The sequence below is a fragment of the Flavobacterium ammonificans genome (genome assembly GCF_020885975.1).
Taxonomy (GTDB): domain Bacteria; phylum Bacteroidota; class Bacteroidia; order Flavobacteriales; family Flavobacteriaceae; genus Flavobacterium; species Flavobacterium ammonificans.
In genome coordinates this window covers 1,038,086-1,095,756 of the sequence record NZ_AP025183.1, presented here as the reverse complement: position 1 = coordinate 1,095,756, position 57,671 = coordinate 1,038,086, and the positions used below count along the sequence as shown (strand labels likewise).

The window sequence follows — 57,671 nt, the reverse complement described above, 5'->3', positions numbered from 1 at the left end:
TACACTGTTTTTACTGCGTTTGAAATTTTCGAACATTTATTAAATCCGTACACTATTTTACAAAATGTAAAATCAGATAAATTGTTGATTTCAATTCCGCTTCGATTGTGGTTTTCTCCCGCTTATCGTAGCAAAACAGATATGTGGGATAGGCATTATCACGAGTTTGAAGATTGGCAATTGGATTGGTTGTTAGAAAAAACGGGATGGAAAATCATCGCAAGGGAGAAATTTACTCATCCTGTGAAAAAGATTGGTTTTAGACCATTGTTGCGTTTCTTTACGCCAAGATATTACATCGTTTACGCCGAAAAAATTAAATAATGAAGTATTATATCGTTATTCCTACTTACAATGAAGAACAATTTATTGCTTTAACATTACAATCGTTGGCAGATCAAACCGTTCTTCCATCGAAAGTAATTGTAGTGAATGACAATTCAACAGATAGTACTCCAGAAATAGTTTTGGCTTTCGCCGAAAAATACCCCTGGATTTCATTGGTAACCAAAAACTCTAGTGCAGTTCATTTACCCGGAAGTAAAGTTATCCAAGCTTTTCAAAAAGGATTAGAATCTATTGACGAAGACTATGATTTAATTGTAAAAGTAGATTCCGATTTGATTTTTCCAACAAACTATTTCGAAACGATAATTCAGCATTTTAACTCTGATTCCTCTATTGGAATGGTAGGTGGTTTTTGTTACATCGAAAAAAATGGCGAATGGATTTTAGAAAATTTAACCGATAAAGATCATATTCGGGGTGCTTTAAAAGCCTATCGAAAAGCAACTTTTAAACAAATAGGTGGATTGAGAGCACAAATGGGTTGGGATACGGTAGATGAATTATTGTGTAAATTTTACAATTGGAAAGTAGTTACTAATGAAAGTTTACACGTAAAACACTTAAAACCAACGGGGGCTAATTACAATAAAACCGCACGATATAAACAAGGCGAGGCATTTTATACTTTGGGCTACGGCTTCATTATTACAGCAATTGCTTCACTAAAATTAGCCCTACGAAAGGGAAAACCGTTATTGTTTTTAGACTATTTACTTGGTTTTTGGAAAGCCAAATTAGCAAACAAACCTATGTTAGTTACTGATGAACAAGCGAAGTTCATTAGAAAATATCGACTTCAAAAAATGAAGAATAAACTTTTTCAATAATAGAAAGTTCAAACTCCTAAATCAATTAGACTAAAGCTATTTCATTTTTTGTAATTTAGCTTACAATTAAAAAAATATGATACTCATCAAATATTTAACCCAAATAGGAAGTTATTTTCTCATGTTGAAAGACATGTTCAACCGACCTGTAAAATGGAGCGTGATGAAACAGCTCATCCTAAAAGAAATTGACGACTTAATTATTGATTCATTGGGGATTGTATGTTTTATATCGTTTTTTGTGGGTGGAGTTGTAGCCATTCAAACGGCTTTAAACTTAACCAATCCGCTAATTCCAAGATATTTAATTGGATTTGCCACCAGACAATCCGTGATTTTAGAATTTGCTCCCACTTTTATTTCCATTATTATGGCAGGTAAAATGGGTTCATTTATTACATCCAGTATTGGAACGATGAGAGTTACAGAACAGATAGATGCTTTAGAAGTAATGGGGGTCAACTCATTAAATTATTTAGTATTCCCGAAAATTGTAGCTTTATTCCTGTATCCTTTTATTATTGGAATCGCCATGTTTTTAGGAATATTTGGAGGGTATTTAGCTGCCGTTTTTGGCGGATTTGCAACAGAAACGGAATTTATAAACGGACTCCAAGTAGAATTTATTCCTTTTCATATTACTTATGCGTTCATTAAGACATTGGCTTTTGCTTTTATATTAGCAACTATCCCTTCTTTTCATGGTTATTACATGAAGGGTGGCGCGTTAGAAGTTGGTAAGGCAAGTACAATTTCATTTGTTTGGACTTCTGTAGTCATCATTATTGTCAACTATTTACTCACTCAAATTTTATTAAGCTAATGATTGAAGTTACAAACGTTGAAAAGAAATTTGGTAGTCAAAAAGTACTTAAAGGAATTAGCACCAATTTTGAAGCTGGTCAGACAAGTTTAGTTATTGGACAAAGTGGATCAGGAAAAACTGTTTTTTTAAAATCGTTATTGGGTATTCATGAAATAGACAAAGGCACTATTGCTTTTAATGGAAGAGTTTATGGCGAAATGAATAAAGATGAAAAACGGGAACTGCGCAGTGAAATAGGAATGGTATTTCAAGGGAGTGCACTTTTTGATAGTATGACCGTTGAGGAAAATATTGGATTTCCATTAAAAATGTTTACCAATAAATCGCCAAAAGAAATTAAAGACCGTGTTGATTTTGTAATTGATCGTGTTAATCTTGTTGAGGCACATCACAAAAAGCCATCTGAAATTTCTGGTGGTATGCAAAAACGTGTTGCTATTGCGCGTGCCATTGTAAACAATCCAAAATACTTATTTTGTGACGAACCCAATTCTGGATTAGATCCAAAAACAGCTACGGTAATTGATAATTTAATCCAAGAAATCACAAAAGAATACAACATTACAACTGTAATCAACACCCACGATATGAACTCCGTTATGGAAATTGGAGAAAAAATTGTATTCTTAAAAAATGGATTAAAAGCTTGGGAAGGAACAAAAGAAGAAATTTTCAAAACCGATAATAAAGCAGTGGTTGATTTTGTGTATTCTTCTAATTTATTTAAAAAAGTTAGAGAAGCTGTTTTAAACGGGCATTAATTAATTTTCAATAACTCTACCTCTGCATTTGGATTAAACAAATAGGTTTTACCAGTACTAATTTCCAAACATTCGAATCGTTTGGTTCTCACCGATATTTTTTTGAAAATTTTGCCGTTTGAAATTCGAAATATACTTCCATATGGAATTTCAAAAACATAATTTTTATCATTTTGTTGGTCAAATTGTTTGAGTGCCAATGATAAAGTGGTGTCCGTATCACTACTTGCAGATGGGTTTCTGAAGTGTCTTGCTAATAAAGGTAATAAATGCTGAGGGAAAATTTCTGGACGAATGAAAGGAACCATCAAACGTTGAAAAGTAATTTTCCATTCATTGCCATGTGGTTTGATGTGTCTTCCAAATTTTTCAAAAGCTGCAAGATGAGCAATTTCATGAATTAACGTAATCAAAAACTTGTACTGATTCAAACTAGCATTGACCGTAATTTCGTGCTTACCATTTAATGATCTTCTATAATCGCCATGACGGGTTTGTCTTTCGTTAACAATTTTAAGATGCACTTGATTCGATACAATTAATTCAAAAACAGGTCGTACTGCATGCTCCGGAATATATCTTGCTAAAGTATCATTCAAAGTTAGACTAATTAAGGATTTGTAGATGAAACTTCCAACACTTTTCCATTGTAATATTGATTTCCATTAATTGTAAAATCCACAATGTATTGAGCCATATTAGCTGCAGAAATTGGAGCCGGATAGCCTGGAAACGCTTCTTCTAACATTTCGGTTTGAACTGCTCCAAGTGCCAAAACGTTAAATGCAATTCCTTGTTCTTTGTATTCTTCGGCTAACAATTCAGAAAGTGTGATGACAGCACCTTTACTCGAACTGTAAGCAGCTAAACCAGGGAATTTTAAACTTCCTTGTATTCCACCCATCGAACTAATCGTAACGACATGACTTCCTTTTTGTAAATAAGGCAATGCTACACGAGTCAAATTGGCTACGCCAAAAACATTTACTTTGTAAATACTTTCAAAATCAGCCTGTGAAGTTTCTGAAAAAGGTTTTAATAACAAACTCCCTGCGTTGTGTACAATAGCGTCTACCTGTTTCCATGTTGAGGAAATATAATCGGATACTTTTTGTAAGTCTGATTCAATGGCTAAATCAACTGATAAGCAACTGATGTTTTTATTACCTAAAAGAGTTTGAGGAATTGTTCTAGAAAGTGCTAAAACATGATGCCCTTTTGAAGCAAATTGTAATGCTAATTCTAAACCTATACCCCTACTCGTTCCGGTTACAATAATATTTTTCATAAAGCGAAAATAAACAAAATCAAACTCAAATAAATCTCTTTATTTAATAAAAATAAAAAAAGGTTTTTATTCTTTAAAAACAAGAATAAGAACCTTAGTAAATTTTGAATAAAAATTAATCTGCCAAAACGGCTCTTGAAATTACAATTTTCTGAATTTCAGAAGTCCCTTCATAAATTTGCGTAATTTTTGCATCACGCATCATTCGTTCTACGTGGTATTCTTTTACATATCCATTTCCGCCATGAATTTGAACCGCTTCTATTGCGGTATCCATAGCAACTTGTGAAGCATATAATTTAGCCATAGCACCACTTACATCGTAATTATGATGGTTATCTTTATCCCAAGCGGCTTTGATGCATAAGTGTCGAGCGGCTTCGATAGCAACTGCCATATCAGCAAGTTTAAATGCTATCGCTTGGTGATTGCAAATTTCAGTTCCGAAAGCCTTACGTTCTTTCGAATATTTTAAAGCTAATTCATAGGCACCTGAAGCAATTCCTAAAGCTTGTGCAGCAATTCCAATACGACCACCAGCCAATGTTTTCATAGCAAACTTAAATCCAAAACCATCTTCACCAATACGATTCGCTTTGGGTACTTTAACATCTGAGAACATCAATGAATGTGTATCTGATCCTCTGATTCCCATTTTTTGCTCTTTCGGCCCAATAGAAAACCCTGGCATATCTTTGGTCATAATTAAGGCATTGATTCCTCTACTCTTTTTGTCAATATCTGTTTGTGCAATTACGATATAAAATGAAGCGGAATTTCCATTAGTGATCCAATTTTTTGTACCGTTAACCAAATAATGATCTCCCATATCTATAGCAGTAGTTTTTTGCGAGGTTGCATCACTTCCTGCTTCTGGTTCACTCAAACAAAAAGCACCATGAATTTCTCCTGAAGCTAGTTTAGGTAACCATTCTCGTTTTTGTTCTTCAGTTCCATAAGTTTGCAAGCCCCAACAAACCAAAGAATTGTTGACAGACATCACCACTGAAGCTGAAGCATCAACTTTGGAAATTTCTTCCATAGCTAATACATAAGAAATAGTATCTAATCCGCTTCCACCGTATTCAGGATCTACCATCATTCCCATAAATCCCAACTCACCCATCTTCTTTATTTGATCCGCAGGGAAAATTTGATTTTCGTCACGCTCAATTACGCCAGCTAATAATTCATTTTGAGCAAAATCTCTTGCTGCTTGCTGAATCATTTTATGCTCTTCTGTTAAATTAAAATCCATATAAGGTTAAAATTAATAGTTTAAATTATTAAATAATCAGTCAAAGATACTTTTTAATACGTAATTATCATATTTTAGTTTAAAAAAATAGCAGTCAAAAGTGCAACTTTTCCTTTTCACTCTTGACAATTTTTAGTACATTTCGACGTTATTTGAATACCGTATTAAAAATAAGCAAAATACATGGGTTTTACTCCTTCGACAGATCAAAAAAAGTCATTAGCATTTTCGTTGCTAATTTATGCAGCCATGTTGTTGATTTTATTTTTTATCCGATTTTGGCCACCTTCTAATTTGGCAGAGCTTACTGGTGGTGGAGGCGGTGGTGTTTCTGTTAATTTTGGAGACAGTGATTTGGGTTCGGGTAGTAATTTTGAAAGTGAAGTACTAGAAGTTCAGAATCGAACAAAAGAAACTCCAACAACTACTAGTTCAGAGGAAGCAATTATTTCCCAAGAAAATAGTACTGAAGAAAGCGTTGTGATTCCGAAAAAAGAAAAAACGGAGAAAAAACCAACTGTCGTTAAAGACGAAGCAAAACCTGAAGTAGTAAAACCCAAAATCGCTAACACTACTAATGATGCCTTATCAAGTCTATTAAAAGGATCAAACAAGGGAGGTGACGGAGACGACAAAACTGCTGGTAATAAAGGAAAGTCTAATGGTAGTTTAACGGCCACTAGTTATTATGGCAATGGTGGTTCCGGTGGCGGAACTGGTGGTGGTAATGGAACTGGAAACGGAATAGGCAATGGAAGCGGATACGGAGCAGGTTCGGGCGGTGGTTCAGGCAATGGAATTGGCGGAGGTTATTCTTTAGGTAACCGAAAAGCAATATCAAAACCGGCACCTAAATACACCTGTAATGAGGAGGGGAAAGTAGTTGTAGAAGTTTCAGTTGATAGAACCGGAAGAACCATCAGCGCAATAGCAGGAATTAAGGGGACAACAAATACTGCCAAATGTTTGCTAGATCAAGCCAAATTGGCCGCAATGAATACCAAATGGGATGCTAGTAGTGATGCGCCTGAAAAACAAGTCGGAAAAATTGTTTACAATTTCAATTTGAATTGACGCTTTTAAAACCCTACTCTGTCAAACTGAACTTGATTCAGTTTCTTAAAATAATTGATTTATATTTTATTTTAGATTCCGAAATAAATTCGGAATGACAAAACTTCTACTTAGGACTCGTAGCAATTACAAATTTTAAATTGTTTCTAACTCCAATTTGTAATACATCCACTAAATCTTGTACTTGTAAATTAAATGGGATTCGCACCACAACCGTTTGGTCTTTTTGAGCATTCATCTTATACATAAGTGTACTCTCTAATGCCTCAAAAGTAACCAGCTCTTTATCGATGTAAAACTGCTTATCTTCTGTAACAGATAAACTAATGAATTGTTTGTTCGTCTTTTCGTTCGCTTGTGCTTTCGGCAACGTCATTTTAATTACATTAGGATTGGCTAGTGTAGAAATGATTAGAAAAAACAACAATAAAAAAAACATAATATCACTCAGTGACGAGGTCGCCACTTCAGCATGAAATCTTCTTTTGCGTTTAATAGACATACTTATGCTTTTTGAATAATATTGACAAATTCTAAAATTTGTTTCTGAATTTTCAAGGCAAAATTATCAATTTTACCATTCAATAAGTGATAGGCACTATAAGCAATGATACCAACAACTAATCCAGAACCACTACTAATCATTTTCTCATACAAACCTCCTGAAATATTTCCGATACTAATATTCTCAGTTACCGAAATACTATAAAAAATCTTAATTACACCCGAAATAGTTCCAATAAATCCCAATGTTGGGGCAATCCCAGCAATTAAACCTAAATGTCCTAATTTACTTTCCATTTGTGCAATTTCGATATCAGCAGCACGATCCATATTCGATTCAATTTCTGCAATAGGTCTTCCTATTACCAAAATTCCTTCTTTCAATATATTGCCAGATGCCGAATTACTTCTTTCGACAATGCTTCTCGCTAAATCTAAATTTCCTAAATGCAATTGATCACGAACATCAGCCATCAAACGACTATCAATAACAGATGCTCTACTAATATATAAGTAACGTTCAATTATTACATAAATAGTGTAAAACAATAAAATAGCGATTGGAATCAAAAAGAAACCTCCTTTAAATATAAACTCCAATACAGAGATTTCAGTATTGGTAGCGATTTTTTCAACCACCACATTAGTGGCAGTATTAGCGAGGGTGTCCGATTGTAATTGTAGTAAACTAAACATATATTATTCTTGTTTTTTGAGCTTTAATTCTAAAATTTGTTTGAAATTTGCAATAAAGATACTTTTCGATGCAATAGTAAACTAAAAAAATCGAAAAATATTTTTAACAAAGATAATTTTCTCAACAAATGACCTATCAAGAAACTTTAGATTGGCTCTTTAATCAACTCCCGATGTACCAATTGCAAGGAGCTTCTGCCTATAAAAAAGATCTAACCAACGTTCATATACTAATGGATTACTTGGGGCATCCTGAGAAAAAGTTACAATGCATTCACGTAGCCGGCACAAACGGCAAAGGCTCTTGTTCACATATGTTGGCTTCTGCTCTTCAAGAAGCAGGATACAAAGTAGGTTTGTACACCTCACCCCATTTAAAAGACTTTAGGGAACGCATCAAGATTAATGGTGTAATGATTCCTGAAGACTTTGTTTGTGATTTTGTGAACCAACATCAATCGTTTTTTGAAGCCAACGATATGAGTTTCTTTGAAATGAGCGTTGGATTGGCTTTCGATTATTTTGCCAAAGAAAAAATAGACATTGCTGTCATTGAAGTAGGTATGGGTGGGCGATTGGATGCTACTAATATTATAACGCCTCTCGTTTCAGTGATTACCAATATTGGTTTAGACCACACCCAATTCTTGGGAAACACTTTAGCAGCAATTGCATCTGAAAAAGCCGGAATTATTAAATCAAATATTCCTGTTGTTATTGGAGAATTTACAACTGAAACCCAGCCTGTTTTTTTGGCTAAAGCCAAAGAAAATAAAAGCAACCTTTACTTTGCATCCGATTTGATTACAACAGAGTACTTATCCGACTTGATTGGCGATTACCAAGTTCATAATAAAAAAACAGTAATTCAAACCCTTACCGTTTTAAATCAACACACAGCTTTCCAAACAAATGAAGCGCATTGGAAAACAGGATTATCTCAAGTAGTTAAAAACACTGGCCTACAAGGGAGATGGCAACAATTGAACGAATTGCCAAAAACAATTTGCGATACAGCACACAATACACAAGGGCTTACTATTGTTTTAAACCAAATTAAAAAGGAATCTTTTGATCAACTTCATTTTGTTTTAGGAGTAGTTAATGACAAAGATTTGGACGAAGTATTGCCTTTATTTCCAAAAAAAGCAGAATATTATTTTTGCAAGCCCAATATTCCACGCGGACTTGAAGCTACTATTTTAGCACAAAAAGCAGCTCAATTTGGACTCAACGGAAAAATATACAATTCTGTTTCAGCGGCTTACGCCAAAGCCAAGCAAAATGCACAACCTACCGATTTTATTTATGTGGGCGGAAGCACTTTTGTAGTTGCAGAAATTTTATAATTTTTTTACTTTTTTTCTTGCAAATACAAAAAACAGCTGTATATTTGCACTCGCAATAAGGGAATGAAAATTTACGAATTGCAATCGGGCGATTAGCTCAGCTGGTTCAGAGCACCTCGTTTACACCGAGGGGGTCGGGGGTTCGAACCCCTCATCGCCCACGACATTAAAACTCCTTAAGAAATTAAGGAGTTTTTTTATGAACTCTAATTACTCATTTTACAGTAAATCAAATTCACGACTTTAAGTTCGCACTTTTTATTATTAACTTTGACGTCGAACAGAGCAAATCATCAAAATTCTTAATGCTAAACAACACACAACTAATTTCACTAGACAATGTCATCAAACGCAACTCCTAAAAGCATCGCTAACGGCGTAATGTTAAATGCTTATCCTGATAGTATTGGAAAAAATCTAAAGGATATTGTCAGCATGCTGCAACTACCCGAATTCAAGGATACTTTTTCTCTTTTTTATGTGCTGCCCACTTTTTTTAATAGTGACTTAGATCGAGGGTTTTCTATTGTTAATTATAATATCAATGAAGAATTAGTTTCAAAACAAGATATTGAAGCTTTGAAAGCATTAAATATTCAACTGAAATTTGACATTGTTTTAAATCACTTATCAGTAGCCTCTCCCCAATTTAAAGATTTAATTGCCAAAGGAGATCAATCCAAATTCAAAGACTTCTTCATTGACTGGAATGAATTTTGGAAAGGCAACGGAACACTTGGAGAAGATGGCGTCATTATTCCAAACAAAGAGTATTTGGACAAATTGTTCATGCGAAAATCAGGATTGCCCATTTTAAATATTGTTTTCCCTGACGGCCAAGAACGCCCGTATTGGAACACTTTTTATCAAAAAGTAACCCTTCAAAAAATAACGGTATCCGATCTACAATCGCTAACTGAAATTACAACTGATCAAGCTAGTGTGATTAGTGAAACAATAAACCGTGCTATTGAGGAGAACCAGGATATTCAAACTATTGATTTAGGTTTAAATGTTCAACTAAATTCGGAAGTACTAAAAATTGTAAACAACAAAAGAGAATACTTAGGCCAGATGGACGTAAACGCTAATTCGCCTTTGGTTTGGGAGTTTTATGAAGATGTTTTGGCAAAAGTAGCGAGTTACGGCGGACAGATTTTGCGTTTGGATGCTTTTGCGTATTTGCACAAAGCTATTGGGGAAAGCAATTTCTTCAACAAGCCTGGAACTTGGGATTATCTGGCACGAATCAATGAAATTGCCAAAAGAAATAATTTAGAGTTATTACCGGAAATCCATGCTGAATACGGTTTGCATTTACACGAAGAAGTAGCCAAGGAAGGTTATGCTATTTATGATTTCTTCTTACCCGGTTTGTGTATTCATGCCATTGAAAAAGGATCAAACAAAGCAATTGTGACTTGGGCAAAGGATATAATTACCAAAGGTTTAAAAACAGTAAACATGTTGGGTTGCCACGATGGAATTCCTGTTCTAGATTTGAAAGGAAAAGAAGTGGATGGCGTGTACCAGAAAGGATTGTTGGAAGACGACGAAATCGAAGACTTGATGAACCTCATTATCGAACGCGGCGGATTGGTAAAAAACTTATATGGTGCGGATGGTAAAAAAATCTCATACTACCAAGTTAACGCGACTTACTTTAGTGCTTTGGGTGAAAGCGAACAAAAATTAGCCTTAGCTAGAGCAATCCAACTTTTTATGCCTGGAATTCCTCAAATCTGGTATTTGGATATTTTTGCGGGGAAGAATGATTATGATGGAGTTGAAAAAGCAGGAAAAGACGGTCATAAGGAAATCAACCGAACCACCTTAAGTATAGAAGCTATTCAAGAAGGATTAAAAAAAGAAGTAGTCCTAAAACAATTGGATATGTTGCGTTTGCGTAACACATGTAAAGCCTTCTCAGGAACTTTAGAATTTGGTCAAGCTGCTGAAAACGAATTGAACTTAATTTGGAGAAACGGAGACGAATTGGCACAATTGAAAGCAAATCTAACCACACACGAATTTTCGATTCAATATACAGAATCGGGTGAAGTGAAAACATTATAAATAAAAAAGGCTTGTCTTATTAGACAAGCCTTTTTTATTAAAAGATTTATTTTACCAACCTTGGTGCAAACCATTATTTAAAACCGTTTCGTATCGTTCTTTGTCAAAAGAATATAAGTTAGGTGCTTTGTGTGCAACATTACTTTTCTTTTCGTCTAACTTGTTTAAAATACCTATCGAAGTTATTTTCCTTAGAAAATTACGACGGTCTAGTTTTCTACCTAAAATAGTTTCGTATAATTTTTGTAATTGAGGAATCGTAAATTTTTCAGGTAATAAATTATAGCCCACAGGAACTAGATTCAATTCCATTCGAAGAGTTTCGAGCGCTTTGTCAAAAATTTCTTTGTGATCTAAAATCAAAGAAGGAATGGAATTAATATCAATCCATTCCACTACTTCACTATTTCCTTCCGGTTGCGGAACGGCTTGTAAAAAATCGACTAACGCATAATACCCTATAGTTACAAAACGTCTTTGATACCATAGCGCTTCTTCTTTGGGAATACCAAAAAAATTGACTACTTTTTGACTAAACGCTATCGGATTTCGATTCACTTTACCAAAAGTCGCAAACTGGCGTAGAAAAATTCCTTTTAAACCAGTTCTTCTTTGCAAGACATTTACCGCTCCTTCGTCAATACTTTCATCGACGCGAACAAACCCTCCAGGTAAAGCCCAATCCTCGGAGTATTTTGTTTTGATTAACAAGACTTTCAATTGGTTATCATGAAAACCAAAAATAACACAATCCGTAGATAAACCAGGTTGGTAATTTTCTTTGTTAGCTATAACCTCTTTTAACATGGAATTAATTTTAGTTTTGTTGTCTGTTTTTGGGTGCAACGAATATACTATATAAACCCAAACGGACAAAATTTATAAATAATCATAAAACACAAAGGGATGTTTAAAAATTAACATCCCTTTGTACACTATACAATAGTACTCTCTTTAAAAGTAGACTATTAAAATCATTTTACTAATTCAAAACCCGCTTTTAAACGAATATCGGATGATGAGGTTCCGATCATCAAATCAAAATCACCAGCTTCTGTATTCCACTCTAATTTTTCATTGTAGAATGCTAATTTTTCTTTGTCAATTGTAAACTGAATGGTTTTGGTTTCCCCTGTATTCAAATAAACTTTTTGAAAATCTTTCAACTCAATAATTGGTCTAACTACCGACCCTACTTTGTCTCTTAAATACAATTGTACCACCTCATTCCCTGCAAATTTCCCTCCATTGGTTAACTGAAAACTAACTTCTATAGTTTCCGTATCCTTAATTTTATTTTTTGACAATTTCAAATCAGAGTAATTAAAAGTAGTATAACTTAAACCGTGTCCAAAAGCAAACTTTGGACTATTCTTCAGGTCGGTATAAGCTGAAACATAATTGAAAGCTGTCTCATTTGGAGCAGGTCTTCCAGTGTTGAAGTGATTGTAATAAATTGGTAACTGTCCTTCCTCTCTTGGAAAAGTCATTGGCAATTTACCCGACGGATTATAATCTCCGAAAAGCACATCCGCTATAGCATTACCTGCCTCAGTTCCTAACCACCATGTGTACAAGATAGTTTGAGCAGTATCTGCAGTTTGATTAAATACAAGTGGGCGCCCAGCGTTAATTAAAACTACTACTGGTTTCCCAGTTGCTTGAAGCGCTTGCACCAATTCTTCCTGAACTCCAGGAATATGAATATTGCTTCGGCTTTTGGCTTCACCACTCATATTGCCTCTTTCTCCAATACTTACAATCACCACATCTGCTTGATTGGCAACAGCAACAGCTTCTGCAAAACCGTCTCTATTATTTCCTTCAATTTCACATCCTTTAGCATACAATAGCTGTGTGTTCTTCCCAACTTTATTTTGTAAACCTTGCCATTGCGAAACCACTTCTTTAGTATAATCTAATTCAGGTAATTCCACTGCCCAAAATCCCATATTTTCTTTATGCTCCTTTACTAATGGCCCAATAAAAGCAATCTTTTTTACGTCTTTAGACAAAGGCAAAAGCTGTTTTTCATTTTTCAACAAAACAATACTTTTTGCTGCCATATCACGTGCGATTTTTCGGTGCAACGGATTATTTAATTCTTTAGCCTCACGCTTTGGATTGGAATATTTATAAGGATCTTCAAATAACCCCAACTCAAATTTTTTACGAAGAATACGCTTTACTGCATCATCAATCAAAGCTACATCAACTTTACCTTCTTGAACTAATTGCGCCAAATTATAACGATACGCATTACTTTCCATATCCATATCGCTTCCAGCTGTAATAGCTAACTGTGCGGCTTCTTTATTGTCTTTTACATTCCCGTGATTGACCATTTCGCCAATTGAACCCCAGTCGGAAACCACAAATCCTTGAAAATTCCATTTGCCTTTTAAGATGTCGCGTTGCAAAAATTTATTCCCCGTAGCTGGCACACCATTCAAATCGTTAAATGAATTCATAAACGTTGCAGCACCCGCATCCAAAGCGGCTTTGAATGGAGGCAAATAAGTTTCCCACAACATTCTATCACTCATATCTACTGAATTATAATCTCTTCCTCCAACAGCAGCACCATAACCAACAAAATGTTTCACACAAGCCATCACCGAATTCACATCGCCTAAGTTTCCTTGAAATCCTTTCACTCTAGCAAAAGCAATTTTAGATCCTAAATAGGTATCCTCACCAGCACCTTCCATTACACGTCCCCATCTTGGATCACGAGAAATATCAACCATAGGTGCAAAAGTCCAGTGAATTCCACTAGCCGATGCTTCAACAGCTGCAATTCGCGCACCCAACTCAATAGCTTCTATATCCCAACTTGCCGCTTCGGCTAAAGGAATTGGAAACGTAGTTTTGTATCCATGTATTACGTCTTGACCAAACAACAATGGAATTTTCAATCGCGATTGCATGGCTAATTCTTGATATTGACGGGTATATTTTGTTCCAATCACATTTAGCATCGATCCAATCAAACCACCTTTGATTTCAGCTTCTTTATTAGGATTAATCGTAATTGGACCTGTAGCCTGATTGTTGCCTGTATATTGATTCAGCTGACCTATTTTTTCTTCCAAAGTCATTTGCTTAAGCAAAGCCTCTACTCTTTGGTCAATTGTTTTCTGTTGTGAAAAGCCTAGAAAGGATACTAATAATAATCCAAGAATAGTCGTTTTTTTCATTTGTGTTGAATTATATTTATGTTTTTGTTAGTGTATATTGCGTTAAGATTGTTTGGTATTTGATTTAGACGATAGCATAATTAATTCCAAATAAAAGTAGCTACAGACCCTCCATCAAGGGAAGTTGAAAATAATTTTTGATTGAATTCAATTGTGCATTTTTCATTGGCATCTCCATCATTTTCCAAAATTAGCACTTTTTTTCCTGCTGGTGTTTTAAATGCAATCGAATTTATATTGCCTTTTTGAGTAGATGCAATACGAACGGAACCCGGAGGAACAAATTTTGAAACATGTGCTATAATATAATAACTCACATTACGCTCATAACTATCTGAACTATTAATTGTAATTGCTCCTTTACAGGTTGTACATCCTCCAAGCGTATGTGGACCAAAATTAGCATCATTAGCTAAATTCCATTCCAAAGCCACTTTACTCCAATTGCGCATCGAGCCAATAATTACATTTTTCATATGCCATTTTAAATCACCTACAAAAGTTCCTGAAGTTCCTGTGTATTGCTCAGTGAAATATAAATTTTTATTAGGATAAGCATCATGAACAGTCGTTAAAGCACTTATATCACCAGCATATAAATGAAAAGCTGAACCGTCAATAAAAGCATTGGCAATAGGATCCTTTAAAATTGACATAGGATAATCAGGTCTATCACAATTGTGATCGTAAATAATTATTTTGGTAGATAGATTAGCGGTAACAAAAGCCGGACCTAGATATTCTTTAATAAAACTAGCTTGTTGTTCTGCTGACATAAACATACTTGGATTGTTTCCGGGATGTAAAGGTTCATTTTGTGGAGTAATTGCCGAAATAGAAATACCCTCATCTTTCATTTTTTGAATATACTTGACAAAATAAGCTGCATATACCCCGTAATACTCAGGCTTTAGACTTCCGCCAATGAAACTATTATTATTTTTCATCCAAGTTGGTGGGGACCATGGGGTGGCTAAAATCTTAATATGAGGATTAATTGCTATAATTTCTTTTAGCATTGGAATTAGATCATCCTTATCGGGCAATAAACTAAATTGACATAAACTAACGTCCGTTTGTCCAGCAGGTAAGTCATTATAAGTAAAAGGCGTAGCATTCAAATCAGATGCACCAATACTAATTCGCAAATAACTTATCTTGATGGAATTCTCATTATTACCGAATAATTCTTGAAGTAATTCTTTTCGCTTTTGAGAATTTAATTTGTTGATACTTTGTGCACTCCCTCCTGTTAATGTGTAACCAAATCCGTCTATAGTCTGGTAAGTATGAGAATCGTCAACTTGTATATTAGCGCTTTCTGATTTTCCACTTTGAAAGGTCAAAATACCATTTTGCTTTTGTAAATAAATACTTCTATTTCCATTTGTAACCCAAAAATCAACTTTATTTTCAATCACAGGATATTGAAATGAGCTATTCGAAAACGAAAAAGCATCAGTATATAGTGACCCATTAAAGAACATTACAATCCAACTGAATATTGAAAATAGAAACATATTTATTATTTTAATCAATGAATTAATTTACGCAATCCTATAAAGTTATTATACAGCAAAAAAACCTAATGACAACTCTAACCTGTTTAATTACCTAATCGCAAGTAGTTTTGCACTACGAAAAATAAATAAATTAGTTGTAAACTCTTATATAATCAATCTCAAAAGTAGACGATACAAAATTAGGGTCGATTGTTCCCCCAAAATTTCCTCCCATTGCACTATTAACAATCAAGAAAAAATTCTGATTAAATGGTAAAGAAGCACTATTATTAAATGTATGAAATAAAGTACCATCTACGTAGAATTTGATAGTATCCGCTCTCCAATCTAAAGTGTAAATATGAAATTCAGAGGAAGCGTTAGTAATATCAATAGTTCTAGAAACAGCGTTACCACAAGAAAAATTTGGATAATGAAAGGTTCCATGAATTTTATTAGGCACATTCCCTACATGTTCCATTATATCAATTTCTCCACAAGCTGGCCATCCCGCTGTAGTGATGTTATTACCTAACAACCATAAAGCTGGCCAAGTTCCAGCTCCTGATGGAAGTTTTGCTTTAATTTCGACTCTTCCGTATTTGAACGAAAATTTGCCTTGAGTTTTAATTCTTGCTGAAGTATAATTACTTCCGTTGAAAGTATCCTTTCTTGAGGTGATTTTTAAAACTCCGCCTTCAACTTTTACATTTTCGGCTCTATTGGTATAAAACTGTGATTCATTATTACCCCAACCCCAATCACCTGTTCCAATGTCATACGCCCATTTTGTTGCATCTGGAGCTCCATTCACATTAAACTCATCAGCCCAAATCAAATCCTTCAACTGATTAGTCTGTGCAAATAAACTTAATGAAACTAAACAAGCAAGAGTGACTAAAATGCTAAATTTCATAAATGAATTGTTGATTTGAAAAGTAAAAAATATTATAAATAATCTAAAGTACGTTCTAATGCCATGCCTCGTGACCCTTTAATTAAAATTGTGGATTTGTCTATTGGATGAATTTGCATGTAAGACACTAAATCTGTAAAATCTTTATGAAAAAATAAATTTTCTCCAGTTATAGAATTAGCAAAAAAATCAGGTCCAACAAAATGACAAATAATATCTTTTTGATTTGATAAAGAATTTACAAGTTGTTTGTGTTCCTGAAGGCTTTCGACACCTAATTCAAACATATCTCCTAAAATTGCGATTTTGTTTGACTTATCCAATTGTTTAAAATTATCTATTGCGACTGCCATACTACTTGGATTGGCATTGTAAGCATCTAATATGATTTGATTCGTCTCTTTAGTAACTAATTGTGATCGATTATTTTCAGGAATATATCCTTCTAATGCTATTTTAATTGCTTCTTTATCGATTTTAAAATAACTTCCAATAGCTATCGCTGCATTAATATTATTTGCATTATACAATCCAATTAAATGCGATACGATTTTTAAATTTTCAAATCCAACAGTTACAAATGGATTCGCAGTAACTTCTGAAATAGAAACATTAGCTTCCGATTTATTGATTCCAAAACTATAATGCTGTAAAGAATTTGTTTTCTCAACTTGAATCGGATCTTCTAAATTCACAAACGCTAACTTATTTTTATCTGATAAAAAGTGATACATTTCACTTTTACCTTCAATAACACCTTCAACACCGCCAAAACCTTCTAGATGAGCTTTGCCAAAATTAGTGACATAGCCATAATCAGGCTGAGCCAATTCACAAAGAAATTCAATTTCTTTCTTATGATTAGCCCCCATTTCTACAATTCCAATTTCAGTGTCTGTACTGAATGAGAGTAAAGTTAGCGGAACCCCAATGTGATTATTTAAATTACCAACAGTTGCTTTGGTCCTATATTTTGAAGAAAGAACGACGTGAATTAACTCTTTTGTAGTTGTTTTACCATTACTACCTGTCAAAGCAATTATTGGAAGTTTTAAAAAATTCCTATGATACTGTGCTAATTCCTGAAGTGTTTTTAGACTGTCGTTAACCAAAATAGTTCTTTGATCAATACAATAATCGGGGTTATCAATTACGACATAAGACGCTCCTTTTTCTAGCGCTTCTTTGGCAAAAGTATTTGCGTCAAAATTATCTCCTTTAATTGCCACAAAGAAAGAATTCTGCTGAATTTTTCGAGTATCAATTGAAACTGATGTACATTTTAAAAATAATTCATGAATTTTTGCAATATCCATAATGCTGAAAATTTTATAAACAAAAAGCCCTAAAAAGGGCTTTTTGTTAGAATGAAATAAAAACTAATTTCTAGGTCTTTTTTTATTTTGTGATTTTGAACCAACTCTTGACATAGCACATCTAAATCCAATATAATCTGTAGCCATATCCTGAGGAAAATAACGCCTTTGTGCTGGGTCTAACCAATAGGCTCTGTCTTTCCAAGACCCTCCCTTATAAACTCTAACATTGTCATTTACTAATGTGGTTCTTTTATTTGACTTGTCAAATTTTCTAACCATTTTGCCTAAACTATCAATGGTAACATTGTGTTTAGGAGAATTGTACATGTTTTTAATATCTTTATTTGATTCCGATGATCCAAATTTAAAATCTTTAGAAGACTGTTGATCACCATCTCTGTAGTTTAAATTATTACTTCTATCAAAATTTTGTCTAAGATAAGTTTCATTTTCGTCTACAGGAACTTGAACTAGTTGACCAGGAAAAGATCTTGCAATTAATTTACCATTACTTAAAGTATCATATTTCATTGTTGATTTAGTAACAATTTCAGCCTTCCCATCTTTACCTATTTTGTTTTTGGTATATTGATTTCCTCTAAAGTAATTAAAATCATTAAATTCATTATCAACTATCGGTCTGTATACATCAGCAACCCATTCTGCTACATTTCCAGCCATATCATACAATCCAAAATCATTTGCAGGGTATTTTTTAACTTCATTAGTAATATCCGCACCGTCGTCAGACCAACCTGCTAAACCTCCGTAATCACCATTACCTTGTTTAAAGTTGGCTAATTGATCTCCTCTAGTTGTACGTTTATTTGAACGCGTGTACTGTCCCGACCATGGGTATTTTTTTTGTCCTTTATAAATATTGTATTCTCTTTGACCAACATCAGCGGCAGCGGCATACTCCCACTCCGATTCAGTTGGTAGTCTATATTCTGGCAAAAGCAAGCCTGATGAACGTTGAACATAAATGTTTTTTGGCTCAATTACTTTTCCATCTTTTGTAGTTTTAGAACCTTTCGCTGCTGAACCTTTTCTACCTTTAAGAACGATTTTATCATCTCCTCCATAAGTTGCAGTTGGGGCATTAAGATAGGTTTCTGTGTTAAATGAGTTTTCAGCTGTAACATCTAAGGTCTTAGCATCTTTTTTTAAATATCCATTTCGCTCTAATAATGCCTCATTAACTCGATCAGTTCTCCATTTACTAAATTCGTTCGCTTGAATCCAATTAACTCCAACTACAGGGTAATTTGAATAGGCAGGATGTCTCAAATAATTATTAGACATGTTTTCACTATAGCCTAATCTATTTCTCCAAACCAAAGTATCTGGTAAAGCGCCCTCATATATTGCTCTATAATTTTCTTCTGTTGGAGGAAAAACATTTTTTAACCATTGTAAATACTCTAGATACATGAAGTTAGTAACCTCTGTTTCATCCATATAAAAAGATTGGACGTGTTGTTGATTAGGAGAATTATTCCAATCATGCATGACGTCATCTTGAACTTTTCCCATGGTAAAGGTACCTCCCTCAACAAAAACTAAGCCTGGCCCAGCTTCTTGTTCGCCAGCCTGCTTAAAACCACCTTTCTTATTATTTACATTCCAACCCGTGGCCTGTGAAGAACCTTTTCTTGAGCTTGAAGATTTTTTACTACAACTAGAAACACTAATGATAATCATCAAAGAAAGTACTAGTTGTAAAAAATTGCTTTTGTTCACTTTCATATTTATTTTATAAAATAACTTTGTCTTTGATCTCTCAAAACAAATAATTGCAACGTTTTTAATGTTGATTAAAGTTCAAAAATAGGTTTTAAGTACTTACTGACAAAAATAAAACGCAAATTTATAATTTTTATTATTAATATTTAACTTTCAATTGCATTTTTGCCCATAAATCCAACTAAATAAGATAAACTAAGACTAAAAAATATTTTAGCACAATAAAGTCAAAAAAAGATTGTTTTAACTATTTATCTCAAATAGTAAGTAGTAATTTTGATTTCAAATTGAAAAACTAACTTTTTGATGTTATTTAAGTTGAATAAATTAATACCTTGTATAAGAAACAATCGATTAATCTTTACTTTTGCATAACAAACAATGATAAAAATGCATAAAAATATTCTTTACACTATTTTATTTCTTTCAAGCATTCTGCTTCAAGGCCAGCAAAGAGTCATTACAACTGCCGTGCCTTTTTTAATGGTTGCAGCCGACGCAAGAGCCGCTGGAATGGCAGACATTGGTGTTGCAACTTCTCCAGATGCATTTTCCCAACAATGGAATCCCGCAAAATTTGCTTTTGCTAACGAACAAAAAGGATTCTCAGTTAGCTATACGCCTTATTTAACAGATTTGGTTAATGATATTTCATTAGGACAAATAACATATTACAATAAAATAACCGAACGAAGTGCTTGGGCTGGAAGTTTACGTTTCTTCGGTTTGGGTAATATTGAACTTCGAAACGATGCGAATGATCAACCAAGGATTGTAACACCAAATGAACTTGCTCTTGATGGTTCTTATTCATTACAACTCAGCAAAACTTTTTCTATGGCTGTAGCTGGAAGATACATTCGATCAAATCTTAGAATTCCAAATGAGAATACTGATGCCTCTGCAGCGAACTCATTTGCTGTTGATATCTCAGGATATTATCAGTCAGAAGAAAAAGCATATACCAATTTTAATGGAATATGGAGAGCAGGTTTTAATATTCAAAATTTAGGCCCTAAAATCAGCTATGATAATGATGAGTTTAATACTAATTTTTTACCTGCTAATTTAAAAATAGGTTCTGGTTTTGACTTTATTTTGGATGAAGACAATAAAATTGCGATAAATCTTGAACTTAATAAATTGTTGGTACCAACCCCTCAAAATGCAGACTTAAATAATGACGGCATTATAACGGGGCAAGAAAACAATCAAAATTTTAATAATTATAGAACCATAGGTTGGGTGTCCGGCTTATTTCAATCTTTTGGAGATGCACCAGATGGATTTAGCGAAGAAATTAAAGAAATCACATACGCTTTAGGTACTGAATATGTTTACAAAGATGCTTTCGCTATGCGTTTAGGCTATTTTAACGAAAGTCCGACCAAAGGAGCTCGTCGCTATTTTTCATTGGGTGCAGGATTCAAATATACTTCTGCTAAAATTGATGTTTCCTATTTGTTTTCGGCATCTAAAGTCAGAAACCCTTTAGAAAATACGCTGCGTTTTTCATTAACGTTTAATTTTGGTGATAATTACGGTTCCAATTAATTCGCTACATTTACTAAATGAATTATTATATTAGTTTGAATTTTTTCAACAAACAAAAATGAAAAAAATATCAATTACCACTGATTTCGATGTTTTTGAATCCATTCAAGAATTACCTGAAATTATTCAAAATTTGATGCAAGAAGCTATAGCTATTCGAAAAAAAGCATACGCACCCTACTCAAATTTCAAAGTTGGAACCGCATTGTTATTGGACAACGGTAAAATTATTTTAGGTTCAAATCAAGAAAATGCGGCTTATCCTTCAGGACTTTGCGCAGAAAGAGTAGCAATATACCAAGCAGGAACTCTTTATCCTGAAGCTAAAATTATAAAAATTGCCATTTCTGCAGCATCAGGAAATTCAACTACAAGCGCACCTATACCACCATGTGGATCATGTCGCCAATCAATTGCTGAATATGAAATAAAACAAAACACACCTATTGAAATATATTTTATGGGAGAAATTGGTTCTATTTATAAATCAGATTCATTAAAAAATTTACTTCCCCTGCTTTTTGACAAAAACTTCTTGTAAATTATTTAAAAAGTAGCCTATTAATTTTAGTGCTAAGTTGGAATGTCTTATTTTTGCATTTCGCAAATTTGTGTGAGGAAACTATTTTGCGTTAATAGATAGAATTGTTAACACAACATTATTAAAATGAAAGAAGTTACAAAAGAAGTTTATTTAAAGTGGTACGAAGACATGCTGCTTTGGAGAAAGTTTGAGGACAAACTTGCAGCACTTTACATTCAACAAAAAGTTAGAGGTTTTCTTCACTTGTACAATGGACAAGAAGCTGTTTTAGCCGGAGCACTTCATGCAATGGATTTATCCAAAGACAAGATGATTACAGCCTATCGAAACCACGTACAACCTATTGGAATGGGGGTTGATCCTAAAGCCGTTATGGCTGAACTTTTAGGGAAAGTAACAGGAACATCCAAAGGTATGGGCGGTTCGATGCACATTTTCTCAAAAGAGCATCGATTTTATGGTGGTCACGGAATTGTTGGTGGTCAAATCCCTGTAGGAGCAGGATTAGCTTTTGCAGATAAATATTTTGAAACAGGAGGAGTAACATTAACTTACTTCGGAGATGGAGCGGCTCGTCAAGGATCTCTTCATGAAGCTTTCAACATGGCTATGTTATGGAAATTGCCTGTAGTGTTCATCGTTGAAAATAACGGTTATGCTATGGGAACATCTGTTGAAAGAACAGCTAATCATACCGATATTTGGAAACTAGGTTTAGGATATGAAATGCCTTGCGGACCTGTTGACGGAATGAATCCAGTAAAAGTAGCCGAAGCAATGACTGAAGCTATTGAAAGAGCGCGTCGTGGAGATGGTCCAACGTTCTTAGAAATGAAAACGTACCGCTATAGAGGTCATTCAATGTCTGATGCACAATTATATCGTTCTAAAGATGAAGTAGAAGAATATAAAAAAATAGACCCTATTACTCAAATTCTTGACGTTATTAAAGCTGAAAAATATGCTTCTGACAAAGAAATTGAAACTATAGATCAGAGAGTGAAAGATTTAGTAGAAGAATGCGCAAAATTTGCAGAAGAATCTCCTTATCCGGAAATTCAACAACTGTACGATGTTGTGTACGAACAAGAAAATTATCCATTTTTACCTCACAAATTATAATCAATTATGGCTACATTAGTAACAATGCCGCGTTTGAGCGATACTATGACAGAAGGAACTGTGGCTACTTGGCTTAAAAAAGTAGGCGACAAAATTAATGAAGGGGATATTTTAGCCGAAATCGAAACTGATAAAGCTACAATGGAATTTGAATCATTTAATTCCGGAACGCTTTTACATATTGGTATTCAAGCAGGAGAAACTGCACCAGTAGATTCTTTATTAGCAATCATTGGTAATGAAGGAGAAGATATTACTGCTTTATTAGCTAGCGGCGCTACGCCGACAACTCCAGTAGTGGAAACAAAAGCAGAAGCTACAACAGCAAAACTACCTGAAGGGGTAATTGTAGTAACGATGCCGCGTTTAAGCGATACGATGACGGAAGGAACAGTTGCTACTTGGTTGAAGAAAGTGGGTGATAAAGTAAGTGAAGGAGATATTCTTGCCGAAATTGAAACAGACAAGGCTACTATGGAATTCGAGTCATTTAATGCTGGAACTCTATTATATATTGGAATACAAGAAGGAAATACTGCAGCTGTAGATAGTCTTTTAGCTATCATCGGCCCAGCTGGGACAGATATTAGCGGAGTGGCTGATAATTTTAAAGTTGGAGGAGCTACAACTCCTGCCGCGGTAGAGACTACTGTTGTACCAGCTGAAAAAGCAGCGCCAATTACGCAAGATGCAGTAACAGACGGACACCGTATTTTGGCTTCACCATTAGCAAAGAAAATTGCAAATGAGAAAGGAATACAACTATCACAAGTGAAAGGCTCAGGTGAAAACGGACGTATTGTAAAAAGTGATGTTGAAAACTTCACACCTTCTGCAAATAATTCAACAGTTAACAACGCTCATCCGCAAGAAACTGCTAAAACAGAAGCACCAAAAGTATACGTTCCTGCCGGAGAAGTTTTCACAGAAGAAATTAAAAATTCGCAAATGCGTAAAATCATTGCGAAACGTTTGGCTGAATCCTTATTTACAGCACCACACTACAATTTATCTATTGAAGTATCAATGGATGAAGCTATGAAATCAAGAGCTGCTATTAATAGTGTTCCTGATACCAAAGTTTCATTTAATGATATGGTTATTAAAGCGTGTGCAACTGCATTGAAAAAACACCCAATTATTAATTCGCAATGGAGAGAAGACGCTATTGTCATCAATCATCACGTAAATATTGGTGTAGCAGTAGCTGTTGAAGACGGATTAGTAGTTCCTGTATTGCGATTTACAGATGCTATGAGTTTATCTCAAATTGGAACAAGTGTAAGAGATTTAGCTGGAAGAGCTAAAAACAAAAAATTACTTCCTAACGAAATGGAAGGAAGTACATTTACAGTATCTAACCTAGGTATGTTTGGTATTACCGAATTTAATTCAATTATCAACCAACCTAACTCGGCTATTCTTTCTGTAGGAGCTATTGTAGAAAAACCAGTAGTTAAAAACGGACAGATTGTTGTAGGGAATACAATGATGTTATCGTTAGCTTGCGACCACCGTACTATTGACGGAGCTACAGGCGCTCAGTTTTTACAAACATTAAAACAATTCATTGAAAATCCAGTTACTATGCTGGCATAATTATGAGTTAAAATACTTTATCCCGTTTTGATTTCTCAAAACGGGATTTTTTTTGTTTTTAAAACAATAGATTTAGTAATTTTAAAGTCAAATTTAAAAAAATGAAACCAACTATTACGATTATTGGCGGGGGGATTTCAGGCTTAACAGCAGCCGTTTATTTACATCAAAAAAATTATAAAGTTCAAATTCTAGAAGCAACAGACCGTGTGGGCGGAAGAATTAAAACGGATTGTATTGAGGGTTTTAAACTCGATAGAGGGTTTCAAGTTTTATTAACCGATTATCCTGAAACAAAAGCACTTTTAGATTATAACAAATTGAATTTGAAGCGGTTTTTACCAGGAGCAACGATACTTTATGACGGAGGTCAATTCGATATTGCCGACCCATTTAGAAGACCAAGTGCATTATTCTCAACTTTATTTGCGCCAGTTGGATCGCTAAAAGATAAATTCAATACATTTCTACTAAAGAATAAATTAATACGAATTTCCAATTCGGATATATTTAAGCAAGCTGAAACAGATACTAATTCCCAGCTAAAAAAATATGGCTTCAGTCAAAAAATGATTGATCGTTTTTACAAACCCTTCTTCTCTGGAATTTTTTTAGAAAATGAGTTAAAGACATCTAGTAATATGTATGACTTTGTTATGAAATTATTTTCTACTGGCGATGCAGCGATTCCTGAACTTGGTATGGAAGAAATACCAAAACAACTTGCAGCAATGTTACCCGAAAACTCGATATATTGCCATCACAAAGTGACGTCAATTGTGGACAACACGATACACTGTGAAAATGGTGCTGTTTTCCAAACAGATAAAATTATAATTGCTACTGAGGCAATTAGTATAGCCGCAAACTATATCAAAAAACAAAAACAACAATTCCATCAAGTTACTAATGTGTATTTTGAAGCTAAAATTGCACCCAATTCAAAAGCAATTGTAGTCTTAAATGCTGCTTCAAATAAAAAATGGGCAAACAACCTAACAGTGATGTCTAATGTTTCAAATGAATACGCGCCTAAAGGCAAAGTACTTCTGTCTGTTTCTTACAATGGAATTCCTGAAATTGACGATGCAAGTTTAGCAGAAAATATGAAAGCTGAACTGAAGCAATGGTATGAAAAACAAGTGGATGATTGGAAGCTTTTAAAAACCTACCGAATTAATTACGCCTTGCCCAACCAAGATACAGTTAGCAATGAAATTTCTAATTCTGAACTACAAATCAATGAAAATTTATTTATTTGTGGTGATCACTTAATGAATGGTTCAATTAATGCAGCAATGAAATCTGGACGATTGGTAGCCGAATTAATTGCTAGCCAAACTAACATAAAAAATTAGACTACTTTTTTATTTTTTTCTTCAATCCAACGTGACATGTATTTTGTACTCTGCATGCTGTGATGATACAACATTTGACCTAAGAAATTATTTTTCCTGTGCTTATCCAAATTCGATTTCAAAAAAGACAATTTATCGGCAAACTCATCTTCAAACAACTCTCTCAAATACCTTTTCTTAAGTATTTCAAAACCATTTTGCTGACTTTGTTTCCAACTAATTTCATCTTGATACAATTGTACTGTTGCATTAGCAAATTGTTGCGGATCATCTTCAATACTTCCATTCCAATCTAAATCAGCACGCATCGATTCCGCACCAATAGAAGTTGTAACCGAAGGCGTTCCATATTCCATTGCATCCAATAATTTACCTTTAATTCCAGCTCCAAAGCGAAGTGGTGCCAATACTACTCGGGCATTTGAAATAACTTCTTTAGCACTTTCTGCTCTCCCTTTAATTAGAAAACCTTGCTTATCATTATGCAATTGGAAAACCTTCTGAGTAGGATACGCACCATAAATATCCAACACTGCAGTGGGAAGCTGTTTTCTAATTAGTGGCCAAATCGTTTCATTCAAATATTGAACGGAATTCCAGTTCGGTTCATGAAGAAAATTTCCAATAAATACAAAGTGTTGTCTTTCGCCAAAGGGTAAAGGATTCAAATCAACCGATTCAACCAATAAAGGTAAATAATACAAAAGCGATGGGTTAATTTTAAAAACGGTTTGCAAAACTTCCATTTCATATTCAGATACCATCAAAGATACATCCGAACGCAAAATGCTGGCAATTTCTCTTTTGGAAACTTCTTCCATTACTATATCTGACACTTCAAAAGTTCGTTTAGCTTTAAAAGCATTCTGGCGAGCCAAACGCAAACAATGTAAATCTTCGGTATCCAAAACCCGAATAGCATCAGGACAAATCTCGGCAACGCGCCAACCAAATTGTTCTTCAATCATAAAACGATCAAACAAAACTATATCAGGCTGCAACTCTTTCAAAAACAAATCAAAACTTGAATCATTCAATGCAATCGCCACCTTATCAACGTTAAAATCAGCAAGTGAAACCATAAAATCACTATACTTAGCTGGACTCACAAAAGTAATGGAAAAGCCCTGTTTCTTGAATAAGGAAATCAACTGCATCATTCTTCCACCCGCAGCAGAAGAATTAGGCTCAGGCCAAACAAAACCAATAATTAAGAGTCGTTTATTTGTAATCATGTTAATTTAAAAGTGAAATACAAAATAATACTAATTAAACGGGAAATCCATCCATATTTAATAAAAATTGAACATAAAAAGAGTAATTTTACATATCTAAATCAATAATTCATGTTAGGCCTAAAATTAGCTACCGATCCAAGATGGGTCAATATAGTAGAATCAAATATTGAAGAAATCTTAACCGACCATGCTTGGTGTGAACAAAAAGCGGCTTCTAATGCCATCTATATAATCGTAAATAATTCAGAAAAAGAAGAATTAGTTACCGAAATGACCCGAATTGCCTTAGAAGAAATGGAACATTTTCAAATGGTACATAATATCATTAAAGAAAAAGGATTAGTATTGGGTAGAGAAAGAAAAGACAATTACGTCAACGATCTAGTCAAATTTGCTAAAAAAGACGGAAGTAGAAACGATGCTTTGGTAGAAAGATTGCTATTTGCTGCCATGATTGAAGCTCGAAGTTGCGAACGTTTCAAAGTCCTTTCCGAAAATATTCAAGACCCTGAATTAGCAAAATTCTATAGAGACCTCATGATTTCTGAAGCAGGACATTATACCACCTTCTTAGGTTTTGCAAAACAATACCAAGAAAATATCAACGTCGATATACGTTGGAAAGAATGGATCGAATTTGAATCCTCTATCATAGCTAATTACGGCAAACAAGAAACCGTTCACGGTTAAAAAATTAGGTGGTTTCTTAATTTGTCATTCCGAACTCGTTTCGGAATCTCTTTTACTTACGACTTTTCACTTCATCAATTTGATATTCTATTTTTGCTGTTTTTTAGTAGCACCTATTTTTACTTCCTGAACACCACTTGTCCCGCTATCCGCGCTACAAGGTAGCTAGCTCCTATCGGGGCTACTAAAAAAGTTTGTACTCCTTTACAAAACACAATCATTATAAAACAAAAAACCCCGTTTCCAACGAAACAGGGTTTTTAAAAGACCCGAGGCTTTAGCCGAATTGGCGAAGTAAACCTGTCTGCCGACAGGCAGAGGCGACGACTCCCGATAACTATCGGGACTCCCTCATAACTGCTTCCGAAGTTTCGGAACCCGAAGCGTCGGGACGCAGGCGGGCTTAACTACTCTGTACGGGCTAAATTTTATCTTATTTTTTCTAAAAATATATAAAACAAAAAACCCCGTTTCGTTAGAAACAGGGTTTTTAAAAGATTTAAGGGCTATGCCCGACTGAGCGAAGCTAAAGGCGACATTTGAGATTAAGAGGAGGAAGCCCGGTGGGCTTCAGGTATAAAACAAAAAACCCCGTTTCGTTAGAAACAGGGTTTTCAAAAGAAAGGCGACGACATACTCTCCCACATAACTGCAGTACCATCTGCGCAGGCGGGCTTAACTACTCTGTTCGGGATGGGAAGAGGTGAGCCCCGCCGCAATAACCACCTTAAGATTATTGTTGGCGGTTGTTGGTTTTTGGTTGTTGGTGTTTCCATCAACTACCAACCATCAACTATCAACTGCAGCTTCGCTGCAAATATCTTAACATACTGAGATAAAGAAAAGTAATTAGAAAATTTCTCCCCTCCTTCCCCTGAGGTGACTCGAAGGGAGGAGGGAAAACGTACATAAGCTTACGGGTTATTAGTACTACTCGACTATGACATTACTGCCTTTACATCTATAGCCTATCAACGTGGTCATCTCCCACGACCCTTAAAAGAAATCTCATCTTGTGGTGGGTTTCGCGCTTATATGCTTTCAGCGCTTATCCCTTCCAAACGTAGCTACTCTGCGGTGCCCCTGGCGGGACAACAGATACACTAGAGGTTTGTCCAATTCGGTCCTCTCGTACTAGAATCAGATCCACTCAAATTTCTTGCGCCCACAGTAGATAGAGACCGAACTGTCTCACGACGTTCTGAACCCAGCTCGCGTGCCACTTTAATGGGCGAACAGCCCAACCCTTGGGACCTTCTCCAGCCCCAGGATGTGACGAGCCGACATCGAGGTGCCAAACCCCCCCGTCGATATGAGCTCTTGGGGGAGATCAGCCTGTTATCCCCGGCGTACCTTTTATCCTTTGAGCGATGGCCCTTCCATGCGGAACCACCGGATCACTATGCTCTACTTTCGTACCTGATCGACCTGTATGTCTCTCAGTCAAGCTCCCTTATGCCATTGCACTCTACGCACGGTTACCAAGCGTACTGAGGGAACCTTTAGAAGCCTCCGTTACTCTTTTGGAGGCGACCACCCCAGTCAAACTACCCACCAAGCAATGTCCCCCGCTTAAGCGGGGTTAGGCCTCAGATAAACAAAGGGTTGTATTTCAACAATGACTCCACAACGCCTGGCGACGCCACTTCATAGTCTCCAACCTATCCTACACATCATTTATCCAAGGTCAATACTAAGCTATAGTAAAGGTGCACAGGGTCTTTTCGTCCCACTGCGGGTAAACGGCATCTTCACCGTTACTACAATTTCACCGAGCTCATGGCTGAGACAGTGTCCAGATCGTTACACCATTCGTGCAGGTCGGAACTTACCCGACAAGGAATTTCGCTACCTTAGGACCGTTATAGTTACGGCCGCCGTTTACTGGGGCTTCAATTCAATGCTTCTCCGAAGATAACATCTCCTCTTAACCTTCCAGCACCGGGCAGGTGTCAGGCCCTATACTTCATCTTACGATTTTGCAGAGCCCTGTGTTTTTGATAAACAGTCGCCTGGACCTCTTCACTGCGGCCAGCTTGCGCTGGCGACCTTTCTCCCGAAGTTACAGGTCTATTTTGCCTAATTCCTTAGCCATGAATCTCTCGAGCACCTTAGGATTCTCTCCTCGACTACCTGTGTCGGTTTGCGGTACGGGTACTTATTACCTGAAGTTTAGAGGTTTTTCTTGGAAGCCCTTAGGCGCACTATCTCTTTGACCGAAGTCTCCGAGTACTATCGTATTTCCCCAAGATCTGTGGATTTGCCTGCAGATCTTATAGGTAGGTACTTCAACGAACTATTCCGTCAGTTCGCGGCGCTTTCATCACTCCGTCACCCCATCACAGTAATAAGTAGTACGGGAATATTAACCCGTTGTCCATCGACTGTCCCTTTCGGGTTCGCCTTAGGTCCCGACTAACCCACAGCTGATTAGCATAGCTGTGGAAACCTTAGTCTTTCGGTGTGCGGGTTTCTCGCCCGCATTATCGTTACTTATGCCTACATTTTCTTTTCTAACCAGTCCAGCATACCTTACGATACACCTTCAACCCTGTTAGAATGCTCCCCTACCACTTGTATATAATACAAATCCATAGCTTCGGTACTATACTTATGCCCGATTATTATCCATGCTCGTCCGCTCGACTAGTGAGCTGTTACGCACTCTTTAAATGAATGGCTGCTTCCAAGCCAACATCCTAGCTGTCTGGGCAGACAAACCTCGTTCTTTCAACTTAGTATAGATTTGGGGACCTTAGCTGATGGTCTGGGTTCTTTCCCTCTCGGACTTGGACCTTAGCACCCAAGCCCTCACTGCTGGTAAACATTATATAGCATTCGGAGTTTGTCAGGAATTGGTAGGCGGTGAAGCCCCCGCATCCAATCAGTAGCTCTACCTCTATATAACTTAAATCCAGCGCTGCACCTAAATGCATTTCGGGGAGTACGAGCTATTTCCGAGTTTGATTGGCCTTTCACCCCTACCCACAGGTCATCCGAAGACTTTTCAACGTCAACCGGTTCGGACCTCCACTATGTGTTACCACAGCTTCATCCTGCCCATGGGTAGATCACACGGTTTCGCGTCTAACACTACTGACTAAAGCGCCCTATTCAGACTCGCTTTCGCTACGGATCCGTGACTTAACCACTTATCCTTGCCAGCAACGTTAACTCGTAGGCTCATTATGCAAAAGGCACGCCGTCACCCCACTAAAGGGCTCCGACCGCTTGTAAGCGTATGGTTTCAGGATCTATTTCACTCCGTTATTCACGGTTCTTTTCACCTTTCCCTCACGGTACTGGTTCACTATCGGTCTCTCAGGAGTATTTAGCCTTAGCGGATGGTCCCGCCAAATTCAGACAGGGTTTCACGTGCCCCGCCCTACTCAGGATACCACTATCCTTTACACTCATTACCTATACGGGACTATCACCCTCTTTGGTCCTACTTTCCAGTAGATTCTAGTTCTTTGTGCAAGAAATCTCGTGGTCCTACAACCCCAACATTGCCGTAACAACATTGGTTTGGGCTAATCCGCGTTCGCTCGCCACTACTTACGGAATCACTTTTGTTTTCTTCTCCTCCGCCTACTTAGATGTTTCAGTTCAGCGGGTTTGCCCACCTATCGGTGTACTATGTCTTCAACATAGTGGGTTGCCCCATTCAGGTATTTACGGATCGTATCGTGTGTGCCAATCCCCGTAACTTTTCGCAGCTTATCACGCCTTTCATCGCCTCTGAGAGCCTAGGCATCCCCCATACGCCCTTATTTTGCTTATTGTACCAACTTATTACTTAAAATAAGCCGTTTCTTTTACTTGTCTAATGATAAACAAGTAAAAATGTTTTCTACTTTATTATTTTCTTATCTCAATATGTCAATGAACGTTAAACTAGTGTGCAGTATTCAGATTTTAGTATTCAGTTACTACTGATCACTAAGTCCTGTGGACTGTCCACTGTTTTTGTGGAGAATAACGGAGTCGAACCGTTGACCTCCTGCGTGCAAGGCAGGCGCTCTAGCCAGCTGAGCTAATCCCCCGTGTTTTAGTTGTCAGTTATCAGTCGTCTGTTGACAGTATAATGATAAAGACAACATCCATCGGATGACTCAACTTCTAAAATTTCCATAAGTTAAAAAATAGTAGTCCCGCCCAGACTCGAACTGGGGACCCCTACATTATCAGTGTAGTACTCTAACCAGCTGAGCTACGAGACTCTGTTTTTTACTTATTTGTATTATTTGAACTAACAGCAAGAGTAATATTATCATGAAATTCAATCCCATGTCGATCTATCGTCTTCTTTCTTGAAAGTGTTACCAAAGTAACTAACATTCAAGCTCTAGAAAGGAGGTGTTCCAGCCGCACCTTCCGGTACGGCTACCTTGTTACGACTTAGCCCTAGTTACCAGTTTTACCCTAGGCAGCTCCTTGCGGTCACCGACTTCAGGCACCCCCAGCTTCCATGGCTTGACGGGCGGTGTGTACAAGGCCCGGGAACGTATTCACCGGATCATGGCTGATATCCGATTACTAGCGATTCCAGCTTCACGGAGTCGAGTTGCAGACTCCGATCCGAACTGTGACCGGTTTTGTAGATTCGCTCCTGGTCGCCCAGTGGCTGCTCTCTGTACCGGCCATTGTAGCACGTGTGTAGCCCAAGGCGTAAGGGCCGTGATGATTTGACGTCATCCCCACCTTCCTCACAGTTTACACTGGCAGTCTTGTTAGAGTTCCCGACATGACTCGCTGGCAACTAACAACAGGGGTTGCGCTCGTTATAGGACTTAACCTGACACCTCACGGCACGAGCTGACGACAACCATGCAGCACCTTGTAATTTGTCTTGCGAAAGTTCTGTTTCCAAAACGGTCAAACTACATTTAAGCCTTGGTAAGGTTCCTCGCGTATCATCGAATTAAACCACATGCTCCACCGCTTGTGCGGGCCCCCGTCAATTCCTTTGAGTTTCATTCTTGCGAACGTACTCCCCAGGTGGGATACTTATCACTTTCGCTTAGCCACTGAGATTGCTCCCAACAGCTAGTATCCATCGTTTACGGCGTGGACTACCAGGGTATCTAATCCTGTTCGCTACCCACGCTTTCGTCCATCAGCGTCAATCCATTAGTAGTAACCTGCCTTCGCAATTGGTATTCCATGTAATCTCTAAGCATTTCACCGCTACACTACATATTCTAGTTACTTCCTAATAATTCAAGTTTAACAGTATCAATGGCCGTTCCACCGTTGAGCGATGGGCTTTCACCACTGACTTATTAAACCGCCTACGGACCCTTTAAACCCAATGATTCCGGATAACGCTTGGATCCTCCGTATTACCGCGGCTGCTGGCACGGAGTTAGCCGATCCTTATTCTTACAGTACCGTCAAGCTCCCTCACGAGGGAGTGTTTCTTCCTGTACAAAAGCAGTTTACAATCCATAGGACCGTCATCCTGCACGCGGCATGGCTGGATCAGGCTTGCGCCCATTGTCCAATATTCCTCACTGCTGCCTCCCGTAGGAGTCTGGTCCGTGTCTCAGTACCAGTGTGGGGGATCTCCCTCTCAGGACCCCTACCCATCGTCGCCATGGTAAGCCGTTACCTTACCATCTAGCTAATGGGACGCATGCTCATCTTTTACCGTTGGAACTTTAATGTGAAAACCATGCGATTCTCACATACTATGAGGTATTAATCCAAATTTCTCTGGGCTATCCCTCTGTAAAAGGTAGATTGCATACGCGTTACGCACCCGTGCGCCGGTCTCAAAGCAGCAAGCTGCTTCTACCCCTCGACTTGCATGTGTTAAGCCTGCCGCTAGCGTTCATCCTGAGCCAGGATCAAACTCTTCATCGTATATTATGCGAAGCAAATAAATTTACTTCTATGTATTATGACAATGATCTAATGGTCTTTTTCGAATCTTACGATTCTATTACTCTTTAATTTGTTTTGAGATCTCTCTCAAAACGGCTGTCAATTCAATATGTCTAGGAACGTGTCTTTTTTATTTGTCGCTTATCTCTCAAAGCGGGTGCAAAAGTACAACTTCTTTTTTATCTCGCAAGTATTATTAAAAGTTTTTTTAAGAAAAATTACTTTGGTTTTACTCACTCAATATATTCAAGAACTTGTCCCCTTTTCGGCCCCGAATTAATCGGGGGGCAAAGATAATTACTTTTTTATCTCTAGCAAATTTTTTAAAGTAAAATTTCTTTTATCTTATTTGGTTTGCTTTTCAATACTTAAGTAAGAACGTCTGCTTTATTGCGGGTGCAAAAGTACAACCTAAATCCGCTCTCACAAGCTTTTCTACACTTTATTTTTGTTCTTTTTCTTAACTCGCTGATAACCCGTTTTCTATAAGTGAAAGTTTTTTTGAATTCAATAGTTGTAAAGAGTATTTATTGAAATTTACCGCAGATTCGCAGATTTTTTAACCCTATAAGTCATTGAAGTTTTGTTGTAATTGAAATTGCATTTAACCGTATAAGAAATATAAGGGAATATAAGGAAATATAAGTTTTTGAACCATTAAGCAATAAAGAAACATGAAGGAGAATGAATGTTGAATAACGAATTTTCAATTTTGAACTTTGAAATTATTATTGAAGTTCAACCCGCGTTAGGGATAGCAGCGGCATCCTTTTTAAAAAGAGGCTGAGGAACTCGAAGTCAACTTTTAAAAAGATAGAGCGAATAGCCCGACCTTTTTGAGAGGCCACGAAGCAAAAAGGGAACGCCCGACATCGACAAGCTCAGTGTTTGCAATTATTTATTCGTAGCGAATGGCTTTGATAGGAGAAATTTTAGTGATAATATAGGACGGAATCAGCAAAACCAAGAAACAAACTCCCACTGTCAGCAGGTTTAATGCAGCTATATATCCTAAATTAAAATAAACTGGAGCTTGGTTGACATAGTAATTTTCGGGATTGAGTTGAATAATTCCAAAGTATTTTTGGATAAGCAGTACTCCTATTCCAATACAATTACCCCACAAGAGTCCTCGAACAATTAGATAAAAGGCATTGTACAAAAATATTTTTCGCACGGACCAATTGTTTGCACCAAGTGCTTTTAAAATTCCTATCATCTGGGTGCGTTCTAAAATAAGCACTAATAAAGCCACCACCATATTAATTGTCGCAACTAAAATCATAACTCCCGAAATAATAATAATATTGAAATCAAATAAAAGCAACCAGTCAAAGATGTAACTGTATTTTTCGATTATAGTCTTAGCATCCAAATTGGAAGGTGTTTGCTGATACACTTCCTCTCCTACAGATTGAATCTGATTGAAATCTTGTACGAAAATCTCAAACGCACCGATTTGATTTGTAGTCCATTTATTCATTCGTTGCACGTGCCGAATGTCTCCTATTATATAAGTAGCATCAAATTCTTGAAATCCCGAATTGAAGATTCCTGTGATTTTAAGTCGTCGAATGTTGGGAAGTTGATTTTGATTTTCTTTGATAAAAAAAGTATTGAAAGCGTCTCCAACTTTTAATTCTAATCTATCAGCTAAGAATTGAGAAATCACAACTTCTGAGTTAAGTTGGCTTGACAAATTAGGCAAATGTCCTGCTATCAAATATTCCTGAATATTATCCCATTTGTAATCTGTTCCTACTCCTTTGAAAATAATTCCTTCAAACGCTTTTTCTGTTCTAATAATTCCAGCTTTAGTAGCCACAGCTTGAATATGGCTAATACCAGCTACAGAATTGAACTTGGGATAAAATTTTTGATTTTTGGAAATAGGAGTTAGTGTTGCTTCCGATTGGTTATTATCATAATTTGAAATGATAATATGTCCATTAAAAGCTGATACTTTTTCGCGGATTTTTTGCTGCAAACCCATTCCGGTGGCTAACGAAATAATCATCATTACCATTCCAATAGCAATAGCAGCGATAGCAATTTTTATTATTGGAGCAGAAATACTACTTTTATATTCTTTAGCAGTAACTAGTCTTTTGGCTATGAAATATTCTAAATTCAAATGATTGGGTATTTACTTGAGCCAAAAATACAGCTAAAACACGAATTACACTAATTGACCATCTATTTATTCGATGCATTATGATTACAAAATTTAAAAAACATATTTTATTTTTCTGTTTCGTTCTTTTAGTCGCTTCTTGTTCAGTAAATAAGAATTTTACAGTTTCAAAAATCAATTCAGAATCAAGTAGTAAAGAAAATGGGATAATGTTCAACCGATCTCAGCCTTCAGGTTTTAAAACAGGGGCAGACAATTTTGAAAACTACCTACCTTTATTAAAGGACAAAAAAGTGGGAGTCGTTAGTAATCAAACTGGGGTTTTAACTAATAAAACACATCTGGTAGATTTTTTGGTAGCTAACACCATTACTATTCAAAAAATATTTGCACCAGAACACGGATTTCGAGGTACTGCTGATGCTGGCGAATTAATCGTAGATGGTAAAGATACCAAGACAGGATTGCCAATTATTTCTCTTTATGGCGCGAATAAAAAACCGAAACACGAACAATTAGAAGGGATTGATATTTTAGTTTTTGACATTCAAGATGTAGGTGCCCGATTTTACACCTATTTATCGAGTCTTCATTATGTTATGGAAGCTTGTGCCGAAAATAACATTCCGCTACTGGTTTTGGACCGTCCAAATCCTAATGGATTCATTATTGATGGTCCAATTTTAGAAAAAGAATTCACAAGCTTTGTTGGGATGCATCCTGTTCCGGTTTTGTATGGAATGACAATTGGGGAATATGCTCAAATGATCAATGGCGAAAACTGGTTGCATTCTTCTAAAGATTCAGGACAAGCGCTGCAATGCAATTTAATAGTGATTCCCTGTGTTCAATATGACCGCAATGCTTCGTATACTATTCTTGAAAAACCTTCGCCAAATCTTCCTAATGATCAATCGATAAATTTGTATGCAAGTTTGTGCTTTTTTGAAGGAACCAATGTCAGTAGTGGCCGCGGCACGGATAAACAATTTCAAATTTATGGTTCACCATTTTTACCCAATACTGGATTTAGTTTTACTCCTGAACCTAATATTGGTGCCAAAGAACCTATGCATAAAGGCATTTTGTGTTATGGAGAGGATTTGTCAACAGTTGAACCTGTCCACCAAATTGAATTGAAATGGCTAATTAAAGCCTACAAAACAACACAAGACACAAGTCAATTTTTCATTCCATTTTTTAGCAAGTTAGCCGGAACAAAAACCTTGCAACTTCAAATTGAAGCAGGACTATCTGAACGAAAAATCAAAAAAAGTTGGAAACCAGGTCTGGAGCAATTCAAAGAAATTAGAAAAAAATATTTACTTTACTAAAGCGGTATTTTCTTTTTCATTTCTTCTACAATATTGTAGACTGCAGGACAAATCGGAATGTTCTTTAAAGTCAAATCAGAAATTTGCTGAAACTTCTTTCGGTCAGTATGCGGAAATTCACGACATGCTTTGGGACGAACATCATATATAAAACAAGTGTTGTCATTATCCAAAAATGAACAAGGTACTGATTGCAATACATAATCATTGTCCTCGTCAATGCGAAGATACTGTTCAATGAATTGTTGTGGTTTTTGCCTGAGATGTTTAGCGATACGTTCAATATCTGCCGAAGTAAATAAAGGCCCAGTAGTTTTACAGCAATTCGCACAAGTCAAACAATCTGATTTTTTAAATTCGGCATCATGTAATTCTTGCATCACATAATCTAAATTCTTAGGTGATTTCTTTTTCAGCTTATCAAAATACTTTTTGTTTTCAATATGCTTATCTTTGGCAAGTTTCCCGAGTTCATTTAAATTTGGCTTTAACATCATATTGTATTTCTAACGCAAAGTTAAACAACTTGAAACTATAAACTATAAAAAGAGGAATGATTGTTTCGTTCCTCGCAATGACATTATGAAAGACCTTTTCGGAAAAGCCATACTCGATTATCAAACCAATTCTTTACCTGAAAATATCATTACCTCGACTTCTATTTCGGAAGAAGATGAGATGGAAGTGGCGTATTTATTCCGAAGCTTTGACGAAATGCCAACAATTGAACAAAAAGCTTTACAGTTAGCCAATGGAAAAACTTTAGATATAGGTTGTGGCGCAGGTAGTCATAGTTTGTATTTGCAAAACGAACGGAATATTAATGTTCATTCTATTGATATTTCAAAAAATGCTATTCAAGCATGCTCACTTCGTGGATTGAAAAATATACGAGCTATAGATGTGTTAGATTTAGAAAACGAAAAATACGACACGATTCTCTTATTAATGAACGGTACAGGTATTTTTGAAACTTTGGAAAAATCAACAATTTATCTGCAAAAGCTAAAAAGCTTACTGAATCAAAACGGACAAATTTTAATTGATTCCTCAGACATTATCTATATGTTTGATGAAGACGAAGATGGCGGAAAATGGATTCCGAGTGACAATTACTATGGAGAATTGACTTTTAGCCTTCAATATAAAAAAGAAAAAGAAGTTGATTTCCCTTGGCTATATTTAGATTACAATACGCTTCAAAATGCAGCTTTAGCTAATGGGCTACAATGCCAACTCCTTATGGAAGGTGATCATTTTGACTATTTAGCGCAACTTACTATTTTATAAATCAAAAAAAATGGAAGATAAATTACGTTATCCAATTGGAAAATTTACAGCTCCTGAAGTTTATACAAAAGAATATTTATCTAAGCGAATTCAGGAAATAGCCGAATTTCCCATATTACTAAAAAAAGAAGTTTCACAATTGAGTGATGAACAATTAGACACCCCTTATAGAGACGGCGGATGGACTATTCGACAAGTAGTACACCATTGTGCCGATAGTCATATGAATTGTTTCATCCGAATCAAATGGGCCTTAACAGAAGACAGTCCTACTATTAAGTTCTACTATGAAGACCGTTGGGGCGAAATGGCTGACAATACAAAAATGCCTATTGAATCTAGTCTAACTTTATTAGGAGGATTGCATTTCCGTTTGTCTTATTTAATGAATAGTCTATCAGTATCGGATTTAAACAAATCATTTATTCATCCTGAACATAATGCGTCGTTTCAAATCAAAGAAGTTATTGGAACTTATGCTTGGCATGGATTGCATCATTTGGCGCATATAACCGAATTGAAAAAAAGAAAAGGTTGGCAATAAAAAAACTCCAAACAGTTGTTTGGAGTTTTTTGTTTACGGAATATTCAAATATTTGTGCGTTTGTAAAGATACTCTCCATTTAGGATTGTTCATCACATAATCAACAATCAAAGGAGTCATTTCTTCTCTTTTACTCCATTCTGGCTGCAGAAACAAAATGGCATTATTATTTACTTTTTCAGCTTGCTCTTCTGCAAAAATAAAATCGTGTTTGTTGTAAATAATCACCTTCAACTCATCGGCATTGTCATATACCGTTTGTGTAGGTAATTTGTATTTTTTTGGCGAAAGACAAATCCAATCCCAAGTTCCTGAAAGCGGGTAAGCGCCGGAAGTTTCAATATGTACTTTTACCTTGTTATCTTTTAATTTTTGAGTTAGCAAGGTCATGTCCCATGTAAGCGGTTCTCCACCTGTTACTACAACAGTATCAGCATACTTAATGGCATTAGCCACAATTAAGTCCACATTAGTTGGTGGGTGCAATTCAGCATTCCAACTTTCTTTCACATCGCACCAGTGACAACCTACATCGCAACCTCCTATTCTTATAAAATAAGCTGCTGTTCCTGTATGTGACCCTTCGCCTTGAATGGTGTAGAATTCTTCCATCAACGGCAACATGGCTCCTTTATTAACTTCTAATTGTATTTCTTTTGATAACATCTAGTTCTTTTGAAGGGGCAAAGATAGTCATTTACAAAATTCATTTCCTATCTTCATTTGCCTAAAATTGAGCATAAAAAAACCGACAATTAATTGTCGGTTTTATATAATCTGAATAGCTAACTTATTTCAATTGTTTGATTGAACTTAATGCGTATGCATTTGTTGGATCAATTACTAATGTTTTATTGAAATATTCTACAGCTTTGACTTTATCCGTGTTTGCATAAGTTGCTCCAATCGTATTGTAACTTTCTGCAATTTTTTTAATTACAGCTGGCTTAGCAACTTCTTCAGCGCCTTTAGCAGTTACAGCAGCTACATAAGCCTCATAAAATTTAATGGTATTCTCATCGTTTTCCATTAAACTATTTGTTCTAGCTTTAAAAATATAAGCCTCGTAATAACTTGGCGAAGCAACTAAAACTTTATCAAAGGCAGCATCTGCTTTTTGAAGATCTGCAATCTCAGGCTTAACATCTTTTTTATTATTAGCATAATACAATGATAAACCTAAATATAAGTTGTCATCAAGATAACTTTTAGACTCTACATTAGCTGCACCTAATTCAAAAATTGCAGCAGCTTCTTTGTACAATTTTTGACTAAACATTTTCTTACCTACCTCATTTAAATCCTCAACCGCTAAAGGTTCCATTTCTATAGATTTGTTTATAGAGGCTAAACCCATTTCAAAAGCAGCTGGATCAATTGAAAGTCCATCAGCACTAGTTCCTTTTTTTATCTTAGCCAATCCTAAAACTTGATAATCTCTAGCAATAATTTTATTAGATGGATTAGAAGTAAATGTTTCCAACGATTGAATTGCTTTATCCGCATTTCCATTCTCAAAAGCAGCATAGCCTAAATAACGGAAAATTCTTGGATTTACTTTGTCCAATTCAATCATCTTATTAGCTTCTTCTTCTAAGGCTTTGTATTCTTTAGCTAAAATTAAAAAGTCAGCACGACGCATTCTTGAATGGATAGAATAATCAGTCAAGTCCATATACTTTTGGTAATAATCAATTGCGATTTTGAAATTCTCAGCCGCTTTAGACGGTTTGTTTCTTGCAATTTTATAATAAGTCTCCGCCAATTCTCTGTAAACTGGACCGTAATTTGGATTAATTGCAATTACTTCATTGTACGCTTTTGAGGCTTCATCGTATGACTTTGCACCTTTTAATAAAACTCCCAGTTGCATTTTTGCTCTTAATAAAGTATTGTCAGCAGTAAATGCATCTCTATACGATTTGTAAGCATCATTTTGATTACTTAAACCATAGTAAGCATCACCTAAAGCCAATTGAACTTGTGCATCCATAGGATTATTAACTAAGGCTCTTTTTAAAACAGCAAGAGCTGATTTGTAATTAGGCTTTTCAGCATTCATGTATGCTCTTGCAACATATATGTATTCTTCAAAATCTTTTTTACGCATGTCTTTTGTAGCTAAAATAAATTTAGCATTTGCAGCAATTGTATCATTTCGATCTAAATCCATTTGACCTAAACCAATGTTGTTAAAACGAGCAAACTCAGAAGCAGTTAAACCTTTTTCAAAAGATAATTTAGCTGAATCCTTAACACTTTGAGTTAAATATACATTGCCCAAAATAAAAGAGGCCATACCGTTAGACGGTTTTACCTGTAAAATTGATTTTAAAATAGTTTTGGCTTCCTCGTACTTTTCGGCATCTATAGCCTTTTTTGCTTGATTAATATCTTGAGCATTTGCTGTTGAAACAGTAGCTAAAAGAATTAGTCCGAAAATTTTAAATGTATTCATCTTTAGTTATATAATTAATTTATTTTTTATCATTCGTAATTTGATTTCTAATACTCAGTTTTCTTGGCGGTACTTTATAAGGCAATAATCCTGATTTCAAAATGATACGCTGTCCAATGTCTCCCGCTACAAATGAAGCAAAACCCATGCCTAAACCCGAAAATCCTTGACAATTCACAATATAAATCTCACGAGCTAATGCATATTTCCCTTCGGCAATATTATTTTGGTCTGGAGCAAAAAAATCAGATTGATTTTTACCCTTCACACTCATTATGATGATACCGTCAACAAACTTTTGCATTTCAGGTCTTGGCTGTGTTAACCAATTGAGACCAACCACTCCAATCATTCCATCATTATCATTTACAAATTTAATAACTTCATTGTTAGTTCCAAAAGAAAAGACTCCTTTTTGAGGAATTGATGAAATTCCAGCTAAATTGTTCATATATCGCACTGTACTAGAGTTAGGATTATCAAAAACCAACCCTTTAATGCCAGGTGTGTTTTTTCCATTCATAAAACTAATTACATCTTTAATATCAACAATTGTATCATTCGAATTCTTATTAATAATTAAGGCAACAGCATCTAGAGCAATTGGTGTAATTTTAGGAATAATCTTTCTATTAGAAAATATTTTAAGTTCATCTGGATTCAATTTCCTTGAAAGAACAGCAATACTTGAAGTATCTTTGACTAAAGTTTGTACAACTTCAACTTCAGACTTAACAATCATTTTAATCTTAGCATCATACCTATTCTCAAATATCTCGATTTGATCTTCCATAACGGGCATCAAAGTAGCATCAACAAGTAAAGTTGCATTCCCTTTAAGAATAGTTTCTTGGGATGTTTTGTTTGAATTGTTACAAGCATTAAAAGTAAAAACTAGGACAATCAAACTTACAGATTTGAAAAAGGTATTCATAAATTAATCTTTATTATCGTTAATGATTCTAAAAAATCGGATAACAGAATATACTATCAGTAGTGTTCCAAATGCAACTCGATAATTATATTCCATTTGTAATGGCAATTGTTTTAGAAAAATAATTAGCAATCCAAGGACTAAATAGGATACTAAAAACAAGATTCCCATAACGAGAAGAAATCGCTCTTTGAGCGATTTCTTCAAAAAACTAGTAACAAAGTTTTTAATCATTATTCAGCAGATTGAATAGTAATAGGTAGTGAGTATAAAACCCTAACTGGCTTACCATTTTGCTCTCCTGGAGTCCATTTTGGACATTTCTTTAAAACTCGGATAGCTTCTTTTCCAGTACCGTATCCGATATCTCTTAATACTTTGATATCAGTTAAAGAACCATCTTTTTCCACTACAAAGGTAACATAAACTTTACCTTTTAATCCTTCTTCTTCAGGTGTTTGATAATTGCTTCCTACAAACTTGTAAAACTTTTCCATTCCACCAGGAAAATCTGGCTTTACTTCAATTCCCGCAGTGTTATATACCGTATTATCTTCTTCTACTACTGCTGCAGTACCAGTACCAACAGGTTCAACAGTTAATTCAGCATCTGGATCACCTTTAATGGTTTCATTACCTAATTTTTTATCTTTAATTTCAGTAATTTTTGGTGGCTCTTCAGTTACTTCCTCTGCCTTTGCTACCACTGGTTTAACAAATTTCACTTGGTCAACCTTTGGAGGTGGTGGTGGAGGTGGCGGAAGATCTTTTTTAGGCTCTTCTTTCTTTGGTGGCAACTTCATAGTTACTATTTTAGTATCTAAACTATCGTCGTCTCCAGAAGAATCAGGTAGCAAACTCATAATTAATGGAGCGGCAACTGTAACAGAAAAAACAATTGCTCCAATAATTAAAGCTCTAACAGTGGTCTTAGTATTGTTTTTTCTAAGATCGTAAGCACCATAGGCTTTATTTCGACCTTCGAATACAATATCTAACCATTGATTTGTAAATATATCTAATTTCATATTTCTTAGTTATTAGGTTATTGAGTATTAAGACGAATCTTATTTACCTTCTAACAATTTTTTTTCTTCAGGAGTATACTCATTTACAATTGCGTAGGTAGGTACATCAGCAATAGCCATTTCATCCAGAATATCCACAAGATTTCTATATGTAGACTTTTTACTTGGTTTGATAATAACAATCATCCCCTTATCCTTATTTCCAGTATACTCTAAAACTAATTTTTTTCTTGATAGTAACTCCTTACGGATACCATCTTTTCCGTATGTAAAATCTTTAGGAGTTCCTCCACTAACCGGAGTTGCAAGTAAACCTACATACCTAACTAGTTTGTCATCATCACCCAATAAAATAGTCATAGTTCGGTTTTCGTCTACCTTAACTTGATTTTTAGGATCTGGTTTATCCTCTTTATCTGGCAATCCCAAACTCATCGATTGGGGTTTTGACAAGGTCGTAGTAAGCATAAAGAAAGTAATCAACAAGAACGCTAAATCCACCATCGCTGTTAAATCAACTTTAGAATTGGATTTCTTACTTCTTACTTTACCATCGCCTTTTTTACCACCACCGTCGCCGGTATTTAATTCAGCCATCTTAGTATCTTTTTATATTATTTATCTTTTGCTCTTAAACCCGTAACTAAATTAAAGCTATTGATTTTTTGATCTTGTAAAATATCCATTACTTTCTTAATAGCAGGATACTCTTCTTTAGCATCTCCTTTGATTGCAATTTGTAATTCTTTATCTTGAATTTCAATATTAGCAATTCTTGAGAATTGAATCCATTGAGACAATTGATTATCTAAAGAATCTTTAGGTATACCAGGTTGCAAACCAGTCTTACTTCTGTCTGAACTTTTCATTGCTATAATTTCTTTAAGATTGGTAATTGGAACACCAAAACCTTCCATCAAAGCAAATTTAGCAGTTTCTTCTTCAGTGAATGAAACACTATATTTTTGACCCATTAACTCTAAAGCTCTTTTTCTAACTTCTCTACCTTTAAGATCAAAGAAAACCTTTCCTTTTCCTACGGTAATTGTAGCTAAATCAGTGTCTGGCAATTTTGTTTGAACTGTTGATGCAGGCGTATCTACTGGTAACGGCTCAGGTATTTTGGCTGTAGCAGTCAAAATAAAGAAAGTTAACAATAGAAAGGCAACATCACACATAGCGGTCATATCAATTGACGCAGCTTTTTTGGACATTTTTACAGCCATTACTTTATTTTTTATAATTGAATACGATACAATTAGTAAAGTATTTAATTAATTAATTATTATTTTTTTGAACTTCTGAAATGTCTGTACGTGTTAACAATTGTATTACCTGCCTCATCAATAGAATAAGTCAAAGTATCAATTTTAGATGTAAACAAATTGTAAGTAATAATTGCTAAAGCAGATGTAGAGATTCCAGTAGCAGTATTGATCAAGGCTTCAGAAATACCATTTGCCAATGCAGCTTGGTCAGGAGTACCAGCAGATGCTAATGCACCAAACGCTTTAATCATACCAGTTACAGTCCCTAACAATCCAGCTAATGTTCCTAAAGAAACCATTGTAGACAAAATAGTCATGTGCTTCTCTAACATTGGCATTTCTAATGATGTAGCCTCTTCGATTTCTTTATGAATTGTCTCAGCAGCGGCTTCACTATCTAAACCTTCAGCTTTAACATCTTGATACTTCAATAATGCAGATTTGATTGCGTTAGCTACAGAACCTTGTTGTTTATCACAAGCTGCAATAGCTGAATCGATATCTCCTTTAGTAATACTAGATTGAATGTTTTTCATGAAAACATCTAAGTTACCTTTACCAGCAGCTTTAGAAATAACAGCAAAACGCTCAAATGAAAATACAATAACCATTAATAAACATCCTAATAATATTGGTACAATAGGTCCTCCTTTATAAACCATTGCTAAATAGTTTCCTGGAAGTGGGTGTCCTGTATTAACTCCTCCTTCGAAGTTTGCACCATTACCCATAATAAATTCCCAAATAATCCAACCTACAAAAATACAAGCTGCAATAATTATACCTGCAATTGCTCCTCCACCTTTTTGAGTTCCGTTTTCTTTTTTAACGTTTGCCATTTTTTTTAATTTTTAATAGTTTTAAATAATTTAATTTTTAGTGTTTAAATAAACTTGTAGTGGAGCAAATTTATATTTTTAGTTTAAATAAAAAAACTTTTTTTAATTTTATTGATGTTAATTTTTCACATACAATTAACACGTAGAACTCTTAACTTTGTATTTGCTAGAAAATAAACAGAGAAATCGAATATTTAATAGCAAAACCTCACTCAAGAAGGTTTAAAATAGGTAATTTGTTAATAAAACCGAAAATAAAATTTGAATACAAAATTTTCATTTTCTTTAAAAAAAACGATGTAGTTCATTTAAGTCTTGGAAATATTAGGATTTTAAGTACACATTTATGTATAAAATTAATCCCCCAAATTTCTTATTTTATTTATGTTTGTATTGTAAAGTTAAACACTATTATTGTCAATTAAAGATATTCCTAATTATGAAAAAGTATACCCTACAAAAATCTCCTTTTATTGTTCCAACAACTGATGGAAAACTAATTGAAGAACATCATGGTCTTGCAAGCACAAAAAACCCAGAACTGTCTGTAGCGCATATGATTGCTCCTGCCGGATGGAGCGAACCTTTTCAGACACCAGAGTTTGATGAATACACTTATATAATACGTGGAAAAAAACAATTTATTATTGAAGACGAAGTGGTAGTATTAGAAGCTGGACAATCTATACGTATTGATAAAAATACACGAGTTCAATATTCCAACCCATTTGAAGAAGAATGTGAATACATTGCTATTTGTACTCCTGCTTTTGATTTCACTAAAGTACACCGAGAAGAATAAAAATTATTGTTTTTGGAGTAATTCCAGAATTTTATTTTCTACTTCAACTGAATCCCAATTCGACTCAATATCATTCATTTTTAAAACGGATTCCATAATTTTATTTTGAGCATCTCCAATAGCTAATGCTTCTGAATAAGGGCGGTCGCTAAACGTTACTCTGCTATATAATGGAATCCATAAATCTGGATATTTGTCTGAAAAAAGTTTCTCTATTTTCTTTTGTAGTAAGAATTTTTCATCTGCAGTTTTACTACTCATCTCCATAAAATTGCGATAAGACAATTCTGCAATGGCATCAGCATTGGGTTTTCTTGATAGTTGATATTCGGAAAGAATTGTTTTCCAATCATTTCCGTATAACTGCATCATGTCGTTTAGTATCGAAATATCTTCAAAACCAGAGTTCATCCCTTGTCCATAAAACGGAACAATAGCATGGCATGCATCACCAATTAGAGCAATTTTATCCTCATAGGTCCAAGGAAAACATTTCATAGTAACCAAAGTACTAGTAGGATTCTTAAAAAAATCTTCTGTTAATTTAGGTATTACATCAATTGAATCTGGAAAGTTTTTAGCGAAAAAAGTTTCTACTAGCTGAATATCTTTCAGTTCCTCAAAAGAGTTTTTGCCTTCAAAAGGCATGAATAAAGTACAGGTAAAACTTCCGTCCAAATTAGCCAAAGCAATCAACATGTATTCGCCTCGTGGCCATATATGAAAGGAATTCGGATCTAATTTATGTGTTCCGTCTTCATTAGCCGGAATATTCAATTCTTTATAGCCGATTTTTAAAAACTCTTGTGAGTAATCGAACATGCTCTGGCGTTGCATTCGATGACGAATTCTAGAAAAAGCGCCATCAGCACCAAAAACCATATCGTATTTTTTCTCTTCCCAAGCTCCGCGTTCGCTTTCACCAATATGAAGCGTAGCATCTGCAAGGGTAACATCCCAAATTTTTTGTTCGAAAAAGAATTTAGCTCCCGCATCTTCAGCCAAATCAATCATTTTCCGATTTAAAAGACCTCTTGAAATGGAATAAATGGCCTCACCCTCTTGTCCATAAGCTTGAAAATTGAGTTTGTCTACCAAATGAATAGCGCGCTTGTCCATAGGGATGGCGATTTCGCGGACGGCATCACCTACTCCAACACCATCTAGGGCTTTCCAACCTCGATTTGACATCGCTAAGTTTATCGAGCGACCAGAAAATTCAATTTGGCGAATATCCGGACTTCTGTCGTAAACGTGAACGGTATGACCAGCTTTTCTTAAATAGATGGCCAATAATGAACCAACTAATCCGGAACCTACAACTGCAATTTTTTGGGGAGTCTGCATTACTATTTTTAAAAGTTGGGCAAAATTAATTATAAAAATGCACTAACCATTATCTATTTACTTTTTATTGGGAATAAAAACCAATTTTGTTGAAGTTTGAATAATTTCTGCTTTGTTCAATTTCATCTTTCTGAACTTTCCTGTATTGTACATTTCAGCCTGGTCTTTATAATGAGGACTCATTGGATTTCCAGATTGTCCTGTTGGCAAAACACTCCAACTGTTTTCAATATCCGAAAAGTCAATAATTCGTCTTGTTGACGGACCTCCTTTTACAACATAGTTTCCGTCTTCTGTAAAATCAAAAAACAAATTATTAATCACTTCCATAGAACCCGAAACCTCAAATGGACCAACATTGAAAAATGGTTTTAGCGCCTCAACTTTACTTAACGGATGTTGGTGTTCTGCAGTATGGACTTTATTCCAAGTCCAAGAAGTAACTGTTTTACCTAATTGTTTTTCTAAAGCGTTGATCGATTCTTTAAACGATTGAGTAATAATTTCATTTTTGGTCTCCTTTTTATTTTTAGTGGCACTATTATCCCACCAAAGCGAGTTGTTATTTGCTATTTGTCTTGCCACTACTTGTTTTGAAATATGAGTTCCTAAAAACTGCTTGAAATTGGCTTCACCCATTTCGTCTTTAAATGTGTTTTTTAAGGTACAATAAATCCATTTGTTATACACTGTAGGCGCAACGTCTTGCAAATTATTTGACCCCTTCCAACTTTTTAAAATTGCGATCGCTTCTTTTTCATTTTTAGAAAGAGTAGAAGCATCAATAGCTTGGATTAAATTTTGAACTACTGATGGCGCTACCGAAGAAGTATTATCAAAAATCATTTTACTTGCTGATTCTTTGTCCCAGTTGGATTTGGAATCTAACAATTGAACAATTCGTTTGGCTCTATCTTCGGGCAAATAATACCCAGGATATGAAAATCCGTCAACCGCTTCGGGTTGGTTATTGGCAGAATACACATAATTCCAACTCGGATTAACCGATGATGGGTTTTTGGCAAAATCCAAATATTCTTTGATATCGTCTTTGCCACTAGCGCCATCTAAAATGAAATTAGGATTTACGCCCTTATTGTGTTTGTATAATTTTCCAGTTGCCCACCAAGCTACATTCCCCTTAGTGTCTCCATACATTACGTTCAAACCAGGAGCAGCAATTAGTTGTACCCCTTTTTGAAAATCAGCGATGTTTTTAGCGTGTGAAAGTGTATAAACGGCATCCAAAATTAAAATAGGTTGTTGGGTATAAATCCAAGATAAGGCAACTGGTTTGTCTTTTTGCAATCCTTCAATCAAATCATTGACAATAGGTCCGTGACGACTTACCTTGACATTTACAATTACATCCGAACTGTCCTTAATTTTGATTGTTCTTGTTCTATTTTCATATTTACTAAAGCCAGTTGGTGTTCTGTATTGACTCTGATCTGCAGGACTATTCTCTTCTTGATACATATCAATATCATCATTCTCAAACATGGTTAAGCCATAGGCATATTGACGGTTGTGGCCTAACAAAGGAAACGGAGTTCCTGCTAAGTAATAGCCATAAATTTCATGGTCAGGCGTAACCAAATGAGCTTCATACCAAGTGCTCGGTTGCGAAAATCCAATATGCGGATCATTTGCAAAAATTACTTTGCCGTTCTTGGTCTTTTGAGGAGCAATTACCCAACTGTTACTTCCAATAAATGGAGGAATTGGTGATTGGTCTAATAAAGCTGCAACCGATTTTGCAATAGCAGAGTATTCTTGAACATTTTCTTTAGCATTTTTAATCTTAGTTGTGTTGAATTCACCTTCTAATCCAAATTCTTTTACATAATCTATTCCAAGTTTATTGCGTAAATCAGTCATCAAAGGATCTGATTTTTGAGCCATAGCAAAACTAAAAGCCATATAACCGAAAATATTATAGACATCTTTAACCTCAAATTTTTGCTTTTGGATGCCTAGCAATTGAAATTCGACTGGGGTTTTTCCTTCTTCTAAATATTGATTAATTCCATCCAAATAAGCTTGTGTCAACTGGTAGCTTGGACTGTTTTTATCCAATAGAGCTATGGCTTTTGCAGAAGCTTCTTCAATTCCTAAACCAGCAAAGAATTTATCATTCTTTAAAGCTGCCGATCCGAAAATTTCAGACAGACGTCCCGGTGCAATTCGGCGCATTAACTCCATTTGCCACAAACGGTCTTGAGCATGAACATAACCCAAAGCTTCCATTGCATCCAAATTATTTTCGGCATAAATATGAGGAACTCCAAATTCGTCAAAGTAAACGGTCGTTTCTTTCTGTAGGTTTTTTAGCGGTACTTCGCCTTCATATTTTGGCTTGGAATAAAATGCAAACCCTGCTAAACCTAGAACCAGAAGAGCAACGATTGAAACTAGAACGATAAGTACTTTTTTGAAAATTTTCATATTGATATCAATTAGTATAACAAATATAAAAGAATAATTTACAAATACTGTTGAAGAAAGCGCCTATTTAACTAAATTTTGTTTAACAAAAATGTAATTTTAATTAAACAAAATTTATCTTTGTGCAAAACACAGCCCACATGAAAAATATTTCGAAAGAAGACATAACAAAGATGGACAAAGTACCTCGCTTGAATTTAATTAATTCGTGCACGGGATACAAATCAACTAATTTGATTGCTACACAGTCTGTAAATGGCGGATCGAACGTCGCTATTTTTAGCAGCGTGACTCACCTTGGTAGCCATCCTGCCTTAATTGGTTTTATTATGCGACCAACTACTGTTCCACGTGATACGTACAAAAACATTAAGGAAACTGGTTATTTTACAATTAATCACGTAACGGTTGATATGATTGAAGATGCCCATCATAGTTCGGCTAATTATGATTTAGGCATTTCTGAGTTTGAGAAAACGAATCTGGAAGCAGAATACAAAGAAGGTATTGCAACACCATTTGTAAAAGGTAGTCCTGTGCAATTGTATTGCAAATATCTCAATGAATACCACATTAAAGAAAATGATACTATTCACATTATCGCTTCTATTGAAGAATTATTTTTTGATGAAGAATTACAACATGAAGACGGCTGGTTACAATTAGATAAAGGAAATGTTGTAACCGTAAATGGATTGGATGGTTATTGCTTGCCTAAACTAGTAGACCGTTTAAAATATGCAAGAAAAAATCAACCAACAGAATCTTTTTTGAAATAAACAATTTTTTATTTATTCAATATTCCCGTTTTCAAAATTTGTCCAAATCGATAAATATCTTCGTAAGAGGTGTATAAAGGAACTGGAGCAAATCGAATTACATTCGGTTCGCGCCAATCTACAATTACTCCATTTTTCATTAGGTAATCAAATAGACTTCGGCCTTCTCCATGTAAAAAAACCGAAAGTTGACAACCTCTTTCCTGTTGATTAGCAGGTGTAATAATTTCGAAATTACCCTTTACTTCTCGGTCAATTTCGTGTAAAACAAACTCTAAATAGGAGGTTATTGTATTTCTTTTTGCAATTAAAGCCGCCATACCTATTTCTGCAAAAAGTTCTACCGAAGCCAAATATGGCGCTAAAGACAAAATAGGTAAATTACTAATTTGCCAACCATCTGCGCCTTGAACTGGGTCAAAATTAGGTTCCATTTTGAATCGGCGTTCTTTATTGTGTCCCCACCAACCGGCTAATCTTGGCAATTCGATATTAGTGTGGTGTTTCTCGTGGATAAAACAGCCCGAAGCATTTCCGGGCCCTGAATTCATATATTTATAACTGCACCAAGACGCAAAATCCACTTGCCAATCGTGTAATTGCAATTCAATATTTCCAGCGGCATGTGCCAAATCCCATCCGACATAAGCGCCCACTTTATGTCCTGCCTCGGTAATGTTTTTCATATCAAAAACTTGTCCCGTATAATAATTAACCCCACCAATTAAAACCAGTGCCAACTCATCGCCCACTTCTTGAATTTTTGCTAATACATCTTCTAATCGAATATTATGTTCTCCTTCTCGACGCTTTATTTCTACTATAGCATCTTCTGGTTCATACCCATGAAAACGGACTTGGCTTTGGAACATGTATTGATCTGAAGGAAAGGCTTTTTCTTCGCAAATAATTTTATATCGTTTGGATGTTGGTTGATAAAACGAAACCATTAGTAAATGCAAGTTCACGGTCAACGTATTCATTACAGTAACTTCAGTAGGCAATGCTCCAACTATTTTACTCAACGGATTTGCAAAACGTTCGTGGTAATCCCACCATGGTTTTTCAGCATAAAAATGACCTTCAACAGCTAACGTTGCCCAATCGTTCATTACCTCATCTACATAGGTTTTGGCTCTTTTGGGTTGGAGTCCCAAAGAGTTTCCTGTAAAGTAAATCACTTTCTTTCCATTAACTTGTGGGAAAGAAAATTCATTCTGATAATGACCTAATGTATCTTGAGAATCTAGTTGCTGTGCAAAAGCAAGGTTGTTTTCGAATTTCATTTACACGTATTTTATGAAGTAAAAATAGCAAACTAATATGAAAAAACACGAATGACACGAATTTGCACGAAGAATTAAAACACGAATTAAACGAATTACACAAATTAAACGAATAAAATAAAGCATTGGGTTTGCGTGAGGGATAGCAACGAAAAGCCCACAGTGATGTGAAGCGAATGAGGAACAGCACGAGGACTTGAAGTGTATAGCCCGACCCAAGCATTGGCTCCAGGAAGGGAAAGGGTCACGCCAAAAAAAAATCTCGCCATAACTGACGAGATTTTATAGTATTTAAAATGATTTAGCTATAGAATTAACATAGCATCTCCATACGAATAGAATCTATATCCCTCTTTAACAGCTTCTTCATAAGCACGTTTCATTAAATCGTGACCACAGAAAGCAGAAATCATCATTAACAAAGTAGACTTTGGGGTATGAAAATTCGTAATCATACAATCTGCAATACTAAAATCATGAGGTGGAAAGATGAATTTATTTGTCCAACCGTCAAAAGGATTTAATGTTCTTTGTGAAGAAACAGCACTTTCAATTGCTCTCATAGAAGTAGTTCCAACTGCACAAACTCTTTTCTTGTTCAACTTTGCATTATTAACAACATCACAAGCTTCTTGAGTAATTTTTAACTCTTCTGAATCCATTTTGTGTTTCGATAAATCTTCTACCTCAACTGGGTTAAAAGTTCCTAAACCAACGTGAAGTGTCACCTCGGCAAAATTAACTCCTTTGATTTCTAATTTTTTCAATAAATGCTTAGAAAAATGTAATCCTGCAGTTGGTGCAGCAACTGAACCTTCTTCTTTGGCATAAATAGTTTGATAACGTTCTGCATCTTCTGGAGTTACGTCACGCGAAATGTATTTAGGTATTGGGGTTTCTCCCAATTCAGTTAATTTGTTTCTGAATTCTTCATACGAACCATCGTAAAGAAAACGCAATGTTCTTCCACGAGAAGTGGTATTATCAATAACCTCAGCTACTAGTGAATCATCGTCTCCAAAATACAATTTGTTTCCAATTCTGATTTTACGAGCTGGATCAACTAATACGTCCCAAAGGCGTTGTTCAGCATTCAACTCACGTAACAAAAACACTTCAATTCTTGCTCCAGTTTTTTCTTTGTTTCCGTACAAACGTGCTGGAAAAACTTTGGTGTTATTCAAAATCATTACATCTCCGTCATCAAAATAATCGATAACATCTTTGAACATTTTGTGCTCTATCGTTTGTTTTTTACGGTCAATAACCATTAAACGAGACTCGTCTCTGTTCTCTGCTGGAAACTCAGCTAAAAGTTCTTTCGGTAAATTGAATTGAAAGTGTGATAATTTCATTGAATAAAGTTTATTTGTTTAAAAGTTTAAATATTTATACACTATAAACATTTAAACTTGGAATGCAAATATACGACTGCGAAAGAGGCGTTGTCAAGTGTTTTGGTGTTTATTTTTACCAACCCAATGGTAGAAAGGGATTTCGACTATTCAAAAATAAAATTTAGACTGTTTCTTCTATTGCAAAACCAATTCTTTTTAAGTCTTCCCAAAAATCAGGGTAGGATTTTGAGACTACTTCGGCATTTTCAATGAAAATTGGCACTCGCAAAGCCAAAGGTGCAAATGCCATCGCCATTCGATGGTCATTATACGTGGCTATAGTTACATTAGAATTCATTTCTTTGGTTGCAACCAAAGTCAAACTATCATTGGTTACCGAAATATTGGCTCCCAACTTAGTAAGTTCAATTCGTAGTGCTTCTAAGCGATCTGTTTCTTTGATTTTTAAAGTATGCAAACCAGTTAGATGACAACCAATTCCTAAACCTAAACAGGTTACTACAATAGTTTGTGCAATATCAGGTGTGTTGTTCAAGTCGAAAGTTACGTCTTGGTAATTGAAATTAGCTTGTTTGGTTAAAGTCAACTGGTTTCCGTTAAATTGAGATTTCACTCCCATAGCTTTGTAAAGGTTTACCAAATCCGAATCGCCTTGTAAACTATTTTCTTTATAACTTGAAATGGTGATGGAAGCAGCATCTGCCAAAGCGGCAATACTAAAATAATACGAAGCCGAACTCCAATCGGACTCCACGGTCATTTCTTTAGTTTTGACTGCTGGTTTTGGCGCAACGGTAATGACATTTCCTTCAAAACTAGTTTGAATGTTTAAATCATTGAGTAACGCCAAAGTCATTTTAATATAAGGAATAGAGGTGATTTCTCCTTCCAATGTTAACTCTAAACCATTCTCTAATTTTGGCGCCACTAACAGTAAAGCCGAAATATACTGACTACTCACATTCGCAGCCAATTTCACTTTGGAAGCCGTAATTTTTTGTCCTTTGATTCGGATAGGTGGATAACCCACTTCTTTTTCGTAAGTTATGAAAGCACCTAATTGTTCCAAGGCGTCTACCAAAATTTTAATCGGACGCTCTTGCATTCGGCTAGAACCTGTCAACACTACTTCACGACCTTCATTTACAGCATAGTAAGCGGTAAGAAAACGCATTGCTGTTCCTGCGTGATGAATATCTACAATTGCATCTGATCCGGTCAATGCTTTTTCCATCACTTCGCTATCATCTGAATTGGAAGTATTAGCTAAAGTAATATTTGGAAACAAAGCTTTCAGCAACAACAAACGGTTGGTTTCGCTTTTGGAACCCGTAATTTTTATTGCAGCATTGATTTCAGATAGCGCAGATTGTAGTAGTAATTTCATTCTGTTGTGTGTAGTTCAGTAATTGGGTGCAAATTATTTCAATTTCTCATTATTCTTGTGACGGTCTTTATCGCGAACCGATTTCAAATCCATTTTCTTATCAAAAGCCGCTTGTAAGTCAATTCCGGTTTGGTTGGCCAAACACAGGACTACAAAAACCACGTCAGCCAGTTCTTCTCCTAGATCTTTGTTCTTGTCGGATACTTTCTCAGATTGTTCTCCATAACGGCGAGCAATAATTCGGGCTACTTCACCTACTTCTTCTGTCAATTGCGCCATATTGGTCAATTCGTTAAAGTAGCGAACTCCATGTTCTTTTATCCAAGTATCTACTTCTAATTGTGCATTTTTTAAATCCATTATTCCTTATTTTTACTATCCATAATTATAGTCACAGGGCCATCATTCAACAAAGCTACTTTCATATCGACACCAAAAATACCCGTTGGCACTTTCTTACCTAATTTATGTTCTAATGCAGTTACAAATTTTTCATAAAGTGGGATGGCAATTTCAGGTCTAGCTGCTTTGATATAGGAAGGTCGGTTGCCTTTTTTAGTAGCTGCATGCAGCGTAAACTGACTTACCACAAGCACATCGCCATTCACCTCTTCTACTGACAAATTCATTACTCCATTTTCATCTCCAAAAATACGGAGCTGTGTAATTTTGACAACCAACCAATCAATATCTTCTTGGGTATCGGTATCTTCAATTCCAACTAGAACTAATATCCCTTTTTGGATTTCTCCTACTATTTTTTCAGAAACAGAAACTGATGCCGAAGAAACTCTTTGTAAAACTACTCTCATTAATCACGTGTTTTATCGCTAGCTATCCGATCTTCATTATACACATCGGTGCGGTAATGTTCGTCATCGCCTTCTAAAATTTTTAAATAGCTGTTGTAACGCGACCAAGCAATTTCATCATTTTCTAAAGCGGCTTTTATAGCGCAATGTGGCTCTTCTTTGTGCAAACAATTATTGAATTTGCATTGGCCTTGTAATTTGAAAAATTCCGGAAAGTAACCTCCAACCTCTTCTTTTTCCATATCTACAATCCCAAATCCTTTAATTCCTGGTGTATCAATAATCTTGGCCCCAAAACTCAAATCATACATTTCGGCAAAAGTGGTCGTATGTTGTCCTTGTTTACTTTGCTCCGAAATGTTTTTTGTTTTCAAATGTAAGGAAGGTTCTAATGCATTAACCAAAGTCGATTTTCCTACACCAGAATGTCCCGAAAACATGCTCACTTTATCCAACATCAATTGTTTTAATTCTTCGACTCCTTTTCCTTCAGTTGACGAAACACGCAAACAACGATACCCAATTTCTTGATACACATGTTGCATGTACAATTGCTCGTCTAAAGAAGCATCCGTTAAGGTGTCAATTTTGTTAAAAACCAAAACCGTTTCAATACCGTAGGCTTCGGCTGTAACCAAAAAACGGTCAATAAAACTAGTTGTTGTAGGCGGGTTATCAATCGTAATCAATAAAAAAACCTGATCAATATTGGACGCGATAATATGGATTTGCTTGGATAAATTCACCGATTTTCGGACAATATAATTCTTTCTATCGTGAATGTTATAAATAGTTCCCGTCACAGTATCTGAACTTTCATCTAATTCATAATCTACTCCATCGCCTACAGCGATTGGATTGGTGCTTTTAATCCCTTTCATTCGGAACTTCCCTTTCATACGACATTCCATAAAATCCCCTGTTTCAGATTTTACAGTGTACCAACTTCCTGTAGATTTATAAACGATTCCTGTCATAAAGGATTTTTGAATGTAGATTAACGATATTAGACTTGTGATTTAAAAAACTAAAACTAGTTACAAAGATAAATGATACATTATGTTTATACAGACAGTTTATTATAAAATTTAAAAAAGATGATTTATTAATAAGCAAAAATCCCAAAAGTATAAGCCTTGGGATTTTAATAAATTTATAAATCAAGAAATCTAAAATATTAAATCGTTAATCCTCGATCATAAATCATTTTATGAATTCAATATTTTTTCTTGTTGTTCGATGCTTTCTTGGTGAATTCCTTTGAACAATTTAATGATAAATTCTTCTGACAATCCTTTTTTAGCGCCTTCAGCAGTCATTTTTGCTTGAATTTCATTCCAACGACTGTTTTGCAAAACCGCTACGTTAGCTTCTTTCTTCACTTGGCCAATTTCTGCCGCGACTTGCATACGTTTTCCAAGAACCTCTAATAAATTAGCATCTAAAACATCAATATTCGCTCTTAACTTAGTCATTTTATTGTCAAAATCAGCAGTATCTCCAGTTTGTTTTCTAATTTTCAAATCTTTAAAAATTTGTTTCAAAGTATCAGGAGTAACTTGTTGTGCTGCGTCACTCCAAGCGTTGTCAGGGTCTATATGCGTTTCGATAATCATACCGTCGTAATTCAAATCTAATGCCTCTTGAGTCACTTCTAAAATCATATTGCGATTTCCAGTAATATGTGATGGATCAATGATCAAAGGCAAATCAGGGAATTTGTTTTGCAATTCGATAGCTATTTGCCATTCTGGTATATTTCTGTATTTTGTTTTTTGGTAGGTAGAGAAACCTCTATGAATCACTCCTAATTTCTTAATTCCAGCAGCATGCAAACGTTCTACACCACCTAACCATAAAGCCATATCTGGGTTTACTGGATTTTTAATCAACACTATTTTATCAGTTCCCTTTAAGGTGTCTGCAATTTCCTGTACTG

The 57,671-nt window shown here is 35.5% G+C and carries 49 protein-coding genes, 3 tRNA genes and 3 rRNA genes (2 of these 55 running past the window's edge); 19 read left to right on the top strand and 36 right to left on the bottom strand.

The window, feature by feature from the left end; genetic code table 11:
* The 4 genes from LPC23_RS04780 to LPC23_RS04765 all read left to right on the top strand — a co-directional run.
* Nucleotides 1-324, top strand: partial view of a methyltransferase gene (locus tag LPC23_RS04780; protein WP_229331503.1) — the 3' portion only. 201 nt of this gene lie to the left of the window's left edge; 324 of the gene's 525 nt are visible here — the last part of the coding sequence; its start codon lies beyond the left edge, outside the window; it ends in the stop codon at nt 322-324.
* Nucleotides 324-1,175, top strand: coding sequence for a glycosyltransferase family 2 protein (locus LPC23_RS04775; protein ID WP_229327055.1), 852 nt, complete (start codon nt 324-326; stop codon nt 1,173-1,175). Before LPC23_RS04780 ends, LPC23_RS04775 begins: the two co-directional genes overlap by 1 nt.
* Nucleotides 1,176-1,251: 76 nt before the next feature.
* Nucleotides 1,252-1,998, top strand: coding sequence for an MlaE family ABC transporter permease (locus tag LPC23_RS04770; protein WP_229331500.1), 747 nt, complete (start codon nt 1,252-1,254; stop codon nt 1,996-1,998).
* On the top strand, nt 1,998-2,762 hold the full coding sequence (locus LPC23_RS04765; RefSeq protein WP_229331498.1) for an ABC transporter ATP-binding protein: 765 nt from the start codon (nt 1,998-2,000) through the stop codon (nt 2,760-2,762). The genes LPC23_RS04770 and LPC23_RS04765 overlap by 1 nt, the downstream gene beginning before the upstream one ends.
* Here LPC23_RS04765 and LPC23_RS04760 read toward each other — a convergent pair.
* From LPC23_RS04760 to LPC23_RS04750, 3 genes are all read right to left on the bottom strand, one after another.
* Nucleotides 2,759-3,361, bottom strand: coding sequence for a SprT-like domain-containing protein (locus LPC23_RS04760; RefSeq protein WP_229331496.1), 603 nt, complete (start codon nt 3,359-3,361; stop codon nt 2,759-2,761). The two genes, LPC23_RS04765 and LPC23_RS04760, sit on opposite strands and share 4 nt — an antisense overlap.
* A gap of 11 nt (nt 3,362-3,372) precedes the next feature.
* On the bottom strand, nt 3,373-4,050 hold the full coding sequence (locus LPC23_RS04755; RefSeq protein WP_229331494.1) for an SDR family NAD(P)-dependent oxidoreductase: 678 nt from the start codon (nt 4,048-4,050) through the stop codon (nt 3,373-3,375).
* A gap of 115 nt (nt 4,051-4,165) precedes the next feature.
* The gene (locus tag LPC23_RS04750) at nt 4,166-5,308 is read right to left on the bottom strand and encodes an acyl-CoA dehydrogenase (RefSeq protein ID WP_229327046.1); all 1,143 of its coding nucleotides are present in this window, start codon (nt 5,306-5,308) and stop codon (nt 4,166-4,168) included.
* 183 nt (nt 5,309-5,491) lie between these two features.
* On the opposite strand from LPC23_RS04750, the gene LPC23_RS04745 reads away from it, so the two are divergent.
* On the top strand, nt 5,492-6,382 hold the full coding sequence (locus LPC23_RS04745; protein WP_229331492.1) for an energy transducer TonB family protein: 891 nt from the start codon (nt 5,492-5,494) through the stop codon (nt 6,380-6,382).
* A gap of 106 nt (nt 6,383-6,488) precedes the next feature.
* Here the strand turns inward: LPC23_RS04745 and LPC23_RS04740 are convergent, their stop codons facing one another.
* Both LPC23_RS04740 and LPC23_RS04735 read right to left on the bottom strand, forming a co-directional pair.
* Entirely contained in the window at nt 6,489-6,884 is a 396-nt protein-coding gene (locus LPC23_RS04740; protein WP_229331489.1) for an ExbD/TolR family protein, read from the bottom strand.
* Between the two features lie 2 nt (nt 6,885-6,886).
* Entirely contained in the window at nt 6,887-7,582 is a 696-nt protein-coding gene (locus tag LPC23_RS04735; protein ID WP_229331487.1) for a MotA/TolQ/ExbB proton channel family protein, read from the bottom strand.
* Nucleotides 7,583-7,710: 128 nt separating this feature from the next.
* Between LPC23_RS04735 and LPC23_RS04730 the strand changes: the two genes are divergently transcribed.
* The 3 genes from LPC23_RS04730 (at nt 7,711) to LPC23_RS04720 (ending at nt 11,007) form a co-directional block, all read left to right on the top strand.
* Nucleotides 7,711-8,931, top strand: coding sequence for a bifunctional folylpolyglutamate synthase/dihydrofolate synthase (locus LPC23_RS04730; RefSeq protein ID WP_229331485.1), 1,221 nt, complete (start codon nt 7,711-7,713; stop codon nt 8,929-8,931).
* 86 nt (nt 8,932-9,017) lie between these two features.
* A tRNA-Val gene (locus tag LPC23_RS04725) sits at nt 9,018-9,092 on the top strand.
* Nucleotides 9,093-9,270: 178 nt separating this feature from the next.
* Complete coding sequence (locus tag LPC23_RS04720; protein WP_229331483.1) at nt 9,271-11,007, top strand: alpha-amylase family protein; 1,737 nt, start codon at nt 9,271-9,273, stop codon at nt 11,005-11,007.
* A gap of 51 nt (nt 11,008-11,058) precedes the next feature.
* Here the strand turns inward: LPC23_RS04720 and LPC23_RS04715 are convergent, their stop codons facing one another.
* The 6 genes from LPC23_RS04715 to gldJ all read right to left on the bottom strand — a co-directional run bounded on the left by LPC23_RS04715 (nt 11,059) and on the right by gldJ (nt 19,693).
* Complete coding sequence (locus LPC23_RS04715; protein WP_229331481.1) at nt 11,059-11,814, bottom strand: NUDIX hydrolase; 756 nt, start codon at nt 11,812-11,814, stop codon at nt 11,059-11,061.
* Nucleotides 11,815-11,981: 167 nt separating this feature from the next.
* Nucleotides 11,982-14,207, bottom strand: a complete 2,226-nt coding sequence (gene bglX / locus LPC23_RS04710) for a beta-glucosidase BglX (RefSeq protein WP_229331479.1) — start codon at nt 14,205-14,207, stop codon at nt 11,982-11,984.
* Between the two features lie 80 nt (nt 14,208-14,287).
* Nucleotides 14,288-15,727, bottom strand: coding sequence for a glycoside hydrolase family 30 protein (locus LPC23_RS04705; protein WP_229331476.1), 1,440 nt, complete (start codon nt 15,725-15,727; stop codon nt 14,288-14,290).
* Between the two features lie 133 nt (nt 15,728-15,860).
* Entirely contained in the window at nt 15,861-16,625 is a 765-nt protein-coding gene (locus LPC23_RS04700) for a glycoside hydrolase family 16 protein (protein WP_229331474.1), read from the bottom strand.
* Nucleotides 16,626-16,657: 32 nt separating this feature from the next.
* On the bottom strand, nt 16,658-17,941 hold the full coding sequence (locus LPC23_RS04695; protein WP_229331472.1) for a UDP-N-acetylmuramoyl-tripeptide--D-alanyl-D-alanine ligase: 1,284 nt from the start codon (nt 17,939-17,941) through the stop codon (nt 16,658-16,660).
* A gap of 63 nt (nt 17,942-18,004) precedes the next feature.
* Nucleotides 18,005-19,693, bottom strand: coding sequence for a gliding motility lipoprotein GldJ (gldJ, locus tag LPC23_RS04690; protein WP_229331470.1), 1,689 nt, complete (start codon nt 19,691-19,693; stop codon nt 18,005-18,007).
* A gap of 387 nt (nt 19,694-20,080) precedes the next feature.
* Here gldJ and porV point away from each other — a divergent pair, with 387 nt between their 5' ends.
* The 5 genes from porV to LPC23_RS04665 all read left to right on the top strand — a co-directional run bounded on the left by porV (nt 20,081) and on the right by LPC23_RS04665 (nt 25,867).
* Nucleotides 20,081-21,244, top strand: a complete 1,164-nt coding sequence (porV, locus tag LPC23_RS04685) for a type IX secretion system outer membrane channel protein PorV (RefSeq protein ID WP_229331468.1) — start codon at nt 20,081-20,083, stop codon at nt 21,242-21,244.
* 58 nt (nt 21,245-21,302) lie between these two features.
* Complete coding sequence (locus LPC23_RS04680; RefSeq protein ID WP_229331467.1) at nt 21,303-21,785, top strand: cytidine deaminase; 483 nt, start codon at nt 21,303-21,305, stop codon at nt 21,783-21,785.
* Nucleotides 21,786-21,911: 126 nt separating this feature from the next.
* Nucleotides 21,912-22,910: a pyruvate dehydrogenase (acetyl-transferring) E1 component subunit alpha gene (gene pdhA / locus LPC23_RS04675; protein WP_229327010.1), complete on the top strand. Its 999-nt coding sequence runs from the start codon at nt 21,912-21,914 to the stop codon at nt 22,908-22,910.
* A 6-nt stretch (nt 22,911-22,916) separates the two neighbouring features.
* Nucleotides 22,917-24,509 carry a pyruvate dehydrogenase complex dihydrolipoamide acetyltransferase gene (locus tag LPC23_RS04670; RefSeq protein WP_229331465.1) on the top strand — a complete coding sequence of 531 codons (1,593 nt, stop codon included), beginning with the start codon at nt 22,917-22,919 and terminating at the stop codon, nt 24,507-24,509.
* Between the two features lie 101 nt (nt 24,510-24,610).
* Nucleotides 24,611-25,867, top strand: a complete 1,257-nt coding sequence (locus LPC23_RS04665) for an NAD(P)/FAD-dependent oxidoreductase (protein WP_229331463.1) — start codon at nt 24,611-24,613, stop codon at nt 25,865-25,867.
* On the opposite strand, the gene LPC23_RS04660 is transcribed toward LPC23_RS04665, so the two are convergent.
* The gene (locus LPC23_RS04660) at nt 25,864-27,102 is read right to left on the bottom strand and encodes a glycosyltransferase (protein ID WP_229331461.1); all 1,239 of its coding nucleotides are present in this window, start codon (nt 27,100-27,102) and stop codon (nt 25,864-25,866) included. The genes LPC23_RS04665 and LPC23_RS04660 overlap by 4 nt on opposite strands.
* A 111-nt stretch (nt 27,103-27,213) precedes the next feature.
* On the opposite strand from LPC23_RS04660, the gene LPC23_RS04655 reads away from it, so the two are divergent.
* Nucleotides 27,214-27,795 (top strand): MiaE family protein, encoded by a 582-nt coding sequence (locus LPC23_RS04655; protein WP_229331459.1) that lies wholly within the window; start codon nt 27,214-27,216, stop codon nt 27,793-27,795.
* Between the two features lie 620 nt (nt 27,796-28,415).
* Here the strand turns inward: LPC23_RS04655 and rrf are convergent.
* From rrf to LPC23_RS04625, 6 genes are all read right to left on the bottom strand, one after another.
* Nucleotides 28,416-28,525: ribosomal RNA gene (gene rrf / locus LPC23_RS04650) — 5S ribosomal RNA — on the bottom strand.
* A 174-nt stretch (nt 28,526-28,699) separates the two neighbouring features.
* Nucleotides 28,700-31,580, bottom strand: a 23S ribosomal RNA gene (locus tag LPC23_RS04645).
* A 187-nt stretch (nt 31,581-31,767) separates the two neighbouring features.
* A tRNA-Ala gene (locus LPC23_RS04640) sits at nt 31,768-31,841 on the bottom strand.
* Between the two features lie 103 nt (nt 31,842-31,944).
* Nucleotides 31,945-32,018: transfer RNA gene (locus tag LPC23_RS04635), tRNA-Ile, on the bottom strand.
* Nucleotides 32,019-32,147: 129 nt separating this feature from the next.
* Nucleotides 32,148-33,663: ribosomal RNA gene (locus LPC23_RS04630) — 16S ribosomal RNA — on the bottom strand.
* The 16S, 23S and 5S rRNA genes sit together here with 2 tRNA genes alongside, the layout of an rRNA operon.
* Before the next feature lie 919 nt (nt 33,664-34,582).
* Nucleotides 34,583-35,818 carry an ABC transporter permease gene (locus tag LPC23_RS04625; RefSeq protein WP_229331457.1) on the bottom strand — a complete coding sequence of 412 codons (1,236 nt, stop codon included), beginning with the start codon at nt 35,816-35,818 and terminating at the stop codon, nt 34,583-34,585.
* An 80-nt stretch (nt 35,819-35,898) separates the two neighbouring features.
* Here LPC23_RS04625 and LPC23_RS04620 point away from each other — a divergent pair, with 80 nt between their 5' ends.
* A complete protein-coding gene (locus LPC23_RS04620; protein WP_229331455.1) occupies nt 35,899-37,152 on the top strand; it encodes an exo-beta-N-acetylmuramidase NamZ family protein in 1,254 nt (417 codons plus the stop codon).
* Here LPC23_RS04620 and LPC23_RS04615 read toward each other — a convergent pair.
* A complete protein-coding gene (locus LPC23_RS04615; protein WP_229331574.1) occupies nt 37,149-37,646 on the bottom strand; it encodes a YkgJ family cysteine cluster protein in 498 nt (165 codons plus the stop codon). The genes LPC23_RS04620 and LPC23_RS04615 overlap by 4 nt on opposite strands.
* Nucleotides 37,647-37,734: 88 nt before the next feature.
* Here LPC23_RS04615 and LPC23_RS04610 point away from each other — a divergent pair, with 88 nt between their 5' ends.
* Together LPC23_RS04610 and LPC23_RS04605 are read left to right on the top strand one after the other, a co-directional pair.
* Nucleotides 37,735-38,442 (top strand): class I SAM-dependent methyltransferase, encoded by a 708-nt coding sequence (locus tag LPC23_RS04610; protein ID WP_229331453.1) that lies wholly within the window; start codon nt 37,735-37,737, stop codon nt 38,440-38,442.
* 10 nt (nt 38,443-38,452) lie between these two features.
* Nucleotides 38,453-38,986, top strand: coding sequence for a YfiT family bacillithiol transferase (locus tag LPC23_RS04605; protein WP_229331451.1), 534 nt, complete (start codon nt 38,453-38,455; stop codon nt 38,984-38,986).
* Between the two features lie 33 nt (nt 38,987-39,019).
* Here LPC23_RS04605 and LPC23_RS04600 read toward each other — a convergent pair whose 3' ends face one another.
* From LPC23_RS04600 to LPC23_RS04565, 8 genes are all read right to left on the bottom strand, one after another.
* Nucleotides 39,020-39,652, bottom strand: a complete 633-nt coding sequence (locus tag LPC23_RS04600) for a 7-carboxy-7-deazaguanine synthase QueE (RefSeq protein WP_229331449.1) — start codon at nt 39,650-39,652, stop codon at nt 39,020-39,022.
* A 124-nt stretch (nt 39,653-39,776) separates the two neighbouring features.
* Nucleotides 39,777-41,444 (bottom strand): tetratricopeptide repeat protein, encoded by a 1,668-nt coding sequence (locus tag LPC23_RS04595; RefSeq protein WP_229326988.1) that lies wholly within the window; start codon nt 41,442-41,444, stop codon nt 39,777-39,779.
* A 19-nt stretch (nt 41,445-41,463) separates the two neighbouring features.
* The gene (locus tag LPC23_RS04590; RefSeq protein WP_229331447.1) at nt 41,464-42,378 is read right to left on the bottom strand and encodes a PstS family phosphate ABC transporter substrate-binding protein; all 915 of its coding nucleotides are present in this window, start codon (nt 42,376-42,378) and stop codon (nt 41,464-41,466) included.
* Nucleotides 42,379-42,381: 3 nt separating this feature from the next.
* A complete protein-coding gene (locus tag LPC23_RS04585) occupies nt 42,382-42,612 on the bottom strand; it encodes a hypothetical protein (RefSeq protein WP_229326984.1) in 231 nt (76 codons plus the stop codon).
* Nucleotides 42,612-43,406, bottom strand: a complete 795-nt coding sequence (locus LPC23_RS04580; protein WP_229326982.1) for an energy transducer TonB — start codon at nt 43,404-43,406, stop codon at nt 42,612-42,614. Before LPC23_RS04580 ends, LPC23_RS04585 begins: the two co-directional genes overlap by 1 nt.
* Before the next feature lie 39 nt (nt 43,407-43,445).
* Nucleotides 43,446-44,003, bottom strand: a complete 558-nt coding sequence (locus LPC23_RS04575) for an ExbD/TolR family protein (RefSeq protein ID WP_229326980.1) — start codon at nt 44,001-44,003, stop codon at nt 43,446-43,448.
* A 17-nt stretch (nt 44,004-44,020) separates the two neighbouring features.
* Nucleotides 44,021-44,632 (bottom strand): ExbD/TolR family protein, encoded by a 612-nt coding sequence (locus tag LPC23_RS04570; RefSeq protein ID WP_229326978.1) that lies wholly within the window; start codon nt 44,630-44,632, stop codon nt 44,021-44,023.
* Nucleotides 44,633-44,691: 59 nt separating this feature from the next.
* Nucleotides 44,692-45,513: a MotA/TolQ/ExbB proton channel family protein gene (locus tag LPC23_RS04565; RefSeq protein ID WP_229326976.1), complete on the bottom strand. Its 822-nt coding sequence runs from the start codon at nt 45,511-45,513 to the stop codon at nt 44,692-44,694.
* A 439-nt stretch (nt 45,514-45,952) separates the two neighbouring features.
* Here LPC23_RS04565 and LPC23_RS04560 point away from each other — a divergent pair, with 439 nt between their 5' ends.
* Nucleotides 45,953-46,315: a cupin domain-containing protein gene (locus tag LPC23_RS04560; RefSeq protein ID WP_229331445.1), complete on the top strand. Its 363-nt coding sequence runs from the start codon at nt 45,953-45,955 to the stop codon at nt 46,313-46,315.
* A gap of 3 nt (nt 46,316-46,318) precedes the next feature.
* Here the strand turns inward: LPC23_RS04560 and LPC23_RS04555 are convergent, their stop codons facing one another.
* Nucleotides 46,319-47,662, bottom strand: coding sequence for an FAD-dependent oxidoreductase (locus tag LPC23_RS04555; protein WP_229331443.1), 1,344 nt, complete (start codon nt 47,660-47,662; stop codon nt 46,319-46,321).
* 57 nt (nt 47,663-47,719) lie between these two features.
* Nucleotides 47,720-50,110, bottom strand: coding sequence for a penicillin acylase family protein (locus tag LPC23_RS04550; protein ID WP_229331441.1), 2,391 nt, complete (start codon nt 50,108-50,110; stop codon nt 47,720-47,722).
* Nucleotides 50,111-50,250: 140 nt separating this feature from the next.
* Between LPC23_RS04550 and LPC23_RS04545 the strand changes: the two genes are divergently transcribed.
* On the top strand, nt 50,251-50,889 hold the full coding sequence (locus tag LPC23_RS04545; RefSeq protein ID WP_229331439.1) for a flavin reductase family protein: 639 nt from the start codon (nt 50,251-50,253) through the stop codon (nt 50,887-50,889).
* An 8-nt stretch (nt 50,890-50,897) separates the two neighbouring features.
* On the opposite strand, the gene kynU is transcribed toward LPC23_RS04545, so the two are convergent.
* The 7 genes from kynU to LPC23_RS04510 all read right to left on the bottom strand — a co-directional run.
* The gene (gene kynU / locus LPC23_RS04540) at nt 50,898-52,175 is read right to left on the bottom strand and encodes a kynureninase (RefSeq protein WP_229331437.1); all 1,278 of its coding nucleotides are present in this window, start codon (nt 52,173-52,175) and stop codon (nt 50,898-50,900) included.
* A gap of 305 nt (nt 52,176-52,480) precedes the next feature.
* The gene (queA, locus tag LPC23_RS04535) at nt 52,481-53,530 is read right to left on the bottom strand and encodes a tRNA preQ1(34) S-adenosylmethionine ribosyltransferase-isomerase QueA (RefSeq protein WP_229331435.1); all 1,050 of its coding nucleotides are present in this window, start codon (nt 53,528-53,530) and stop codon (nt 52,481-52,483) included.
* 163 nt (nt 53,531-53,693) lie between these two features.
* Complete coding sequence (aroA, locus tag LPC23_RS04530) at nt 53,694-54,920, bottom strand: 3-phosphoshikimate 1-carboxyvinyltransferase (RefSeq protein ID WP_229331433.1); 1,227 nt, start codon at nt 54,918-54,920, stop codon at nt 53,694-53,696.
* Between the two features lie 33 nt (nt 54,921-54,953).
* Nucleotides 54,954-55,280, bottom strand: a complete 327-nt coding sequence (locus LPC23_RS04525; RefSeq protein ID WP_229331431.1) for a nucleotide pyrophosphohydrolase — start codon at nt 55,278-55,280, stop codon at nt 54,954-54,956.
* A complete protein-coding gene (gene dtd, locus LPC23_RS04520) occupies nt 55,280-55,732 on the bottom strand; it encodes a D-aminoacyl-tRNA deacylase (RefSeq protein ID WP_229331429.1) in 453 nt (150 codons plus the stop codon). Before dtd ends, LPC23_RS04525 begins: the two co-directional genes overlap by 1 nt.
* The gene (rsgA, locus tag LPC23_RS04515; protein WP_229331427.1) at nt 55,732-56,709 is read right to left on the bottom strand and encodes a ribosome small subunit-dependent GTPase A; all 978 of its coding nucleotides are present in this window, start codon (nt 56,707-56,709) and stop codon (nt 55,732-55,734) included. The genes dtd and rsgA overlap by 1 nt, the downstream gene beginning before the upstream one ends.
* Before the next feature lie 231 nt (nt 56,710-56,940).
* On the bottom strand, nt 56,941-57,671 hold the 3' portion of the coding sequence (locus LPC23_RS04510; protein ID WP_229326954.1) for a bifunctional 3-deoxy-7-phosphoheptulonate synthase/chorismate mutase type II. It continues 352 nt past the right edge of the window; 731 of the gene's 1,083 nt are visible here — the last part of the coding sequence; its start codon lies beyond the right edge, outside the window; it ends in the stop codon at nt 56,941-56,943.

Bases quoted from the DNA above. Each gene is read 5' to 3' on its own strand.
- LPC23_RS04775 (WP_229327055.1), top strand. From the start codon at position 324: ATGAAGTATTATATCGTTATTCCTACTTACAATGAAGAACAATTTATT.
- LPC23_RS04770 (WP_229331500.1), top strand. From the start codon at position 1,252: ATGATACTCATCAAATATTTAACCCAAATAGGAAGTTATTTTCTCATG.
- LPC23_RS04765 (WP_229331498.1), top strand. From the start codon at position 1,998: ATGATTGAAGTTACAAACGTTGAAAAGAAATTTGGTAGTCAAAAAGTA.
- LPC23_RS04755 (WP_229331494.1), bottom strand. From the start codon at position 4,050: ATGAAAAATATTATTGTAACCGGAACGAGTAGGGGTATAGGTTTAGAA.
- LPC23_RS04750 (WP_229327046.1), bottom strand. From the start codon at position 5,308: ATGGATTTTAATTTAACAGAAGAGCATAAAATGATTCAGCAAGCAGCA.
- LPC23_RS04745 (WP_229331492.1), top strand. From the start codon at position 5,492: ATGGGTTTTACTCCTTCGACAGATCAAAAAAAGTCATTAGCATTTTCG.
- LPC23_RS04740 (WP_229331489.1), bottom strand. From the start codon at position 6,884: ATGTCTATTAAACGCAAAAGAAGATTTCATGCTGAAGTGGCGACCTCG.
- LPC23_RS04735 (WP_229331487.1), bottom strand. From the start codon at position 7,582: ATGTTTAGTTTACTACAATTACAATCGGACACCCTCGCTAATACTGCC.
- LPC23_RS04730 (WP_229331485.1), top strand. From the start codon at position 7,711: ATGACCTATCAAGAAACTTTAGATTGGCTCTTTAATCAACTCCCGATG.
- LPC23_RS04720 (WP_229331483.1), top strand. From the start codon at position 9,271: ATGTCATCAAACGCAACTCCTAAAAGCATCGCTAACGGCGTAATGTTA.
- LPC23_RS04715 (WP_229331481.1), bottom strand. From the start codon at position 11,814: ATGTTAAAAGAGGTTATAGCTAACAAAGAAAATTACCAACCTGGTTTA.
- bglX (WP_229331479.1), bottom strand. From the start codon at position 14,207: ATGAAAAAAACGACTATTCTTGGATTATTATTAGTATCCTTTCTAGGC.
- LPC23_RS04705 (WP_229331476.1), bottom strand. From the start codon at position 15,727: ATGTTTCTATTTTCAATATTCAGTTGGATTGTAATGTTCTTTAATGGG.
- LPC23_RS04700 (WP_229331474.1), bottom strand. From the start codon at position 16,625: ATGAAATTTAGCATTTTAGTCACTCTTGCTTGTTTAGTTTCATTAAGT.
- LPC23_RS04695 (WP_229331472.1), bottom strand. From the start codon at position 17,941: ATGGATATTGCAAAAATTCATGAATTATTTTTAAAATGTACATCAGTT.
- gldJ (WP_229331470.1), bottom strand. From the start codon at position 19,693: ATGAAAGTGAACAAAAGCAATTTTTTACAACTAGTACTTTCTTTGATG.
- porV (WP_229331468.1), top strand. From the start codon at position 20,081: ATGCATAAAAATATTCTTTACACTATTTTATTTCTTTCAAGCATTCTG.
- LPC23_RS04680 (WP_229331467.1), top strand. From the start codon at position 21,303: ATGAAAAAAATATCAATTACCACTGATTTCGATGTTTTTGAATCCATT.
- pdhA (WP_229327010.1), top strand. From the start codon at position 21,912: ATGAAAGAAGTTACAAAAGAAGTTTATTTAAAGTGGTACGAAGACATG.
- LPC23_RS04670 (WP_229331465.1), top strand. From the start codon at position 22,917: ATGGCTACATTAGTAACAATGCCGCGTTTGAGCGATACTATGACAGAA.
- LPC23_RS04665 (WP_229331463.1), top strand. From the start codon at position 24,611: ATGAAACCAACTATTACGATTATTGGCGGGGGGATTTCAGGCTTAACA.
- LPC23_RS04660 (WP_229331461.1), bottom strand. From the start codon at position 27,102: ATGATTACAAATAAACGACTCTTAATTATTGGTTTTGTTTGGCCTGAG.
- LPC23_RS04655 (WP_229331459.1), top strand. From the start codon at position 27,214: ATGTTAGGCCTAAAATTAGCTACCGATCCAAGATGGGTCAATATAGTA.
- LPC23_RS04620 (WP_229331455.1), top strand. From the start codon at position 35,899: ATGATTACAAAATTTAAAAAACATATTTTATTTTTCTGTTTCGTTCTT.
- LPC23_RS04615 (WP_229331574.1), bottom strand. From the start codon at position 37,646: ATGTTAAAGCCAAATTTAAATGAACTCGGGAAACTTGCCAAAGATAAG.
- LPC23_RS04610 (WP_229331453.1), top strand. From the start codon at position 37,735: ATGAAAGACCTTTTCGGAAAAGCCATACTCGATTATCAAACCAATTCT.
- LPC23_RS04605 (WP_229331451.1), top strand. From the start codon at position 38,453: ATGGAAGATAAATTACGTTATCCAATTGGAAAATTTACAGCTCCTGAA.
- LPC23_RS04600 (WP_229331449.1), bottom strand. From the start codon at position 39,652: ATGTTATCAAAAGAAATACAATTAGAAGTTAATAAAGGAGCCATGTTG.
- LPC23_RS04595 (WP_229326988.1), bottom strand. From the start codon at position 41,444: ATGAATACATTTAAAATTTTCGGACTAATTCTTTTAGCTACTGTTTCA.
- LPC23_RS04590 (WP_229331447.1), bottom strand. From the start codon at position 42,378: ATGAATACCTTTTTCAAATCTGTAAGTTTGATTGTCCTAGTTTTTACT.
- LPC23_RS04585 (WP_229326984.1), bottom strand. From the start codon at position 42,612: ATGATTAAAAACTTTGTTACTAGTTTTTTGAAGAAATCGCTCAAAGAG.
- LPC23_RS04580 (WP_229326982.1), bottom strand. From the start codon at position 43,406: ATGAAATTAGATATATTTACAAATCAATGGTTAGATATTGTATTCGAA.
- LPC23_RS04575 (WP_229326980.1), bottom strand. From the start codon at position 44,003: ATGGCTGAATTAAATACCGGCGACGGTGGTGGTAAAAAAGGCGATGGT.
- LPC23_RS04570 (WP_229326978.1), bottom strand. From the start codon at position 44,632: ATGGCTGTAAAAATGTCCAAAAAAGCTGCGTCAATTGATATGACCGCT.
- LPC23_RS04565 (WP_229326976.1), bottom strand. From the start codon at position 45,513: ATGGCAAACGTTAAAAAAGAAAACGGAACTCAAAAAGGTGGAGGAGCA.
- LPC23_RS04560 (WP_229331445.1), top strand. From the start codon at position 45,953: ATGAAAAAGTATACCCTACAAAAATCTCCTTTTATTGTTCCAACAACT.
- LPC23_RS04555 (WP_229331443.1), bottom strand. From the start codon at position 47,662: ATGCAGACTCCCCAAAAAATTGCAGTTGTAGGTTCCGGATTAGTTGGT.
- LPC23_RS04550 (WP_229331441.1), bottom strand. From the start codon at position 50,110: ATGAAAATTTTCAAAAAAGTACTTATCGTTCTAGTTTCAATCGTTGCT.
- LPC23_RS04545 (WP_229331439.1), top strand. From the start codon at position 50,251: ATGAAAAATATTTCGAAAGAAGACATAACAAAGATGGACAAAGTACCT.
- kynU (WP_229331437.1), bottom strand. From the start codon at position 52,175: ATGAAATTCGAAAACAACCTTGCTTTTGCACAGCAACTAGATTCTCAA.
- queA (WP_229331435.1), bottom strand. From the start codon at position 53,530: ATGAAATTATCACACTTTCAATTCAATTTACCGAAAGAACTTTTAGCT.
- aroA (WP_229331433.1), bottom strand. From the start codon at position 54,920: ATGAAATTACTACTACAATCTGCGCTATCTGAAATCAATGCTGCAATA.
- LPC23_RS04525 (WP_229331431.1), bottom strand. From the start codon at position 55,280: ATGGATTTAAAAAATGCACAATTAGAAGTAGATACTTGGATAAAAGAA.
- dtd (WP_229331429.1), bottom strand. From the start codon at position 55,732: ATGAGAGTAGTTTTACAAAGAGTTTCTTCGGCATCAGTTTCTGTTTCT.
- rsgA (WP_229331427.1), bottom strand. From the start codon at position 56,709: ATGACAGGAATCGTTTATAAATCTACAGGAAGTTGGTACACTGTAAAA.